The sequence below is a fragment of the Erwinia sp. E_sp_B01_1 genome (assembly GCF_036865545.1).
Lineage (GTDB): Bacteria > Pseudomonadota > Gammaproteobacteria > Enterobacterales > Enterobacteriaceae > Erwinia.
In genome coordinates this window covers 2,929,508-2,986,011 of the sequence record NZ_CP142208.1, presented here as the reverse complement: position 1 = coordinate 2,986,011, position 56,504 = coordinate 2,929,508, and the positions used below count along the sequence as shown (strand labels likewise).

At 54.3% G+C, this 56,504-nt stretch carries 55 protein-coding genes and 4 pseudogenes (2 of these 59 running past the window's edge); 38 read left to right on the top strand and 21 right to left on the bottom strand.

Translation table 11 applies throughout. The annotated features are described in order from the left end of the window. The 3 genes from VRC33_RS14155 to VRC33_RS14145 all read right to left on the bottom strand — a co-directional run. On the bottom strand, positions 1–778 hold the 5' portion of the coding sequence (locus VRC33_RS14155) for a pyridoxal-phosphate dependent enzyme (protein ID WP_338576738.1). The gene continues 83 nt to the left of window position 1, outside the view; the window shows 778 of its 861 coding nt (coding positions 1–778); the start codon lies at positions 776–778; the stop codon falls past the left edge of the window. 77 nt (positions 779–855) lie between these two features. Further along, positions 856–1,212, bottom strand: a complete 357-nt coding sequence (locus VRC33_RS14150; RefSeq protein WP_338556864.1) for a RidA family protein — start codon at positions 1,210–1,212, stop codon at positions 856–858. 25 nt (positions 1,213–1,237) lie between these two features. After that, a complete protein-coding gene (locus VRC33_RS14145; protein WP_338556863.1) occupies positions 1,238–1,942 on the bottom strand; it encodes a PAS domain-containing protein in 705 nt (234 codons plus the stop codon). Between the two features lie 145 nt (positions 1,943–2,087). Between VRC33_RS14145 and brnQ the strand changes: the two genes are divergently transcribed. Next, entirely contained in the window at positions 2,088–3,404 is a 1,317-nt protein-coding gene (gene brnQ / locus VRC33_RS14140) for a branched-chain amino acid transport system II carrier protein (protein WP_338556861.1), read from the top strand. A 174-nt stretch (positions 3,405–3,578) separates the two neighbouring features. Here the strand turns inward: brnQ and VRC33_RS14135 are convergent, their stop codons facing one another. The 3 genes from VRC33_RS14135 to VRC33_RS14125 all read right to left on the bottom strand — a co-directional run bounded on the left by VRC33_RS14135 (position 3,579) and on the right by VRC33_RS14125 (position 5,363). Continuing rightward, on the bottom strand, positions 3,579–4,094 hold the full coding sequence (locus tag VRC33_RS14135) for a hypothetical protein (protein WP_338556859.1): 516 nt from the start codon (positions 4,092–4,094) through the stop codon (positions 3,579–3,581). 25 nt (positions 4,095–4,119) lie between these two features. After that, a complete protein-coding gene (locus VRC33_RS14130; RefSeq protein ID WP_338556858.1) occupies positions 4,120–4,626 on the bottom strand; it encodes a DUF6790 family protein in 507 nt (168 codons plus the stop codon). Positions 4,627–5,174: 548 nt separating this feature from the next. Then, positions 5,175–5,363: a TonB family protein gene (locus tag VRC33_RS14125; protein WP_338556856.1), complete on the bottom strand. Its 189-nt coding sequence runs from the start codon at positions 5,361–5,363 to the stop codon at positions 5,175–5,177. A 366-nt stretch (positions 5,364–5,729) separates the two neighbouring features. Between VRC33_RS14125 and VRC33_RS14120 the strand changes: the two genes are divergently transcribed. From VRC33_RS14120 to VRC33_RS14105, 4 genes are all read left to right on the top strand, one after another. Next, on the top strand, positions 5,730–6,074 hold the full coding sequence (locus tag VRC33_RS14120) for a colicin transporter (protein ID WP_338556854.1): 345 nt from the start codon (positions 5,730–5,732) through the stop codon (positions 6,072–6,074). 382 nt (positions 6,075–6,456) lie between these two features. Continuing rightward, on the top strand, positions 6,457–7,026 hold the full coding sequence (locus VRC33_RS14115) for a TetR family transcriptional regulator (RefSeq protein WP_338556852.1): 570 nt from the start codon (positions 6,457–6,459) through the stop codon (positions 7,024–7,026). Between the two features lie 56 nt (positions 7,027–7,082). Continuing rightward, positions 7,083–7,559 (top strand): DUF1348 family protein, encoded by a 477-nt coding sequence (locus VRC33_RS14110; RefSeq protein ID WP_338556850.1) that lies wholly within the window; start codon positions 7,083–7,085, stop codon positions 7,557–7,559. Between the two features lie 171 nt (positions 7,560–7,730). Next, entirely contained in the window at positions 7,731–8,066 is a 336-nt protein-coding gene (locus VRC33_RS14105) for a hypothetical protein (protein WP_338556848.1), read from the top strand. Positions 8,067–8,289: 223 nt separating this feature from the next. On the opposite strand, the gene VRC33_RS14100 is transcribed toward VRC33_RS14105, so the two are convergent. Further along, positions 8,290–9,318, bottom strand: a complete 1,029-nt coding sequence (locus VRC33_RS14100; RefSeq protein WP_338556847.1) for an NAD(P)-dependent oxidoreductase — start codon at positions 9,316–9,318, stop codon at positions 8,290–8,292. 145 nt (positions 9,319–9,463) lie between these two features. Between VRC33_RS14100 and VRC33_RS14095 the strand changes: the two genes are divergently transcribed. Beyond that, positions 9,464–10,078 (top strand): TetR/AcrR family transcriptional regulator, encoded by a 615-nt coding sequence (locus VRC33_RS14095; protein WP_338556845.1) that lies wholly within the window; start codon positions 9,464–9,466, stop codon positions 10,076–10,078. A 202-nt stretch (positions 10,079–10,280) separates the two neighbouring features. On the opposite strand, the gene VRC33_RS14090 is transcribed toward VRC33_RS14095, so the two are convergent. Both VRC33_RS14090 and VRC33_RS14085 read right to left on the bottom strand, forming a co-directional pair. After that, positions 10,281–11,072, bottom strand: a complete 792-nt coding sequence (locus VRC33_RS14090; RefSeq protein ID WP_338556843.1) for a hypothetical protein — start codon at positions 11,070–11,072, stop codon at positions 10,281–10,283. Positions 11,073–11,146: 74 nt separating this feature from the next. Continuing rightward, positions 11,147–11,476 carry a hypothetical protein gene (locus tag VRC33_RS14085; RefSeq protein WP_338556841.1) on the bottom strand — a complete coding sequence of 110 codons (330 nt, stop codon included), beginning with the start codon at positions 11,474–11,476 and terminating at the stop codon, positions 11,147–11,149. Positions 11,477–12,057: 581 nt separating this feature from the next. Between VRC33_RS14085 and VRC33_RS14080 the strand changes: the two genes are divergently transcribed. Then, positions 12,058–13,443, top strand: coding sequence for an FAD-binding oxidoreductase (locus VRC33_RS14080; RefSeq protein WP_338556839.1), 1,386 nt, complete (start codon positions 12,058–12,060; stop codon positions 13,441–13,443). A gap of 180 nt (positions 13,444–13,623) precedes the next feature. Here the strand turns inward: VRC33_RS14080 and VRC33_RS14075 are convergent, their stop codons facing one another. From VRC33_RS14075 to VRC33_RS14065, 3 genes are all read right to left on the bottom strand, one after another. Continuing rightward, positions 13,624–14,655 (bottom strand): methionine synthase, encoded by a 1,032-nt coding sequence (locus VRC33_RS14075; protein ID WP_338556837.1) that lies wholly within the window; start codon positions 14,653–14,655, stop codon positions 13,624–13,626. 27 nt (positions 14,656–14,682) lie between these two features. Next, positions 14,683–15,660 carry a DUF1852 domain-containing protein gene (locus VRC33_RS14070; protein WP_338556835.1) on the bottom strand — a complete coding sequence of 326 codons (978 nt, stop codon included), beginning with the start codon at positions 15,658–15,660 and terminating at the stop codon, positions 14,683–14,685. A gap of 378 nt (positions 15,661–16,038) precedes the next feature. Further along, a complete protein-coding gene (locus VRC33_RS14065) occupies positions 16,039–16,464 on the bottom strand; it encodes an ASCH domain-containing protein (RefSeq protein WP_338556834.1) in 426 nt (141 codons plus the stop codon). 561 nt (positions 16,465–17,025) lie between these two features. Here VRC33_RS14065 and VRC33_RS14060 point away from each other — a divergent pair. The 20 genes and pseudogenes from VRC33_RS14060 (at position 17,026) to VRC33_RS13965 (ending at position 45,746) form a co-directional block, all read left to right on the top strand. After that, the gene (locus VRC33_RS14060) at positions 17,026–18,486 is read left to right on the top strand and encodes an NAD-dependent succinate-semialdehyde dehydrogenase (RefSeq protein WP_338556832.1); all 1,461 of its coding nucleotides are present in this window, start codon (positions 17,026–17,028) and stop codon (positions 18,484–18,486) included. A gap of 383 nt (positions 18,487–18,869) precedes the next feature. Further along, positions 18,870–20,339 carry an aldehyde dehydrogenase family protein gene (locus VRC33_RS14055; RefSeq protein ID WP_338556830.1) on the top strand — a complete coding sequence of 490 codons (1,470 nt, stop codon included), beginning with the start codon at positions 18,870–18,872 and terminating at the stop codon, positions 20,337–20,339. Positions 20,340–20,371: 32 nt separating this feature from the next. Beyond that, on the top strand, positions 20,372–21,040 hold the full coding sequence (locus VRC33_RS14050; RefSeq protein ID WP_338556828.1) for a haloacid dehalogenase type II: 669 nt from the start codon (positions 20,372–20,374) through the stop codon (positions 21,038–21,040). A 15-nt stretch (positions 21,041–21,055) separates the two neighbouring features. After that, positions 21,056–22,333 carry an FAD-binding oxidoreductase gene (locus tag VRC33_RS14045; RefSeq protein ID WP_338556826.1) on the top strand — a complete coding sequence of 426 codons (1,278 nt, stop codon included), beginning with the start codon at positions 21,056–21,058 and terminating at the stop codon, positions 22,331–22,333. A gap of 29 nt (positions 22,334–22,362) precedes the next feature. Continuing rightward, complete coding sequence (locus VRC33_RS14040; RefSeq protein ID WP_338556824.1) at positions 22,363–23,967, top strand: ABC transporter substrate-binding protein; 1,605 nt, start codon at positions 22,363–22,365, stop codon at positions 23,965–23,967. A 14-nt stretch (positions 23,968–23,981) separates the two neighbouring features. After that, a complete protein-coding gene (locus tag VRC33_RS14035; RefSeq protein WP_338556822.1) occupies positions 23,982–24,935 on the top strand; it encodes an ABC transporter permease in 954 nt (317 codons plus the stop codon). Beyond that, positions 24,935–25,786, top strand: coding sequence for an ABC transporter permease (locus tag VRC33_RS14030; RefSeq protein ID WP_338556820.1), 852 nt, complete (start codon positions 24,935–24,937; stop codon positions 25,784–25,786). The genes VRC33_RS14035 and VRC33_RS14030 overlap by 1 nt, the downstream gene beginning before the upstream one ends. Continuing rightward, entirely contained in the window at positions 25,783–27,447 is a 1,665-nt protein-coding gene (locus VRC33_RS14025; protein ID WP_338556818.1) for an ABC transporter ATP-binding protein, read from the top strand. Before VRC33_RS14030 ends, VRC33_RS14025 begins: the two co-directional genes overlap by 4 nt. 30 nt (positions 27,448–27,477) lie before the next feature. Next, positions 27,478–28,320, top strand: a complete 843-nt coding sequence (locus VRC33_RS14020; RefSeq protein ID WP_338556816.1) for a GNAT family N-acetyltransferase — start codon at positions 27,478–27,480, stop codon at positions 28,318–28,320. Then, positions 28,320–29,246: a glyoxylate/hydroxypyruvate reductase A gene (locus VRC33_RS14015; RefSeq protein ID WP_338556814.1), complete on the top strand. Its 927-nt coding sequence runs from the start codon at positions 28,320–28,322 to the stop codon at positions 29,244–29,246. The genes VRC33_RS14020 and VRC33_RS14015 overlap by 1 nt, the downstream gene beginning before the upstream one ends. A 1-nt stretch (position 29,247) precedes the next feature. After that, the gene (locus VRC33_RS14010) at positions 29,248–30,381 is read left to right on the top strand and encodes a M20 aminoacylase family protein (protein WP_338556812.1); all 1,134 of its coding nucleotides are present in this window, start codon (positions 29,248–29,250) and stop codon (positions 30,379–30,381) included. A gap of 117 nt (positions 30,382–30,498) precedes the next feature. Continuing rightward, the gene (gabT, locus tag VRC33_RS14005) at positions 30,499–31,815 is read left to right on the top strand and encodes a 4-aminobutyrate--2-oxoglutarate transaminase (RefSeq protein ID WP_338556810.1); all 1,317 of its coding nucleotides are present in this window, start codon (positions 30,499–30,501) and stop codon (positions 31,813–31,815) included. 132 nt (positions 31,816–31,947) lie between these two features. After that, the gene (locus VRC33_RS14000) at positions 31,948–32,454 is read left to right on the top strand and encodes an Lrp/AsnC family transcriptional regulator (protein ID WP_338556808.1); all 507 of its coding nucleotides are present in this window, start codon (positions 31,948–31,950) and stop codon (positions 32,452–32,454) included. Positions 32,455–32,794: 340 nt separating this feature from the next. After that, entirely contained in the window at positions 32,795–33,259 is a 465-nt protein-coding gene (locus VRC33_RS13995; RefSeq protein ID WP_338556806.1) for a GNAT family N-acetyltransferase, read from the top strand. Beyond that, positions 33,259–35,320 (top strand): annotated as a pseudogene (locus VRC33_RS13990) (hydantoinase/oxoprolinase family protein). Before VRC33_RS13995 ends, VRC33_RS13990 begins: the two are co-directional and overlap by 1 nt. After that, positions 35,310–37,289, top strand: a complete 1,980-nt coding sequence (locus VRC33_RS13985; RefSeq protein WP_338556802.1) for a hydantoinase B/oxoprolinase family protein — start codon at positions 35,310–35,312, stop codon at positions 37,287–37,289. The pseudogene VRC33_RS13990 and the gene VRC33_RS13985 overlap by 11 nt, the downstream one beginning before the upstream one ends. Positions 37,290–37,367: 78 nt before the next feature. Continuing rightward, on the top strand, positions 37,368–39,161 hold the full coding sequence (locus VRC33_RS13980) for a thiamine pyrophosphate-requiring protein (protein ID WP_338556801.1): 1,794 nt from the start codon (positions 37,368–37,370) through the stop codon (positions 39,159–39,161). A 106-nt stretch (positions 39,162–39,267) separates the two neighbouring features. Then, positions 39,268–40,113, top strand: a complete 846-nt coding sequence (locus VRC33_RS13975; protein ID WP_338556799.1) for an oxidoreductase — start codon at positions 39,268–39,270, stop codon at positions 40,111–40,113. A 548-nt stretch (positions 40,114–40,661) separates the two neighbouring features. Continuing rightward, positions 40,662–45,287, top strand: a pseudogene (locus tag VRC33_RS13970) (hemagglutinin repeat-containing protein); the annotation flags it as partial. Positions 45,288–45,290: 3 nt separating this feature from the next. Beyond that, positions 45,291–45,746, top strand: a complete 456-nt coding sequence (locus VRC33_RS13965; protein WP_338556797.1) for a hypothetical protein — start codon at positions 45,291–45,293, stop codon at positions 45,744–45,746. Between the two features lie 34 nt (positions 45,747–45,780). Here VRC33_RS13965 and VRC33_RS13960 read toward each other — a convergent pair whose 3' ends face one another. Continuing rightward, complete coding sequence (locus tag VRC33_RS13960; protein WP_338577005.1) at positions 45,781–45,999, bottom strand: SymE family type I addiction module toxin; 219 nt, start codon at positions 45,997–45,999, stop codon at positions 45,781–45,783. A gap of 176 nt (positions 46,000–46,175) precedes the next feature. On the opposite strand from VRC33_RS13960, the pseudogene VRC33_RS13955 reads away from it, so the two are divergent. From VRC33_RS13955 to VRC33_RS13940, 4 genes and pseudogenes are all read left to right on the top strand, one after another. After that, positions 46,176–46,232, top strand: a pseudogene (locus VRC33_RS13955) (hypothetical protein); the annotation flags it as partial. Between the two features lie 12 nt (positions 46,233–46,244). Further along, the gene (locus VRC33_RS13950) at positions 46,245–47,066 is read left to right on the top strand and encodes a hypothetical protein (RefSeq protein ID WP_338556794.1); all 822 of its coding nucleotides are present in this window, start codon (positions 46,245–46,247) and stop codon (positions 47,064–47,066) included. 35 nt (positions 47,067–47,101) lie between these two features. Further along, positions 47,102–47,857 carry a VENN motif pre-toxin domain-containing protein gene (locus VRC33_RS13945; RefSeq protein ID WP_338556792.1) on the top strand — a complete coding sequence of 252 codons (756 nt, stop codon included), beginning with the start codon at positions 47,102–47,104 and terminating at the stop codon, positions 47,855–47,857. Beyond that, positions 47,854–48,120: a hypothetical protein gene (locus VRC33_RS13940; RefSeq protein ID WP_338556790.1), complete on the top strand. Its 267-nt coding sequence runs from the start codon at positions 47,854–47,856 to the stop codon at positions 48,118–48,120. The genes VRC33_RS13945 and VRC33_RS13940 overlap by 4 nt, the downstream gene beginning before the upstream one ends. A 50-nt stretch (positions 48,121–48,170) precedes the next feature. Here the strand turns inward: VRC33_RS13940 and VRC33_RS13935 are convergent, their stop codons facing one another. Both VRC33_RS13935 and VRC33_RS13930 read right to left on the bottom strand, forming a co-directional pair. Beyond that, on the bottom strand, positions 48,171–48,410 hold the full coding sequence (locus VRC33_RS13935; RefSeq protein WP_338556788.1) for a SymE family type I addiction module toxin: 240 nt from the start codon (positions 48,408–48,410) through the stop codon (positions 48,171–48,173). Between the two features lie 82 nt (positions 48,411–48,492). Continuing rightward, positions 48,493–48,918 carry a helix-turn-helix domain-containing protein gene (locus VRC33_RS13930; protein WP_338556786.1) on the bottom strand — a complete coding sequence of 142 codons (426 nt, stop codon included), beginning with the start codon at positions 48,916–48,918 and terminating at the stop codon, positions 48,493–48,495. A 117-nt stretch (positions 48,919–49,035) separates the two neighbouring features. On the opposite strand from VRC33_RS13930, the gene VRC33_RS13925 reads away from it, so the two are divergent. The 4 genes and pseudogenes from VRC33_RS13925 to VRC33_RS13910 all read left to right on the top strand — a co-directional run bounded on the left by VRC33_RS13925 (position 49,036) and on the right by VRC33_RS13910 (position 50,364). Further along, the gene (locus VRC33_RS13925; RefSeq protein ID WP_338556784.1) at positions 49,036–49,443 is read left to right on the top strand and encodes a CHC2 zinc finger domain-containing protein; all 408 of its coding nucleotides are present in this window, start codon (positions 49,036–49,038) and stop codon (positions 49,441–49,443) included. Positions 49,444–49,614: 171 nt separating this feature from the next. Next, a pseudogene (locus VRC33_RS13920) lies at positions 49,615–49,746 on the top strand (recombinase XerC); the annotation flags it as partial. A gap of 49 nt (positions 49,747–49,795) precedes the next feature. Then, positions 49,796–50,074 (top strand): antitoxin of toxin-antitoxin stability system, encoded by a 279-nt coding sequence (locus VRC33_RS13915; protein ID WP_338556782.1) that lies wholly within the window; start codon positions 49,796–49,798, stop codon positions 50,072–50,074. Next, entirely contained in the window at positions 50,071–50,364 is a 294-nt protein-coding gene (locus tag VRC33_RS13910) for a type II toxin-antitoxin system RelE/ParE family toxin (RefSeq protein WP_338556780.1), read from the top strand. The genes VRC33_RS13915 and VRC33_RS13910 overlap by 4 nt, the downstream gene beginning before the upstream one ends. A 110-nt stretch (positions 50,365–50,474) precedes the next feature. Here VRC33_RS13910 and VRC33_RS13905 read toward each other — a convergent pair whose 3' ends face one another. Further along, entirely contained in the window at positions 50,475–51,395 is a 921-nt protein-coding gene (locus tag VRC33_RS13905) for a pyridoxal-phosphate dependent enzyme (RefSeq protein WP_338556778.1), read from the bottom strand. A gap of 67 nt (positions 51,396–51,462) precedes the next feature. Between VRC33_RS13905 and VRC33_RS13900 the strand changes: the two genes are divergently transcribed. The 3 genes from VRC33_RS13900 (at position 51,463) to VRC33_RS13890 (ending at position 54,002) form a co-directional block, all read left to right on the top strand. Beyond that, positions 51,463–52,353: a dihydrodipicolinate synthase family protein gene (locus VRC33_RS13900; protein ID WP_338556776.1), complete on the top strand. Its 891-nt coding sequence runs from the start codon at positions 51,463–51,465 to the stop codon at positions 52,351–52,353. A 156-nt stretch (positions 52,354–52,509) separates the two neighbouring features. Then, positions 52,510–53,376: an alpha/beta hydrolase gene (locus tag VRC33_RS13895; RefSeq protein WP_338556774.1), complete on the top strand. Its 867-nt coding sequence runs from the start codon at positions 52,510–52,512 to the stop codon at positions 53,374–53,376. 176 nt (positions 53,377–53,552) lie between these two features. Further along, positions 53,553–54,002, top strand: a complete 450-nt coding sequence (locus tag VRC33_RS13890; RefSeq protein WP_338556773.1) for an Exc2 family lipoprotein — start codon at positions 53,553–53,555, stop codon at positions 54,000–54,002. Between the two features lie 33 nt (positions 54,003–54,035). Here the strand turns inward: VRC33_RS13890 and VRC33_RS13885 are convergent, their stop codons facing one another. The 5 genes from VRC33_RS13885 to VRC33_RS13865 form a co-directional block, all read right to left on the bottom strand. Beyond that, entirely contained in the window at positions 54,036–54,731 is a 696-nt protein-coding gene (locus VRC33_RS13885; RefSeq protein WP_338556771.1) for a DUF421 domain-containing protein, read from the bottom strand. A 60-nt stretch (positions 54,732–54,791) separates the two neighbouring features. Further along, positions 54,792–55,376: a glucokinase gene (locus VRC33_RS13880; RefSeq protein WP_338556769.1), complete on the bottom strand. Its 585-nt coding sequence runs from the start codon at positions 55,374–55,376 to the stop codon at positions 54,792–54,794. Further along, positions 55,373–55,810 (bottom strand): PTS sugar transporter subunit IIA, encoded by a 438-nt coding sequence (locus VRC33_RS13875; RefSeq protein ID WP_338556767.1) that lies wholly within the window; start codon positions 55,808–55,810, stop codon positions 55,373–55,375. Before VRC33_RS13875 ends, VRC33_RS13880 begins: the two co-directional genes overlap by 4 nt. Before the next feature lie 9 nt (positions 55,811–55,819). Further along, positions 55,820–56,089, bottom strand: a complete 270-nt coding sequence (locus VRC33_RS13870) for a hypothetical protein (RefSeq protein WP_338556766.1) — start codon at positions 56,087–56,089, stop codon at positions 55,820–55,822. Between the two features lie 63 nt (positions 56,090–56,152). Beyond that, positions 56,153–56,504 carry the 3' portion of a class II fructose-bisphosphate aldolase gene (locus tag VRC33_RS13865; protein WP_338556764.1) on the bottom strand. 491 nt of this gene lie beyond the right edge of the window, so only the last 352 of its 843 coding nucleotides appear in the window; its start codon lies off the right edge, out of view — the gene reads right to left on this strand; it ends in the stop codon at positions 56,153–56,155.

The following is a 56,504-nucleotide window of genomic DNA, read 5'->3' as shown; positions in this document are numbered from 1 at the left end:
GGTCCAGCTTTTTGCCGTACAACGGTGCCAGGGACGCGCCGCACGCCGGTTCAACCAGCATACGGTGATCGTCAAGGAAAGTGAGGCAGGCATCTACCGCTTCACGATCGGAGACGGTAACCGGCACAATGGTGCGTTTCTTCGCAAGGTCGAAAGCGCGCTGGCACACCTGACGTGCGCCAAGAGAGGTCGCCACGCCTGTCAGAGAGGCGACTTCAACAGGTTTACCGGCTTCAAGAGCGGCGTTGAAAGATGACATGCCCTGCGTCTCTACGGCATAAACCGGAACATTATCCAGGCCGTTTCGGCGCAGTCCTTCATCAACCCCGGCCAGCAGTCCACCACCGCCCACAGACAGGATCACGGCGTCAGGTCTGATACCGTCCTCAACAACCTCATCAATCATCGAGGCGTGCCCCTGCCAGAGAAGCGGATCGTCAAACGGGTGAAGAAAAGCATCCTGATCGGTCAGCAGTGACATCGCAAGTTCGTTAGCTTCTGACCACATTTTGCCGTGCACAATGACCTCTGCCCCTTCAAGCTGCAGCAGGTGACGCGCACGTTCAGACGTGGTTTCAGGCACGACGACGATAACCGGCACGCCGAGCTTGCGACCGGCATAGGCGACCGCCAGTCCGGCGTTTCCACCTGAGGAAGAAATAAAACGACGCGCACCCTTCCCGTAGTGATACTGACAGGCAAAGCCAATACCCCGGATTTTGAACGATCCTGATGGCTGCGCGGCTTCCATCTTCATCCAGACGCGGGTTCTGTTCATCTCGCCCAGCGGCAGTGATTCAAGCAGGGGGTTTTAATACTCAGTGACATTTCTCAACTCCGGTTAAAAGGCCTGATTCAGGCTAAAGCCTGAACTTCCAGTTCCACGTCAAGACCGTACGCCAGCTGGCTGACAACGGTAGAGCGCGCGGGAAATCCGTCCGGGAAGTAACTGCGGTAAATTTCATTGAATGCGCTGAAATGCGCCATATCTGAAATCCAGACGGTGACTTTAACCAGTCGGTCCAGCGAGGAGCCGCATACTTCAAGCGTCTCGCTGATGTTTTTCATTATCAGGCGCGTCTGCTCCTCAACGGTGCCGGGAACGGGTTCACCCTTTGCATTCATAGCCAGCTGGCCGGACAGGAACAGGAAACCGTTAGCCTCAACTGCGCGCGCAAAAGGGTACGGCATCGAGCTGGTATATCTTTTCATAGTGTCTCCACGCGCCCGGCAGTCATCAGCTGGCTGCGCTTTTCAGTTCATCAAGGTAGTTGTAGATGGTGTATCGGGTCACGCCCAGAGCGTCTGCTGCCTTTTCAACGCCACCCTTCATCAGAAAAATTCCGCGCTCCTGCATCTGCTGTACGGCCATCATTTTGGCTTTCTTTGCGTCAGCGCGACGGCTCCCGGGATTGAGGCCGGTTGCATTGCTGATAATTTCCTTCATCAGATCTTCAATGCTGTCATGAGGCTGCTCGGTATTCCTGGCTTCAGCCGCCGGAGCAGCGGGCGTCAGCGTTACGCCTGACAGCGTCTGCAGCAGGTTAAGTGCCTGCGCGATGCCGTTGTTGTCCACATTGACGCACAGAGCCGCAAAGGGCCGCGCATCACGGCCCCGGTAAATAGCTGTACTGCTTCGCAGCGGGGTGCCATCACGGGAGAACGTTTCGTAATCCGGCAGAAGCGTGACGCGCTCCTGACTTTCCTCAAGCGCAGTGATAAACGCCTTGTCTTTTCTCAGCCCCGCAAGGACTGAATCCCCTTTCTTACGCCCGGTCACGTAGGCATTCGCGATTTCGGCAATCGAAAACTCAGGATTGCGCAGGTCGTGCAGAACAATCTCGGTATTACCGGGTGCCACACTGCCAATGGCACGAACGGCAGCCGAGAGCATTAGCAGCATTTCCTGCTCGTAAGACATTTCGTCGGCTCGTTCAGTCATCACTTTTCCGTATTGTTTAATTCAACATCATGTGGAATATGCTACCAGAGTTACGGAACTTATATCAACAATGTGTTGAATTAATTTTATCGAATGTAATCTGTAGGCAGTTAGCAGAACTTCTGATATCAGGCGGGGGACAGGTATGACTAATAAAGAACTGGTTATTTTAGGGTTTATGACGTTTGCGCTGTTTGTGGGTGCCGGAAATATCATCTTTCCGCCATTTATCGGGCTGCGGGCGGGCGGAAATTTATGGAGTGCGGCCAGTGGTTTTCTGGCTACGGGCGTGGGCCTGCCTGTCATCTCGCTGATCGCGATGGCAAGATGTGGAGGAGATATCGGGGAGCTGATGAAGCCTGCCGGTAAGACACTGGGACTGATGCTTTCTGTGGTTTGCTATCTGGCTCTTGGGCCATTGTTTGCAACTCCCCGTACAGCGACTGTTTCCTTTGAGGCCGGGATAAATCCTCTTTTCTCCGGGCATCTGCCGCTGAGCCTTTTCAGCGGCACCTTTTTCCTTCTGGTCATCCTGTGCTCACTGAACCCTGCCAGGCTTTTACATCTTATCGGAAAGTTTCTTTCCCCTATGAAGATTATCGCGCTGGGGCTGCTGGGTGCCTGGGCGCTTACTCACCCTGCCGGCAAAGCAATATCCACGTTTACGGATTATCAGCAGGGTGCATTCTCACTGGGGATGGTAAACGGATATCTCACCATGGATGCGCTGGCTGCAGTGATGTTCAGTATGATTATTGTCGGAGCAATCCGTCAGCACGGGGAGATACGTCCGGGAAAAATCGTGTCAGGCGTCATTATCGCCGGACTTATCGCGGGTGCTGGCCTGACATATGTCTACATCAGCCTGTTCTATCTGGGGGCATTCAGTCTGCCAATCGCTCCGGGAGCCACCAATGGCGCAGACATCCTGATCGCCTATGTAAATTATGCATTCGGGTACCGGGGCATGTTACTCCTCACGTTTATCATTACGCTTGCCTGCCTGGTGACAGCTATCGGTCTTACCAGCACCTGTGCTGCCTACTTCGCCCAACTGACGAAGTTCTCCTATAAAAAACTGGTTATTGGTTTTGCTCTGTTTTCGATGCTGGTATCGAATCTTGGTCTGACCGAAATTATAAAGATTTCCCTGCCAGCACTTACCTCAATCTACCCGCCATTCATTGTGCTGATTATGGCCGCTATCGTTTCCGGTAAAAATGCCCGACCGGTTATGGTTTACCTTCCCTGCGTATTAACCTCTCTGATAATCGGCTGCGTTCAGAGTTTTGTACCTGCTTCAGCGATGCCTGGTTTTATGAAGAATCTTCCGCTGTTTGATGAAAAGCTGGCCTGGGTACTCCCGACCCTTTGCGTGGGAACGGTTTGTTTTGCGATCATTGGTTTCAGGGCAGTAAAACAAAAAGTGTCTGAGCCCGAGGTTCTGCTGGTGAGAGAATAAAAAAGATGAACCGTAAACGCAGGTATTACGGGTTATTACTCTCAATGTCCGCTCCTCGCTCAAAGCGGACTGTAAACCAACTGCAGCGGGTAGCCTTGCCGTTTGCCATCCGAGCCCAGCCGGAAAGCCCGGAACGCGCTTGCCTGGGGTTAGTTGAGGAACTTCTCCGCTCGCTTAGCCAGCTTCATGTTCAGGCGCCGCGCGGTAAGCCTGAATGTACCGGCTGAATTTGCCGACAAATATGCCAGCAAACAGACCATAAGTGATAATTTCTGAAACCATTACCCAGGGCTGTGTAGCCACCCCAGGGTCGGTAGCCTGCAATACTCCAAAAGCATATTTGCTGACAAAAGCCGCCAGCATTACAGGCAGAACGGTGAAATCAGCGGGGCGGACGATAATCCCGCGCCGTCGATCGACAGTGAGGGCTTTCGGTTTTACGAACCGCGCACCGATGACCATACCTGCAATCAGTGACACAAGCCACAGAGAGACCGATTCCAGCCTGAAACCATACAGACGCTGCATCTCGACAAGTCCCATAATGGTAAAAATCAGCGGTACTATGGCCAGTTTTCCCAGCGTGACCTCACCAGGCTTTCTTGCCTTGATACCACGCAGCATGAGGTAAATAAACAGCAGGTAAACCCAGAACGGGGTGCCTGATAAAAAACCGGACAATAGGGTCATCTTGTTCTCCAGTCAAAATCGGTCGTCAGGTTACTTTCCGGGTAGGGCGCCTGGCCTTAAAAGCCAGAATAAGAAGCAGCGGCAGCAATACTATTTGGATTATTGTTAACCCCAGCAAGACCCCTGCATTCCCGGCCTGATAATCCCCGGCACGCGCAATTTGATGAAAATGCCCATAGGCGAGGCCGGCAAACTCAATCGCAACCAACATCACCACTGCTGATTTAAATTCAAGGGTGCGCCAGAAGGAGACCATAGCCACAATGCCCAGGGCAATATCCGACATACCCATTTCGAACTGAAACGGGCTGCTCTGCCAGCCTATGAATGCCGCTGCGGTTTGCGGCCATAGCGTGTGATAAAGCCCAGCCCACAGAGAAGTAAAACCTATAGAAAGCAGCAGTAACCAGGAAAGAAAATTCTCAGCGCGGCTGATAGTTTTTCGGGTGTAAATTACCGATAACAGCAACGCAAGAATAAACGCTACCAGAGGAATGTTAGTTAAAACCAGGCGAACAATACTGGCAATCATAAATCTCACTCCCCGGTAATTTATTTATATGAATTATGTCCCCTGTTGCTGATTATGTGGTTTTCAGCCTGGCGCTCAGCTTGTTTTTGGCCCGGTAAAACGTGCAATGCCCGGTTTTTCTCTCAGCCTGCAAGGTGAGAACGTTGCTTTCTTCGCCGTGCAGGCATGTTGTCCTCAGGTTATTTCTGATTAAATTTTCGAGGCTCTGAATACCGCGTTCGCATAGTGAGATTTATCTTAAAAATTTTCAGTGCCACGTTAATCGATGACAGTTGCACTGAATGTACGTTAGTCATTTAATCCGTAAATCTGACAGGGGACATTCGGACGCTACAATACTGTTTCAACTGAACAGCCCAAGAGTGTACGTACACGCCGGAAAGCTAATGTCCGCTTTTCGCTCACATCGGACCTTGACCCGCGGGTTTATCCGCTTTGCACCAGAAGCGGACGTATCTGATATTATAAGTTAACGATTTGAAGACCGACATACAGTCATAAGAACTTCCAGAATATCAGTCATCAATTTCAAATATGCAGCCTTCAAATTAAATCTGATTTTGCACTTTTAATTTTACAGTCATGGGCAGATTCCTGGCAGGTTTGCCCTTTTCAAAACGCCATTTTGATACGGCTGTTATTACAGCATCATCGAACAAGTGGTCTGGCGTGGACTCAATAATTCTCATCTGGCTTACCCTGCCTTCTGTATCAACGTCAAAGTTAAACTTAACCATACCCCCAATCCGGTTCTTGACCGCATAGTATGGGTAGACGGGCCGATCTTGCCGAAGGGGCTTTGGTTGTTCAACTTTACCAGGTGAATGAGTGGAACATGCACTTATTACAAGAACAGCCAGAACGATCAGATACCGATACATAACAATCTCCCTTTGTTAATAAAGATTATCATTATACTTACATTTCACTCCTTTGGCGACTTCAAATACAATGTTATAAAATCAAAGTGTTACTTTACCCATTGATTTTATTGATTAATTCATCATGACCTTTAGCATTGGCAGTAATGAACCAGGAACTGGTATTAGCAACATTACTGTTTTTCCATTAATAATGGGCCAATCAATCAGACCAATGTTCGGATGAAAAAGATGACTGAAGCGGGTTTCAATCGAAGTATCGCATATGGCAGTTCTGAAGAATTTTTCAAGCTGAATGGTAACTCAGCTATGAAGTTGACCCCATTGGCAGCGAAAGCAGTTTGCATTAAAGCTGCACAGTATGGTTACTACGTTGCTCGCGTGGAAGCAGGACACTGGATTGGTCAAGGTTTCCGCCCTGATATGTCAGCCACATGGGACGCAAAAGCTCAACTGATCAAAGATAAAAACTTTCATGAGAATGACAAATTAGCTGTCAGTAACGTTGTTCAGGATCAGCATGAAGGGTATGAAGCGTTTATGATAACGCTGCTTTTTAAAAACTAATATTTACTACTATGTCGATGGTACAGGGCAGAAACCCAACGTTATGTCTGCCTGTCACTCACAGACGCCCTGGTTTAATGATCCTGGCCGATTCGTGCCATAAACGGGCTTAACTCATTCATTTTGTGCCACTCCAGGCCTGCCACTTCCCAATCCTGGGTAATGGCTCAACTCAGGCTTTATCGTCAGCCCATTGCTAAAAACTCATTTTCACCACTCCCGACCTTCCCACATTCAACATGAAATAAGATCGCTTCCGATCGCATTATTTCTATAAAAATAAAGAGTTAGCTAACTACCGGAAAGTGAGTTTCTACAATCTCAAAAAAGATTTCAGAAAAAACCATTGACCAGGTAGAACGATCGTTCTACCTTTTAGGCTATGAATAAGAAGCCAGGCAATACCCGAGAAAAAATCCTGCAAACTGCTGAGCAGCTCATCTATCAGAACGGCATTCACGCCACCGGCATGGAGCTTCTGGTTAAGACCTCAGGAGTCGCAAGGAAAAGTATTTATCGCCATTTCGCGAACAAAGAGGACGTGGCAGCAGCCGCGTTAAATGGGCGTGACGAACGGTGGATGCACTGGTTCAGAACTGAATCTGATAAAGGCGAAACGCCTCAGGATCGCATTCTGAATATGTTCACTGTTCTGAAGAGCTGGTTTGAGTCCGCGGGATTCCGTGGTTGTGCGTTTATCAACACGGCCGGAGAAGTTGGTGATCCAGACGACCCCGTTCGCCAGATAGCGAAGATGCATAAACAGAAATTGCTGAATTACGCCCTTGAACTTGCCGAACAACTGAACGTTGAACACCCGGCAGTTTTGGCCAGACAGCTACTGATTCTGATGGAGGGGGCTATCACCACGGCATATGTGATGGGCGACTGGAGCGCCGCCGACAACGCAAGGGAAGTGGCGAAGCTTTTGCTGAAACAGGTCTCTTCCTGAGGCCAGAGTAGTGAAAATATTTTTTACTCATAACTAAAATTCAAAGGAGTTTTACCATGTCTGATGCACAAGTACGTCCGCCACTGCCTCCATTTACTCTTGAATCGGCGATTGAAAAAGTTCGACTGGCTGAAGATGGCTGGAACAGTCGCGATGCTGCAAAAGTATCGCTGGCTTACTCACTGGATACTAAATGGCGTAACCGTGCCGAGTTCGCAAATAACCGTGAAGAGGCGGAAGGCTTCCTTGCCCGTAAGTGGAAAAAAGAGCTTGAGTACCGCCTTATTAAAGAGCTGTGGGCATTCGGCGGTAACCGCATCGCCGTCCGTTACGCCTATGAATGGCGTGATGATTCAGGTAACTGGTTCCGCTCTTACGGCAATGAAAACTGGGAGTTTGAGGCCGATGGCCTGATGAAGCGTCGCTTCGCCTGTATCAATGACATGCCAATCAAAGAAAGCGAGCGCAAATTCTTCTGGCCGCTGGGGCGTCGTCCGGATGATCATCCAGGCCTGTCAGATTTGGGTCTGTAAGTCAGTCGGTTATCCCGCGTGAGGCCCACGACTACGCCCATAGCCAGAACCTCACGCACAGGAATCCCAGGCTGCTCCCGGAAGTGAGCTACGCTACACTGGAATGGTTAGTGAACAAATGATATCGAAACTTAAAATTAAAAGGTGAATCATTCTTTAAAAGAGGTTTTTATGTCAGAGAGTAAACAGAGCAGCCAACTTGATAATGAGATTTGTGTTCATGTGTTTACGGCTTCCGCCGTTATGGTGGGCGTATGCATCACAGTCATTGGCATTTTTCAGGTCATAACCACTCTCCGGCGGGAAAATACGCTTGGAGACGATCTTCTTGCTGTGAATGTAATCATGTATTTAGTGGCAACCTTACTCTCCTACTGGCAGCTCAGGACCAAAAATATTCGCCGTAATCACCTGCTTGAAAAAATTACAGATATTGTCTTTATCATCGCCCTGACTTTTACAACGATTGTGGCCTGCATCATTACCTGGGTAATGACCTTCACATAACGCGTTAATTGATAATGCAGAACCAGAGCCTGTCAGGACCCTGACAGGAAAGCACGGAAGGGGGTAATACATAAAATGGATTTGCCACATATTAAGTGCGCAGACAGCCCGTTGCATTGAAATACAGCTTCAAACCTGAAGCCATAATTGAACATGAGAAACTCAGAGTCATTCAGACCCTGAGAGTTACACTTTTAAGTGATTCAGGGTATGCACTTGTTGGTTATTGCTGTGCTCCTGAAACAGATGACAATGGCAGTTCCATGAGCTGGCCTCCCTCTTGCTTAAGTCGCGCTAAATAGTGCGCCGCATCCAGAATCTGATAAGGAAAATACAGGCCCGGCGCAACCGGTGGCTTTCCATCCAGCCCGACCATGCGTTCAATAAGCAGTGCAATCCCCATTCCTGTCAGCGGTGCTGCTCCGCCCGGATGCATTATCGCATGTCGGGTATGAAGAGCCTGCCCGGCAATGTCCAGACCCGAAATATCAATGATGATTTCAGTGGAGAATGTTTCGCCTTTACGTCGGCGCGAACTGATACCCATGCCCAGGTCAAACTGGACGTTGCCCGCACCCGTTGCCGATGCCAGGCCAACCACGTCAATCGATGAAAAGCCTGTAGCGGCGATTTCAGTTCCGTCGATCGCTGAGAACGTCGCTCTGGCATCATTGCCTTCGCGCCACATATAGGCACCGACCCGGCGCGTCAGAGCCGCTGGCATCAGGTGGTTGAGATGTGCAAAATCCGCTGCGACCGCAGGACCGCCGACATCTTCTTCATCGACCAGGGCTCCAATACGAATTTCGTGTACCTGGCTGAATGACTTGCTCAGATGAAGTGCAGGAACCGTCGTGGCTCCGACCAGCCACTCGTAGCCAAGTGTTATTGCCGCCGCCCCCGGAGCATTCATGAAGCTTGCGATTTCCGGAGCTATTTCGAATACGCCCGAGGAAATACTCAGGTGTGGTACGCCACGTGATTGAGCAAAGCGGAGTCCGGCGAGAGTATGATCTTTATACAGAACGACTACAGCACTGATTTTTCGCTCACCGAGGCCGAGATCTGCGCAGTTCGTATCGACTGCAACACCCTCTGCACCTCCGATTTCTGCCGCTGCTTTCTGGGCTTTGAAAAGGTCGCGACCGCCTATAAGTACAGGGATATCAGGATAAGTAGTGCGTAGCGCCCGAACAGCCTGGTGACCAATAGCACCTGAGCCGCCCATGAGTAAGACAGGATCGAATGACATAATCATGATTCCTCGTTGATGTGGTAAGCTACCATTAGTAGGAAGCATAGCACCACATTTGGCAATAAGCTACCTTTGGTAGGTTTGGTAGGTTTGGTAGGTTTGGTAGGTTTGGTAGGTTTGGTAGGTTTGATAGGGAAATATAATGAAAGAACACAATTCTCTGGTAATCGGTTCAGCTGCGCGGAGGTTATCCAGGGCAGAACGACGACAACAGCTTCTGGACACCGCGCTCAAGATCGTTCGGGAGGAAAATGCTGATCGGCTCACTCTGGGACATCTGGCTGTGTGTGCAGGCGTTTCGAAACCTGTAGTTTATGATCATTTCGCGACTCGTTCGGCGCTGTTGATTGAGCTTTACAGATGGATTGATACAGAGCGGGTCAGAACGTTTACTGAGGCTATGAGCATCGCTACGCGAAGCCTGCAGGAAACTGTACAGATGCTGGCGAGTGCCTATGTCCACTGCGCCGCAGATAAAACGGACGAGTTTCACGCGGTAGGTGCGGCCCTGGCAGGTAGCGAAGAGAAGGTGGCGGTTTTCCAGGAACTTCTGGACAACTGTGTCGCAATGTTCGTGTCAGTCCTGAGACCACATGTAAATATGTCTTCCCAGTCGTTAAAACAAAGTTGCATCGGTCTGGTCGGAGCGGGCGAAGCGCTGTCCGTAGCGCTTACTCGCGGACGAATGAACGAAACTGAAGCTGTTACTGCCTTTGCCTTATTGATCAAGGGAATGGTACAGGCCAGTGAATGTTAACGGGTATCTATGGGGCTGGTGGTACATTCTTATGCCGAAGCGACTTCCCGGGCTATTCCGTTAAGCAATATGATTTTATAACTCCAGGTCGCTGGCTAAAGGTGAATCTGCACTGCCACCAGAAATGTCTGCACTTAACTTTGCCGGGATCATCACCCGGCTCAAGAACAGAGAGACCGTACTGAACATTGCGACACTATATTCAATTTAAAAATTGCAGATTCAGTCCGAAGAAGATCTGCCAGCGGGGCTGACCCGCTCCGCGATCCGCGACGCTGCCCTGTGGCTCAACGAAAAAGTTGTAAACGGTTTTGCCGCTCTTGATAACCTGTCCCACACCCAGTCCGAGGGGAACGCCATAGCTGTCATTCTGGAAGTTATAATTCCAGATAGGCGCGGAACGAAGGTACGTGCCGCCCCCCAACTGATAAAAGGCAAACGGCTGGAAGGCACCAATATTAACGTCGCTGCGGTCGCCTTCTCCGGCAAAGCTGTGCTGCCAGGAGGCGAGATAACCATACTGAAACACGGGCGAACTGGCGTTAAAGAGCACGTTTACCAGGCCCGCCGACCATTTCTCGCTTCCTAACTCATGTTCTGACGCGGTGGGTGCGGTTAGCTGGGGGCCAAATCCAAAGCTCACGGCCGGATTGCCGGTATCAATCAACCACGCGGTAAACAGGTTAAGATCGCCTGTTCCGGTTTTATGGCCGCCCTCCGGCGGTGTGGGGTAGGTATTAACCGGCAATGAAGCACGCAACAACCAGTGGCTGTCATTCACTGAAAAAGGCTGGGCATAACGCAACCAGAATTGATTTGCATCCTTATCGGAACCCGTAACGTCGCCGATATAATAATTCTGCATGTTGAAGGCGGTCATATTAGCCAGCGGGTTGTTCGCCTGCGCCGAACCTGATGAAGCATCCTCAGCCCAGGCGGCTGCGGATGTCAGCGCCAGTGATAACAGCAGCATGCCGGTTTTTAATTTCTTCATGATCATCTCCGGAAAGCATAAGCAAGGGGGTACCATGCCACCGTTGAGGGCGGGGTATGGCGCCTGGGTAATAGTCATTCGACGGTTAAACTGGTTAACGATGGGATACCCCAGATAAAGGCCTGCTGCGCGATGGCCTTAACATAGGCCTCCGGCATGGTCACGTCGGGCGAAAGCTGATTCAGCAGATCGGGCTTTTGCGGATGCGTAATGGTCAAGGGTGCTGACTGGGCGTATGCCTGTGCGCAGGTCAGACTCAGAGCGACAGAAAGCGCCAGCCAGTTGCCGTTATTAATTTGCGCCATCAGCGGTGAGTGGGGAGGTGCATCAGCAGATAAAACCGGAAAAGCAGAGCCAGCGGATAATAATCCGCACAGGATAAGGCTAAGGGGTCGAAGTTTCATTTGTATCCTCTTGAGCATTGAGATTCGTTACCGAAAAAAGCAAAGAGGCCTGCTGATTCTTCCCATATACCAGCAGGATATACATGGTGAAAGGGTGGTGGGCTTACATTTCGATAAAATTGTAGAAAAAAATTTTACATTTACCAGTTTGACTTAGGGGATTTGGGAGATCTGTATCACATGCCTGAATCTGTACAGGGGAAATTCAATTAAAACGCGTTAATTACCTTGTCTGACTTAATGCACTTTGGTTCGAAGCTCTTTCAGATACCAAACCTTAATTATGCCCAAAGAGCTAAACGGCCTTTTGGTGGACCTCACCGGACAATCTCTGTTAGGGGCGGGTAATTCACTGCAACAGAGCAGGGACAGGAGCGCCTGTTTTTCTTAACGAACAGGCCTGGTTCAAGCTGATTTATCCGTCACCAGAATCCACAGGCAATGATGACTCAACTGAGGCGCCCTGGACCGATCATGATTGCGACCAATGTCGACAAAATTCGTAAAATAACCCCGCAAAACCCTCGTATTTTGGCAAAACCGTCATAATTATCTGGGATTCACAAAAGCAGGAGACAATCATGAAGGGGTTAATAAATGTAGATATCGACGAGTTCAAATCGCACTTCCAGGGAGAGGTGATCCTTCCTGACGAGACAGGCTATGACGAGGTGCGAGAGATCTGGAACGCCATGATCGACCGCAAACCCGCGTTGATCGCCCGCTGCACGTCGCCAGAGGATGTCGTCCGGGCCATCGAATTTGGGCGCACGCAAAATCTCCTTATTTCGATCCGGGGAGGCGGTCACAACATCGCAGGTAATGCCGTGTGCAACGACGGCCTGATGATCGACCTCTCGCTGATGAAGCGAGTGGAAGTAGACCCTGGCACCCGCAGAGCCAGCGTCGAGCCAGGCTGCACCCTGGCCGACTTTGATGCCGCAGTGCAGGCGCATGGTCTTGCCACGCCTCTGGGCATCAATTCAACCACCGGTGTGGCCGGACTGACACTTGGCGGCGGGTTCGGCTGGCTGAGTCGTAAGTACGGCATGACCATAGACAATCTGCTCTCAGCGGATGTTGTCACGGCAGATGGCAGTCAGCTACACGCCAGCGAATCAGAGAATGCAGATCTCTTTTGGGGGCTGCGGGGTGGGGGAGGCAACTTCGGGGTGATTACGCGCTTCGAATTTCAACTCCATCCCGTCGGGCCAGATGTATTGAGTGGGCTGATCGTCTTTCCGTTTGACCAGGCAAAACAGGTGATCTCGCAGTTCGCCCGATTTACCCTCACCATGCCGGAAGAGCTCAACGTCTGGATGGTCACCCGTAAGGCACCTCCGCTGCCTTTCCTTGCTGAGGACGTTCACGGGAAAGAGATGGTTGCGCTTGCGCTGTGCTATGCGGGCGACCCTGAAGAGGGCAAGAAGCATATTGAGCCGCTGCGCGGGTTTGGCACGGCGCTTGGTGAACATATCGGCGTGCAGCCCTATACCGCCTGGCAGCAGGCATTCGATCCGCTACTGACAAAAGGCGCGCGCAACTACTGGAAGTCGCACAACTTCTCGCAAATCAGTGATGGCGTTATTGATGCCATCATCGAATACGCCGGCAGATTGCCGTCACCTCATTGTGAGATATTCATCGGAACAATTGGAGGGCAGACAACGCGCGTAGCGCCTGAAGCAATGGCCTATTCGAACCGGGATGCCAACTACGTGATGAATGTGCATGGTCGCTGGGAGACAGCCGCTGAGGATGAGCACTGCATCGCCTGGGCAAGGGAATTCTTTGCTAAATCACAACCCTTTGCCAGCAGCGGCGCCTACATCAACTTCCTGACCGAGGAGGAGACCGACCGCATCGCTTTTGCTTACGGTGCAACCTGGAATCGGCTGGTGGAACTTAAGAATAAGTATGACCCGATGAACCTCTTCCGGATGAATCAGAACATCAAACCGGCATGAGACACGGTATAGCGCCTGACAACAGTAGCCGGCAGACAGGCTTTGGGGGCTAAACGTCAGGCGCAAACCCGGCAGAATAAAGGTCATCACTCAGTCCGGCTAAGGGCTGGAGGAGGTCAGCGATTGCACCCCTCGCTCACCCGGACTGAGTTTTCCTGATTGCTCTGCTTTCAGGCGAAATTAGTTAGCCGAAAGTTCTCTGCGGACGATTTCTGCACCTGCACTCAAAGCATTGAGCTTACCTCTAGCTACATGACGGGATAAAGGCGTCATGCCGCAGTTGGTGGAAGGATAGAGCTTATCGGCATCTACAAACTGCAGTGCTTTGCGTAATGTACTGGCGACTTCTTCTGGTGTCTCAATGGTATTGGTTGCCACGTCAATAGCGCCAACCATCACTTTTTTACCGCGGATAAGCTCAATAAGTTCCATTGGAACACGAGAGTTTTGGCACTCCAGTGAGATTATATCGATGCTGGATTTTTGCAGTTTAGGGAAGATTTCCTCATATTGCCGCCATTCTGATCCCAGCGTCTTTTTCCAGTCGGTATTGGCTTTAATGCCATAACCGTAGCAAATATGCACAGCCGTCTCACATTTAAGGCCTTCAACGGCTCTTTCTAATGCGGCAATACCCCAGTCATTGACTTCATCGAAGAAGACATTAAACGCAGGCTCATCAAACTGAATAATATCGACACCAGCAGCTTCTAATTCCCGCGCTTCCTGATTCAGGATTGTGGCGAATTCCCAGGCCAATTTTTCGCGACTTTTATAATGGCTGTCATAAAGCGTATCTATCATAGTCATTGGGCCTGGCAGTGCCCATTTAATAGGTTTTGTGGTTTGCTGACGTAAAAATTTAGCATCCTCAACGAAAACCGGCTTCTGGCGTGACACTGCACCCACCACTGTCGGTACACTTGCGTCATAGCGATTACGGATTTTAACGATTTCGCGTTTCTCAAAATCCACACCGCTAAGGTGCTCAATAAAGGTGGTGACAAAATGTTGACGCGTTTGCTCGCCATCACTGACTATATCAATACCTGCCTGTTGTTGATCCTGCAGGCACAAACGCAGAGCATCTTGTTTGCCCTCAATCAGCTCCTGATCCTGCAGTTTCCAGGGTGACCAGAGTGTCTCAGGTTGTGCAAGCCAGGAGGGCTTAGGTAAGCTGCCCGCAGTTGAAGTAGGTAATAATATTTTCATAACAGGTGACCTTGTTTTTATGGTGAATCAAAGAACGTAATTAGCAGACCATTGCTCAAGAATGGCCCGGTATGGCTTGATAAATTGCTCTTCGGTGAACTTTCCCTGCTCAACAGCCAACTGGCTACGTTCTTCACGATCATAAACAATTTGCGTTAATGAATAATCCTGCTGATTCAGGCTGGGTTGATATTTTTTTCCTGCTACTGAATGAGCATTGTAAATCTCAGGGCGATAAATCCTCTGGAAAGTCTCCATCGTGCTGATGGTACTGACCAGCTCAAGATCGGTGTAATCATTAATTAAATCGCCAGAAAAATAGAAAGCTAAAGGCGCAACGCTGCCTGAAGGCATAAAGTAGCGAGCCTGTAACCCCATTTTCCGGAAGTAACGATCGGTCATGGAATATTCATCCTGCAGATATTCGACGCCCAATACAGGATGCTCATATTCAGTACGATGATAGGTATTTTTACTTGAAACGCTCAGGCATATCACCGGCTGCTTGCTAAAGTTCTCTTTATACGCGTCTGAATTAACGAAGCATTTAAAAATATTTCCATGCAAATCGCCAAAGTCATCCGGGGTGTTGAAGCCGGATTTATTCCTGTTATGCTCTGACAGCACAACGCTAAAGTCATAATCCCGCACGTAAGAGGAGAAATTATTCCCTACGATACCTTCAATGCGTTCGTTAGTTTTATGATCAACAATATTTGTTTTCAATATTTCAATCACCGGGAAGGTAGTCCCCTTGCCTTCAACATCCATTTCAACGGAGATGATGTTGAGTTCAACAGAATAACGCTCACCGGTAGGATTGTCCCAATGCGCCAGTGAATTGAAACGATCGTCGATCATCTTTAAGGCATTGCGCAGATTCTCCTGGCGTTTCGTCCCTCTGGCCAGATTAGCGAAATTGGTAGTGATGCGCGTATTTCCGGATGGATTATAATTCTCATCGAAAGAAATGCTCTTAAGGGTAAATCTGAATTCGTTATTCATCGCGATAGGGCATCCTGATTTCTGATATAAGACCTGAATAAATTTCTTGCTTTTAAGCGTTACCAAAATGATGGTTTTGTTATTCAGTCTTTTTAATAGTGTTAATAACTAGCAGCGTGCATATTTTATGCCACAGTCAGCAGTTGAGTAAAAGTGATTAAATTTCATCAAAACATGAGTCATCTTCATGTTCTGATGTTGGGGCGGGGGTGGCGTGGTGGCTAGAGCGCCGAAACGGATGTAACACTGTGCTGAAAAACGTAAGGATCGGAGAGTAGCTCAAACTGCTCGTCTGAAACTGATGCTGTGTTGCCTCAATCAATTGGTACTGATGTTATGTTGTCTCAGTCATTTGGCGCTGATGCTGTGATGTCTCAGTCAATGTCCTGCGGATGATAAAATCTCCGTCAGCTCAAACTCTTCTGCAACAAGCTCCATGTCATCAGAGTAAACGCCTTCCCTGGTGAAAAAGGCCTTGTGTTCATTCCGCCAGTATTCAAGGCTTAAATCGCCTTCACCTTCTTTTCTGGCAAAGTCTTCAGTGATGTCACAAAAGCGTACCAAACGCATCGAAACGATTCTGATAACACACACAGGCGCCCCAGATCCGTTAAGAATAATATTACAGCTACCCACTTTGGGGGCTGATTCTTCACGCTGAAAAGAGGCAAGAGAACCGCATGAGGCAGTTTTTATCCCTCTTATCACCAAACCAGCCAGCTCGTTTGCCATCTCTGCATTGTCCCCGATTGACCATGCCAGCGCCCCGGGGTACTTCATCTTTGTGCTATCGAATAATGCCATTATCAAATCCCTTTAACTTATTGAGTTATCTGTCAAACCTGACATGAGAAGAGTGTGTAAGCAACAAGAAAATGAAAAAGTAATTACAACATACTAGCCAGTTTCTATACCAGGGCGCCGTGTCTGTAACAATCAGGATTGGCTCTGCAGAAGATAAATAACAACCGGTTGATGCTCGCCAGTTCTCAACCATTGAATATTTTGACCTGTGTATTCTCCTTATCCGCCACCAACACAGAAGATAAGAGGGGGCGCCGGGGTGCGGGTTAGCCGGGTCTCAGCCACATGGACGTGGCTGCGAAGTCTCCAGGATGGATTCACGACGTCCCGGCTAACCCGCACCCCGGTGACACCTTTCCACCGATGCGGGTTTTGACCTCAGGTTTTGACCTCAGGTTTTGACTTCAGGTTTTGACCTCAGGTTTTGCCCCTCCCCCACAACAGCATAAAATTTCGTTTGCCCCCGCAAAACCCCCGCCAGCCCCCGGCGGCATCCCCGCATAACGCAGCATCCATTGCCTTGCTTCCGTTACAGTGAAAACAACGACTAAAGGGGATGTTATGCTCACACAACGCTTAAAAGATGCAGATTTACTCCGACAACTGGCCTGTTTCGATGGCCGCTGGCAGTCGGCGGATAACGGGGAAACCCTCACGGTAACCAACCCCTCTACAGGAGAGGCGATTGCCACTATTCCCGCCTTACAGCAGGCCGAAACCCAACGCGCTATCGCCCGTGCCGAAGCCGTGCGCCACGGCTGGGCTAAAACGCCTAACGCCCAGCGCGCTCTGCTGCTGGAAAAATGGCACCAGCTAATCCTCGAAAATGCCGACGATCTGGCGATCATCATGACCGCCGAACAGGGCAAACCGCTGGCGGAAGCCAAAGGCGAAGTGCTTTACGGGGCCAGCTTTGTAAAATGGTTTGCGGAAGAAGCGCGCCGAATCTATGGCGAAACGATTCCCGCCCCCACCGGCGATCGCCGCATCCTGATCATCAAACAGCCCGTTGGCGTGGCCGCCGCAATCACGCCCTGGAACTTCCCGATTGCGATGATCACCCGCAAAGTTGCCCCCGCGCTGGCGGCTGGCTGCCCAATCATCGTTAAACCCTCGGAACTCACGCCGCTCTCAGCCCTGGCGCTGATGGTGCTGGCTGAACGCGCTGGTTTCCCTTCCGGGGTAATCCAGGTGCTCACAGGCTTACCCCAGGGCATTGGAGCGGCGCTCACCGGCAGCCGCACGGTGCGTAAAATTTCCTTTACCGGATCAACCCGTGTCGGACAACTGCTGATGCAGCAAAGCGCAGACAGCATCAAACGCCTGAGCCTGGAACTTGGCGGCAATGCGCCGTTAATCGTCTTCGATGATGCCGACCTGGAAATTGCCGTCAGCGGCGTAATGATCAGCAAATTCCGCAACGCCGGCCAGACCTGTGTCTGCGCCAACCGCATCCTGGTTCAGCGCGGCATCTATCCCCGCTTTGCAGAACGACTGCTGGAAGAGGTGGCAAAACTTCGCGTCGCCGATGGCTTTGCAGAAGGCAGCACCCTCGGGCCGCTGATCAATGCCGCCGCCGTCAACAAGGTCAATGCGCATATAGATGATGCGGTCAGCCAGGGCGCCACTATCCTCACCGGCGGCATCAGCCAGGGGGAGGGCACGTTTGTTGCGCCTACGGTACTGGGCAACGTCACGGCGGCCATGCGCATCGCCCATGAGGAAACCTTCGGGCCGGTTGCGCCGCTGTTTATTTTTGACACGGAAGAGCAGGCAATCAGCATGGCCAATGACACCCCTTATGGGCTGGGTGCTTACTTCTTTACCGAAGACAGCCGCCGGGCCTGGCGAGTGGGAGAGGCGCTGGAATTCGGCATGGTCGGCCATAATACCGGCGCTATTTCGCTGGAAGTGGCGCCCTTTGGCGGAATTAAAATGTCCGGCGTGGGACGCGAAGGATCGCATCATGGCCTGGATGAATATCTGGAAATTAAAGCCATGCATTTCGGTAGCTTGAGCTGAAAAAATAAGCGTTTCTCCCGCATAAAAACGCCCTGACTCATTTTCTGAGAGGGCGTTTTTTTATTTCCGCCCTCCAACATATTCTGCGGTCATTCTCCACCCTGGTGCAGCATGATAACTTATCGCCCTGAGATGGTGCGTTTATAATGTGATGTAAATCATGAATTTACACCGGCAACGGATCGGCGAATTTTGCCACATGATTACGGCATAAAATTTCTTTACGCCGGTTTTTACGCATTTTTATTTTTTCACTGGCTGGCATACTTTCTGCATTAAGTGAATAAGGCGATAAACAACACCACGCAGAATAATCGTTAGCAGACTACTTAAAACGCTGGCGGGGCTTATTTTCCGGACCCGGTAAATATAAGGATTTTCCCATGTTGAGTTTTGATCCCAAAAAAGTTTCTCTGCCAGCAGGCCACTATATTAACGGTCAACACCGCACAGGTTCCGGCAGCCAGTTTTTAGTCAAACGTCCTTCAGATGGTTTGCCAGCGGGCGAACTGGTTGAGGCCAGCGCCGCCCTGGTGGATGAAACCGTCACCCTGGCCGACAGGGCCGTTAAGGAGAGCGGCTGGGCCAGTTGCCCACCACGCCAGCGCGGAGCCGTTTTGAAACGCTGGGCCGACCTGATCGAATCTGACCAACAACTCGCCCGGCTTGAGGCGTTAGCCTCCACCCGCCCGATCCACGATGTGGTCAATCACGAAATCCCGTTTACCGCTGAAGCCATCCGCTTCTATGCCGAGTGTGCCGACAAATACAGCGGCGATGTGTTACCCACGCGTGATGCCAGCCTCGGCATGCTGGTGCCGGAACCTTATGGCGTAATCGGCGCTATCACCCCCTGGAACTTCCCGCTGTCGATGGCTTCCTGGAAATGCGGCCCGGCGCTGGCAGCAGGCAATGCAGTGGTGCTGAAACCATCCGAACTGACCCCTTACTCCACGGTGCGCATGGCGGAGCTGGCCGTGCAGGCTGGCTTGCCCGCTGGCGTGCTCAATATCGTTCAGGGGAGTGGGGCAGTAACCGGCAGTGCGCTGGTGGCGCACCCGCTGATCCGCAAAGTGTCGTTCACCGGCTCCACGCTGACCGGGGCAAGGATCATGAGCGACGCCGCCTTCAACGGCATGAAACCGGTGACGCTGGAACTGGGCGGTAAAAGTCCTCAACTGGTGTTTGATGATGCCGGTGACGTGGCCGAAGTTGCAGGGCGTATCCTGCGCGGCTTCACCGCCAATGGTGGCCAGGCCTGCGTGGCAGGCACGCGGCTGATCGTGCAGCGCGGCATTGCCGATGCGCTGATTACCGCGCTGACAGAACTCTGCAAAGGCTTCCGTCCTGGGGTCACCTGGGATGAAAACAGCCGCTATGCGCCGATGATCGATCGCCGCCAGGCCGGCAAGGTTCAGCAGGTTGTCGAGGCGGCCTGGCAGCAGGGCGGAGAAATTCTGGTGGGTGGCAAACGTTTTGAAGGCACCGGTGAAGGCTACTTCTGGCAGCCAACCCTGCTGGCCAATGTCTCAGCAGAAAGCCCGGCCGTGCAGGAGGAGATTTTTGGCCCGGTACTGACCGTACAAATCTTTGATGAAGAGCAGGAGGGGCTGGCGCTCGCTTCCCATCCGACCTACGGCCTCTGCGCCGGGGTACACACCAAAAATATTGACCGGGCAATGCGGGCGATGCGGGGCATTGCGGCGGGCACCGTCTGGATCAACCGCTATGGCCGCTCCGGCGACTTTATTATCCCCACCGGCGGCTTCCACGGATCCGGCATTGGCAAAGATTTAGGCCGTCAGGCGTTTGAGGCCTGCCAGCGTTACAAAAGCGTACTGATCGATTTTTAAACCCCACTCAACAAGTCACAAGAGGATGCGTCATGGCTGTGTTTAAACCGAAGTACATTACCTTTGACTGTTACGGCACCCTGATCAACTTCGATATGGCCGGCGCGGCAGCTAAGCAGTTTGCCAACCGGGTCAGCCCGGAAAAAATGCAGGCCTTCACCGACGACTTCTCCAGCTACCGCATGGATGAAGTGCTGGGCGCGTTCAAGCTCTATCCGCAGGTGGTGGGCAACGCGCTCTACCGCACCTGCAACAAATGGGGCGTTGAGTGCACCGATGAAGATTGCGCCGCCATCATGACCGCCTGCGCCACCTGGGGACCCCATCCTGATGTCCCGGCAGGGCTGGCTGCAGTGGCTAAAGAGTTCCCGCTGGTGCTGCTGACCAACTCCACAGATGAGCTGATTAAAAATCACCTTCCCCGGCTTGGCGCGCCTGTCCATATGACCATCACGGCGGAAGAAGTCGGTGCTTACAAGCCGCAGATGAAAGGGTTTGAATACATGCTCAGCAAGCTGAACTGCGGACCGGAAGAGATCCTTCACGTCTCCAGCAGCCTTCGCTACGACCTGATGACCGCTTACGACCTTGGGATCACCCATAAAGTGTTCGTCAACCGGGGGCATGGTCCGGGCAATCCTGCCTACGGTTACACCGAAATCACCGGTGTTGATAGCCTTCCGGGCGTTGTGGGGCTTTAACCCCAGGAGCAGGCGATGAAACTGGAATCTTTCTGGCAGGCAACAGCCCCGGTGTTTACCGGGGCAGCACAGGGCGATCTGCCTGCCACCACGGATGTGGTGGTGATAGGCGGCGGGTTTACCGGTATTTCGGCGGCGTTAAACCTGGCGCGCAGCGGGCTGAAGGTAGTGGTGCTGGAAGCGGCTGAAGTGATGAGTCAGGCTTCGGCCCGTAACGGCGGGCACTGTAACACCGGCGTATCGCAGAACTTCGCCTCGCTGATTGCCAGCCAGGGCGTTGAGCAGGCCAGCCGTTATTATCAGGCCTTCGCCGATGCGGTGGACTACGTGCAGAGCCTGGTAGAGCAGGAACAGATTGCCTGTGATTTTCTGCGCTGCGGCAAAATTAAGCTGGCAAGCAAAGCCTCCCATTTTGCCTCACTGAGGGCGACTTACGAGGCGCTTCGCAGCACGGTGGATCAGGATGTTGAGCTGGTGGGTGCTGATGAGATCCGCCGTGAAATTGATTCCGATGCTTTCCACGGCGGCCTGATCCAGAAGCGCGGCGGCCAGATGCATATGGGCAAATTTGGTATCGGTCTGGCGGAGGCCGCAGCCAGGAGCGGTGCGGTGATTTTCGAACACACGCCCGTCACCAGCCTGACCCGTCTCAACGGCTACCGTCACCGCGTTGGCACCGCCAGAGGCGAGATCCTGGCAGATAAAGTGCTGATGGCGACCGGCTGCTCCAACGTCGGCCCGTTTGAGTGGTATCAGCGCCGCATCATTCCGGTGGGCAGCTTTATTGTGGTCACCGAACCGCTGGATGCAGAAAAGTTGCGCGGGCTGATGCCGCAAAACCGCACCTGCGTCACCTCTCTGAATATCGGCAACTATTTCCGCACCACCGCAGATAACCGCCTGGTGTTTGGTGGCCGTGCCCGGTTCGCGGTCAGCAGCCCGACTTCCGACGCCCGCAGCGGCAAAATCCTGCAGGCCGGTCTGAGCAAAATTTTCCCTTCGCTGTCGCAGGCCAGTATTGACTACTGCTGGGGCGGCCTGGTGGATATGACCGCCGATCGTCTGCCGCACGCAGGCGAGCATGAAGGGGTGTTCTACTCGCTGGGCTACAGCGGCCACGGCACACAGATGTCGGTGTGGATGGGGCGGGTAATGGCGGACCTGGTGGCAGAAAAAAGCAGTGAAAATCCCTGGCAGCGTGAAAGCTGGCCAGCCGTCCCCGGCTATTTTGGAAAACCCTGGTTTCTGCCCGTTGCGGGCTTGTATTACAAGGCTAAGGATCGGCTCTCCTGAGTTTAACGTTCGATTTTGAGGGTGTGCAGATGAGTAAATTTCGCAAAGAATTTAGCCGTGTTACCCCATCTTTAACGCAGGCCATTAATGATGTGTCGATCACCCGACGCGGGATGATGAAACTGCTCTCGGCAGGCGCGGTGATGAGCACCGGCCTGATCGGTTTTCCGGAGATGAGCTTTGCCGCTGAAAACCCGGTAAAGGGCGGCAAAATGCGCGCTGCCGTGGCGAACGCTTCCGCCACCGATACGCTGGACCCGGCCAAAGGCAGCAACAGCGGCGACTACTGTCGTCAGTTTATGTTCTACAGCGGCCTGACCGAGCTGGATAAATCCCTGGCCGCCAAACCGGCGCTGGCAGAATCCATTGAAAGCAGCGATGGCATCACCTGGCAGATCAAACTGCGTCCGGGCGTCACTTTCCACGATGGCAAGGCCCTGACCACCCAGGACGTGATTTACTCCCTTACCCGCCACAAAGATCCGGCAGTGGCCTCTGTGGCCATCAGTCAGGCTAAGCAGTTCAGCAGCCTGACCGCAGCCAGCCCCACCGAACTGACCCTGGTACTGACTCAGCCTAATTTTGATATTCCGACCGTACTGGCGACCAGCCCGTTCCTGATCGTTCAGGACGGCACCAAAGATTTCAGCAAAGGCGTGGGCACCGGGCCATACAAAATGAAAGCCTTTAACCCTGGCGTCAGCACCGTAGGGGTGAAAAACCCGAATTACTGGAAGCCAGGCCTGCCGCATCTGGATGAAGTGGAGCTGATGGGGGTGACCGATCAGGCCGCGCGCGTTAACGCCCTGATGTCCGGCGACCTGCATATTGTGGCAACCCTGACCTCAAACGATGTGAAGCGCCTGCGTCAGTCCGGTCAGTTTGGCGTGCTGGAAAGCAAATCCGGCATGTACACCAACCTGATTATCCGCACCGACATGAAGCCGGGCAGCAACGAAGATTTTGTGCTGGCGATGAAATACCTCCAGCCGCGCGAAATGATGGTGAAGACCGTGATGCAGGGCTTTGGTCAGGTAGCCAACGATACGCCGGTGCCGCCGTGGCATCCGATGTACAACAAGGATCTGCCGCAGCGCCCGCTGGATATTGAAAAGGCCAAATACCACATCAAGAAAGCCGGCATGGCCGGAGCTTCGGCTGAAATCATCACTACCCAGAACATTGAAGGGTCGGTAGAGGGAGGGCAGCTGATTCAGCAACTGGGCCGCTCCGCCGGAATGAATTTCAACGTCCGTCGCGTTCCTTATGACGGCTACTGGTCAACCCACTGGACCAAAGATCCGGTGGGCTACGGCTCAATCAACCCCCGTCCCACTATCGATCTGCTGCTCTCACAGTTCTATCTGTCCGACGCGCCTAACAACGAGTCCGGCTGGAAAAACCCCCAGTTTGACCAGCTGGTGCTGGCGGCGCGTGGCGAAAGTGACCAGGGCAAACGCAAGCAGATGTATGGCGACATGCAGAAGCTGATTTACGATCACTGCGGCACGATCATCCCCACCTTCATCAGCTCGCTGGACGGACACAGCAGCAAGGTGAAAGGGGTGGAAGCCTGGCCATCGGGCATGATGATGGGCTATCGCTTCCACGAGTTTGCCTGGCTCGCTTCCTGATAAGGAGAATGCCGATGAACCGTTACATGCTCTTCCTGATTGCCCGGCGCTGCGGTGCCGGCATGCTGACGCTGCTGATTGTCTCGGCGCTGGTGTTTTTTGTCACCAGTATGCTGCCCGGCGATGCCGCGCAGATGATGCTGGGGCAGAACGCCACGCCGGAAACGGTGGCGGCGTTACGCCAGCAGCTGGGGCTGGATAAGCCGCTGCTGATGCGCTATCTGAGCTGGCTGGGCGGCATGCTGCACGGCGACTTCGGCACCTCGTTCGCCAGCCATCTGCCGGTTTCTCAACTGGTGGCCCAGCGTATTCCCGCCACCTTTGAACTGGCGGGGATCACCACCCTGGTCTCCGTGCCGCTGGCGCTGATGATTGGCCTTACGGCGGCGATGAAGCGGGGATCGCTGTTCGATCGCGGCCTGATGGTCGGCACCATGGCTGTGGTTGCCGTCCCGGAATTTCTGGTAGCGACCATTGCGGTGATTGTGTTTGCCGTGAAGCTGCACTGGGTTCCTGCGATGTCGCTGGGCACACCCGCCCCGGATATCCTCAGCTACCTCAAAGCCTACGCGCTGCCGGTGTTAACCCTGTGCTGCGTGCTGGTGGCCCAGATGGCGCGCATGACCCGCTCGGCGCTGATAAATCAGATGGAAAGCCCTTATCTGGAGATGACGCTGCTGAAAGGCGTCTCACCGCTGCGCGCCATACTGCGTCATGCGCTGCCTAATGCCGTAGGGCCTATCGCCAACGCCATTTCGCTGAGCCTCTCTTACCTGTTCGGCGGGGTGATCATTATCGAAAGCATCTTCAGCTATCCGGGGCTGGCAAGCCAGCTGGTGGATGCCGTCAGCAACCGCGACCTGCCGGTAGTGCAGCTCTGCGTGATGGTGTTTGCGGTGTGCTACCTGGTGCTGCTGCTGATGGCAGATATCCTCACCATCGCATTCAATCCTAAATGGAGGGGCTGATGAACGCACTCACGTTACCCTGGCGCTTCTTTTTATCCCTCACGGTCAGCGGCCGCGCCGGTCTGCTGATCACTCTGGTCTGGATCTTTCTGGCGGTGTTTGGCGTCGCGCTGGCACCTTACAAGCTTGAAGATATCGGCGTGGGGCCGATGCTGGGCGGCATCAGCAAGGAGTTCTGGTTCGGCACCGATTATCTGGGCCGGGATATGCTCAGCCGCATTCTGTTTGGTGCGCGCTACTCAATCGGTCTGGCGCTGGGCGCGGCGGTATTGGCCAGCCTGACCGGCACGCTGCTGGCCCTGATGGCCGCCGTGGCCGGGCGCTGGCTGGAAGAGATCCTGGGCCGCGTCAACGATGCGCTGCTGGTGCTGCCGGGCAAAATCCTGGCGCTGATGATTGTGGCGGTATTTGGTTCCTCGCTGCCGATGCTGGTGGTCACCGCCGTCTTTACCTACTGGCCTGGCGCTTACCGTATCGCCTATGCCATGGCCTCCAGCCTGCGTTCAATGGATTACGTGCGCGCTTCCCGCCTGCGTGGCGAGAGCCGCTTTTACATCGCCATTCACGATATTCTGCCCAATATGCTGCACCCGATGCTGACCGATTTTGGTCTGCGCTTTGTCTACATTGTGCTGCTGCTCAGCGGTTTGAGCTTCCTCGGCCTGGGCGTGCAGCCACCTTATGCCGACTGGGGCACCTTAGTGCGTGAAAATCTGCAGGGGCTGTTTGATGGCTCTCCGGCGGTGCTGATGCCTGCGCTGGCCATTGCCAGCCTGACTATCGGTGCCAACCTGTTTATCGACAGCCTTCAGGCGATGCGTCCCATCAGCCCGGCGAAGGGGGTAGCATGAACGTGACACCACACAGTGCCAGCCCGGTTGTGGCGGTAGAAAATTTACGGGTGATCGCCCACGCTGAAGATGGCCATGAGATCCCGCTGGTTTCCGATATTCGTTTTACCGTGCAAAAAGGCGAAGTGCTGGCGCTGATTGGCGAGTCCGGCTCTGGCAAAACCACCATCGCGCTGGCGTTGATGGGGTATGCCCGCCACGGCTGTCACATTGCCGAAGGCAGCATCCATATTGCCGGAACGGATGTCACCGCGCTGACGCCCCAACAGCAGTGTGCGTTTCGCGGCAACAAAGTGGCCTATATCGCCCAGAGTGCCGCCGCCTCCTTTAATCCGGCGATGAAAATCATGGACCAGGTGGTGGAGCCGGTGGTGATCCACGGCATCATGAGCCGGGCGGAAGCGGAAAAGAAAGCGGTGATTTTATTCCGCGAGCTGGCGCTGCCCAATCCCGACACCATCGGCAAACGCTATCCCCATCAGGTCTCTGGCGGGCAGTTGCAGCGCCTGATGACGGCGATGGCGCTGATCAGCGATCCCGAAGTGGTGATCCTGGATGAGCCTACCACCGCGCTGGATGTCACTACTCAGGTGGAAGTGCTGAAAGTGTTTCGTCGCGTGGTACGCCAGCGCGGCATGACCGCCATCTACGTCAGCCACGATCTGGCCGTAGTAGCGCAGATGGCCGACCGCATTCTGGTGCTGCTGAAGGGCAGGATTGCCGAATATGGCACCACTGAAGCGCTGCTTCGTGCGCCGCAGGCGGAATACAGCCATCTGCTGCTGGAGGCGGCAAAACTTAAGCAGCGTCCCAGTCCGTGGATAACGCCCGATGAGAGCGTACAGCCGATGCTGGAAGTGCGCGATCTCTCGGCTGGCTATGGCCCGCTGGACAGCCAGGGGCAGCCGAAAATCCCCATTCTCTCAGACATTAACTTCAAACTCTGGCGCGGTCAGGCAATCGGCATCATCGGCGAATCCGGGTCGGGCAAAACCACGCTGGCCCATGTGATTGCCGGAATGAATGCCCCCTCCAGCGGCCACATCCTGTTTAACGGCCACTATATTGCGGCGGATATGCTCAAGCGGCCGGAGAACGAACTGCGCCGCATCCAGTATGTATTCCAGATGGCCGATACGGCGCTGAATCCGGCGCACAACGTCGCCACTATCCTCAGCCGTCCGCTGAAGTTGTTCCACGGGCTGCGCGGCGCGGCGCTGGAAAAACGGCTGTTTCAGCTGCTGGATCTGGTCAGGCTACCGCGCAACGTGCTGTGGCGTCGCCCCTGGGCGCTTTCCGGCGGGCAGAAGCAACGCGTGAATCTTGCCCGTGCGCTGGCAGCCGAACCGGACCTGATCCTGTGTGACGAAGTGACCTCCGCGCTGGATACGGTGGTGGCTGCGGCGGTGCTGGATTTAATTACCGAGCTGCGCCGCGAGCTGGGGCTTTCTGTTATGTTTATCAGCCACGATTTGCACGCGGTGCGCTCGGTCTGTGACGACATTATCGTGGTGCAGAATGGCCGGATGGTGACCCAGGTCAGCCGCGCCGATTATGACAAACCTTCGACAGAACTCTATTACGAACGCCTGAAGCGCGCCGTACCGGAACTGCGCCAGGGCTGGCTGGACGAACATGAATCCAGCGACATTGCGCTTTAGCTGACCGGACAGGATGGAAAGGAGAAAAGCATGACGATTCAGATTACGGCAATGCAGGAAAGGCACCTTGAACAGGCTTTTGCTTTAACACAGCAGCTGAAATGGCCGCACCGGCTGGCGGACTGGCAGCAGGCTCTGCAACTGGGTGAAGGCGTGGTTGCCGAGCACGAAGGGGAGCTGCTGGGTACGGCCATCTTCTGGCGCTGGGGCCATGATTATGCCTCACTGGGCCTGGTCATTGTTGCGGACCAGGCGCAGGGCAAAGGGATTGGCAAACAGCTGATGCAGACGATGCTACAGAAGCTGGAAGGATCCAACGTGCGGCTGCACGCCACAGCAATGGGCAAGCCGCTGTACGAAAAGCTGGGCTTTGTCGCTACCGGGTTTATTGAGCAGCACCAGTGCCGTGAGCTGGGCGAGGTGATCCCGCTGGCACCGGAGCAGGGGCAGCTTCTGCGTCCGGCCAGCCAGAAAGATGTCGGGCTGATGACGGAGCTGGATCAGCAGGCGCACGGGCAGTACCGTCCGGCGCTGATTGCCAGCCTGGTGGAGGGCGCCGAACGCACGCTGCTGCTGGAAGAGCAGGGCGTGGTCGTCGGGTTTGCCTGCCTGCGTCGTTTCGGGCATGGCTATGCCGTGGGGCCGGTTATCTGCCGCGATCTGGATCGTGCCAAAGTGCTGGTCACCGCGCTGCTAGCCGGTTTACAGGGAGAGTTTGTGCGTATTGATACTGACAACGAATGCGGCCTGGGCGACTGGCTCAACACGCTGGGCCTGCCACAGGTTGATGCCCCCGTCACCATGTATAAAGGCACGCCGTGGCAGCCTGCGGGCATGAAAACTTTCGGTCTGATGTCGCAGGCGATGGCCTGATGAATATTGTCTATAAATCCTCAGCCGAACGGGGCCGGGTCTGGGCTGAACTGCTGGCTAAGCTGGCCCCGGAAGCGACCTTCCGCCAGTGGCCCGACACCGGTAATCCCGAAGAGGTGGACTACCTGGTGGCCTGGCAGCCGCCGGAGAACATCCTCGGGAAGTTTCCCAATCTCAAAGTGCTGTTCTCTGTCGGTGCCGGAGCGGATCAGTTTGATTACGCCAGCCTGCCGCCGGAACTGCCGGTAGTGCGGATGATTGAACCTGGCCTCACCAGCGGGATGGTGGAATATGTCACCTTTGCCGTGCTGGGGTTGCACCGTGATATGCCACGTTATCTGCATCAGCAACGGCTACAGGTGTGGCACGAACATCCGGGCCAGATCGCTTCCCGCCGTCGGGTAGGGGTGATGGGCGTCGGCGCATTAGGCGAAGCCGCCCTCAAACCGCTGGTAGCGCTGGGCTTTGACTGTGCAGGCTGGAGCCGCTCGGCCAAAACGCTGCCCGGCGTGCACAGCTACGCTGGCGAAGCGCAACTGGGCGCGTTTCTGGCCCGTACCGATATCCTGATCTGCCTGCTACCGCTGACGGCGGCCACGGAAGAGATCCTCAACCACGCCCTGTTCAGCCAGCTACCAGAGGGCGCTTCACTGGTGCAGGTGGGCCGGGGTAAACACCTGAACCAGCAGCATCTGCTGGAGGCGCTGGAGAGCGGCCAGCTCAGCGCTGCGGTGATCGACGTCACCACGCCCGAGCCGCTGCCGGAAGGGCACCCGTTCTGGAGCCACCCGGCAATCTGGCTGACGCCGCACATTGCCAGCCAGACGCAGCCGGAGAGCGCGGTGCAGGCGTTGCTGGAGAACATCCGCCGGTTTGAGCAGGGCGAACAGATGAACGGTCTGGTAGACAGAGAACGGGGATACTGAGATGAACACGGACCATTTAGTCGCGCTGCGGCGTGACCTGCATGCGAACCCGGAACTGGGGTTTGCTGAGCACCGTACCGCCGGAATTGTGGCGGATTTTCTTACCGCGCTGGATATCGAAGTCCACCGGGGGATCGGTAAAACCGGTGTGGTCGGCGTGCTGCGCTGCGGCACCAGCAGCCGGATGATTGGCCTGCGCGCGGATATGGATGCGCTGCCGATGGACGATGCCGGTAGCCAGGCATGGAAAAGCCAGCAGCCCGGACGCTGCCACGCCTGCGGGCATGACGGCCATACCACTATGCTGCTGGGGGCCGCAGAAGCGCTGGCACACTCACGCGATTTTGATGGCACCGTGGTCTTTATCTTTCAGCCAGCGGAAGAGGGGCTGGCAGGGGCGAAGGCGATGATCGACGACGGCCTGTTTACCCGCTTTCCCTGTGAGGCGGTATATGCGGTGCATAACTGGCCGGAGCTGCCGCTGGGGACAGCCCAGACCCGTCCGGGCCCGATAATGGCAGCGGCAGATCGCTTCGATATCACCGTAAAGGGCGGCGGCGGCCATGCCGCGCAGCCGCACCTCAGCCCGGACACGCTGCTGGCCACCAGCGAACTGGTGGTGCAACTCAACACCATCGTGGCGCGTGCCGTGGACCCGTGTGAGCCCGCCCTGCTGACGGTAACCCGTATCAACGGCGGCTTCTCGCACAATATGATCCCGGCCCAGGCTACCCTCACCGGCACGGTGCGCACTTTCAGTCCGGCGGTACAGGATGTGATTGAAAAACGCCTGCGCGAAATGGCCGAACACGTCACGGCAGCCCAGGGGCTTCAGGCGGAAGTGGTCTACAACCGCTACTATCCCGCTACCGTCAACAGCGCACAGCAGGCAAGCCTTGCCTTGCTTGCAGCAGAACGTGCCGGGCTGAAAACCGCTGAGGCACCCAAACCCGCACTGACCTCCGAAGACTTCTCCTTTATGTTGCAGGCGGTGCCCGGTGCCTATCTGTGGCTGGGCTCGGCACAGAGCCGCCCGCTGCACCATTCCGCCTACGACTTCAATGACGACGTCATCCCTTATGGCATCAGCTGGTTCTGCGAAGTGGTGCGCGGCACGCTCAGCGCGAAAATATAAGCGTCGGATTGTCCCGCTTTTCAACAGTTAATGCTGCTGCCGGCGCTATTACGGCAGCAGGATCAACAGGCTTATTGCGATACTTGACCCATAAATGTCATACCGATGAGGAGAGAGATGCACAATTTACTGGCTGAGCAGCAGACATTTTCGGATAACGCGTTATTTCTTGATGCTCGTGACGAGCATATTCCCCGCGGCATAGTCACCGCGCACCCTGTCGTCATCGCCAAAGGTAAAGGTTCGGAAGTCTGGGATGTGGAGGGCAACCGCTATTTAGATTTTGTCGCAGGTATCGGCGTGCTGAACGTCGGGCACAGCCATCCGGCGGTGATTAACGCGGTGACGGAGCAGTTACAGCAGGTTTCTCACGCCTGTTTTCAGGTGGCGGCCTATCCGGCCTATATCGAACTGGCAAAGCGGCTGAATAAGCTGGTGGGAGCAGGAGAGAAATATAAAAGCGTCTTCTTCACCAGCGGGGCCGAAGCGGTAGAAAACGCGGTGAAAATTGCCCGCTCTTACACTAACCGATCCGGCATTATTGCCTTTGACGGCGCGTTTCATGGCCGGACATTATTAGGCTGTACGCTGACCGGTATGAGCCAGCCTTATAAACAGAATTTTGGTCCTTTTCCCGGCGATATTTATCGCGTGCCTTTCCCCAATGCGTTCCAGGGGATTTCGGAAGCGGACTGCTTAAAAGCGCTGGATACGCTGTTTGCCGTGCAGATCCTGCCCGAACGCGTTGCGGCGATCATTATCGAACCGGTGCAGGGCGATGGTGGCTTCCTGCCTGCATCCCCGGCGTTTATGCAGGCGCTGCGTGAGATCACCACGCGGCATGGCATAGTGCTGATTTGTGATGAAGTTCAGACCGGTTTTGGCCGCACCGGCAAAATGTTCGGCTTCCAGCACACCGGCATCCAGCCCGATCTGATCACCGTAGCCAAAAGCCTGGGCGGCGGTCTGCCAATCTCAGGCGTGGTGGGTAAAGCGGAGATGATGGAGGCGCCAACGCCCGGTGGCCTGGGCGGCACTTACGGCGGCAACGCGCTGGCCTGTGCGGCTTCGCTGGCGGTACTGGATCTGCTGGAACACACGAATTTGCTGGAACGCGCTAACCAATTGGGCGATCAGCTAAAAGCCAGGCTGGAGCAACTGGCCGACAAATACGCCTGTATCGGTGACGTGCGCGGCATTGGCTTTATGCGGGCGATGGAGATCATCGACTTTGAAACCGGCAAGCCGGATGCCGCGCTGACGCAGAAAATTCTCGACTGTGCCTGTCAGGAAGGGCTGTTGCTGATCAAATGTGGTGTCCAGCGCAGCACCATCCGTTTCCTGGCGCCGCTGGTGACCAGCGATTCCCAGCTGGAAGAGGCGCTGCATATTATTGATATTGCTCTGGCGCGCGCCACCGGAAGGCTCGGCTGATCTTTGCTTCCTCATTGATATTATTACGGTTATTGATTATGCCGCAGGAAGGTATGGCCCGGTAAATCGCTGGCGTCGCTGGCGGAAAGCGTGCTATACCATCCTATCGGTTTTTAGATCATGAGGGGTGCTATGAACGGCTTAATGAAACTGGATCGTATCGATATCAACATTCTGGTGCAGCTGCAAAAAGATGGCCGCATCAGCAATGTGAACCTGGCCGATGCCGTTGGTCTCTCTCCCAGCCCCTGCCTTCAGCGCGTAAAGCGTCTGGAAACCGCCGGTTTTATCACCGGCTATGAAGCCCATATCAATCTGACTAAAATCACTGACTCGGTCACCGTATTTACGGAAGTGACCCTGGCCGGCCACCGTCGTGAAGATTTTATGCGTTTTGAAGGCGCAATCCGCGAAGTGGATGAGCTGATGGAATGCCATCTGATCACCGGCGGCTACGATTACCTGCTGCGCTTTATCACCCGCAGCATTGAGCATTATCAGGAAGTGATTGAGAACCTGCTGGATGCCAAAGTCGGCATTGATAAATACTTCAGCTATATCGTGATCAAATCCCCGATCATGAAAAGCAGCGTGCCCCTGCGCTCGCTGATTTCCCGCCATACTCAGGTTGAGTACTGAATATCGCGCGACAGAGGTAAAGCGATTTGCAAAGAGCAGGCTCAGGGAGCCTGTGCCTCGCACAAAGACGCAAAAAGCGCCCTCCCTGGCAGCTCAGCACGGGCCGTCCGTGGCCCGTGATGCTTTGCTCAAGGCACAGGCTCCCATCGCTTCAGGGTTCGTCAGCTGTCTGAAAGGTCAAACCCTCTACGTCTGCGTCCCTTAAGCTGCCCGGCAGAAAATTTCTTTCAGCCTTTTAATTCGCGGTAAATACGCTGTTGCGTGGCGCAGATTGTTCCCCCCGCGAACTGACTCGCCCTAAACTCGTGTTATTCCGCGATAAATTAAGTCAGGAGCGCCCATGATCCCGCCGTTTGTTCCCCGTCTGGCCAGCTGGCAGCGTGGTGATTTTCTGTTAAGTACCGACCCGGATTTAATCGACGTTGACTGGGTTCACCAGCAGCTTTCCGCACACACTTACTGGGCTAAAGGCCAGAGCCGTGAGACCACGCTCCGTTCGCTGGCGGGTTCGTTGCTGTTCGGGCTTTACCACCACCAGCAGCAGATTGGTTTTGGCCGGTTGATTACCGACTATTGCCGGTTTGCCTACCTCAGCGACGTGATTGTGGCACAAGCGCACCGGGGGAAAGGGCTGGGTCGCTGGTTTGCCGAATGCGTGACGGAACATCCTGAACTGACTGGCGTAAAGCGCTGGATGCTGGCAACCGAAGATGCCCATGAACTTTACCGCCGGGCTGGCTGGCAGCCGGTGGCCGAACCGCAAAGGCTGATGGAATTTGTGCGGCCTGCAAGGGAGGATCGCTGATGAGCTGGCGCGTGGGGGTAGATATTGGGGGGTCCTTTACCGATTTCGCGGTGCTGGATGAGCGGGACAATACGCTGCGCACCCTGAAAGTCCTCTCCAGACCTGACAGTCCGGGTAGCGAAATCACTGACCGGCCTGAGCGCGTTCCAGCAGCGTGACGGCATCAATCCGCAGGAGATAACTTACTTCACGCATGGCACCACGGTGGGCGTGAACGCGGTGATCCAGCGCAAAGGGGTGAAGCTGGCGCTGTTCACCACCGAAGGCTTTGGCGATGTGCTGGAGCTGGCAAGGCTGAAAATCCCCCATATTCACGATCTTTTCTCACGGCGACCGGTGCCGCTGATCTCCCGCGATCGTGTGTTTGCCATTGCAGAACGTACCGATCGGGATGGCAAAGTGCTGAAAGCTCCGGAGCGGGAAAGCGTGCTTGCGGCGGTAGAGAACGCCCGTGCCGCAGGCTGCGTCGGGATAGTGGTGTCGCTGCTGCACAGCTACCGCAACGGCAGTAATGAACAGGCGGTGCGCGAGATTATTAATGAGGTTGCGCCGGAGTTGCTGATCTCCTGCTCGGCGGAAATCTGGCCGATTATTCGTGAGTATGAACGCACCATCACGGCGGTGATCAACGCCTATGTCCAGCCGCAGGTGATCCACTATCTGCACTCGTTTGAACGGGCGCTGCTGGGGATGGGCGTCACCGTGCCGCCACGCATCACCAAATCCAACGGCGGGGTGATGAGCGTGGAGCAGGCCAAAGCAGAATGCGTACAGATGGTGCTTTCCGGCACCGCCTCCGGGGTGATCGGGGCCAGCTATCTGGCGCAGACCTGCGGCTTTGAAAAACTGCTGAGCCTGGACATTGGCGGCACCAGCGCCGATGTGGCGGTGATCGTCAACGGCAGGCCGGAGTATGGCACCGGGGAAATTATCGGTGAGTTTCCGATCTATATTCCCTCGGTATCGGTGACCTCGGTCGGGCAGGGCGGGGGATCGCTGGCGTGGATTGATGCGCTGGGCGTGTTACAGGTCGGTCCCGACAGCGCCGGTTCTTTGCCAGGCCCGGTCTGCTTCCGCCGGGGCGGCACTCAGGCCACGGCCACGGATGCGTTTGCCGCCTGCGGACTGATTGGGCATGGCGACCTGGGCTACAACGCGGTGCAGGTGGATGTGGCTGCCGCGCGGGCGGCGGTGAAGGTGCTGGCCGATCCGCTCGGCATCGCGATGGAGGAAGCAGCGGAAAATATTATCGCGCTGGCCGTCTCCAGTATGTACAGCGACACCAGCGGGCTGCTCTCCCGCTTTGGCCTGGACCCGCGCGAATTCTGGTTCCTAGCCTTTGGCGGCGCAGGGCCGATGATGGGCTGCTTCCTCGCCCGCGAACTGAATATGAAAGGCGTGGTGGTGCCGCCGACGCCGGGCGTGCTCTCGGCGCTGGGCGGGCTGGTGGCGGATCTGAAAAATGATTTTATCAGCACCCTGTACTGCGATCTGACGCCTGACGTGGCGGATGAACTCACGGAAAAAGCCACTCTGCTTCAACAGGAAGCCGAAAGCTGGCTGGAGCGGGAATATGGCACGGGGCTCCCCCGCACGCTGAGCTTCTCTGCGGAAATGCGCTATCGCGGGCAGTCCTTTGAAATTGATGTCGCGCTTGAGCCAGAACCCCTGATGCAGGGTGATACCGACGCGGTGAAAGCCGCTTTTCAAGCGCACCATCACCGGCTGTTCGGCCATCACGATCCCATTGCGGCGGTGCAGCTTATCGCCCTGCGGCTGGTGATAGCGTCCCCCACGCCAAAACCGCAGATGGTACTGCTGCCTGAGGCCAGCGCGCCGGTTGAGATGCTGAGGCAGGTGGAAGCCTGGCTGGATGGACGATGGTGGCAGGTGGATGTGGTGTCACGGGCGTCGCTGGCGGCCGGACATCACTTTGCCGGCCCGGCTATCGTGCTGCAGGATGACTGCACCACCTGCGTCCCGCCCGGCATGGTGGTGGACGTTGACCGCTTCGGCAATCTTCTTATCACTTCGCTGGAGGCTACTCAGCATGGCAATTGATGGTCGTAACCTGCAAATTCTGGCTAACTACTGCGCGGCAGCGGCGGATGCGATGGCCTTTACCCTGATGCGCACCGCCCACTCCACCTTTGTGAAAGAGACCGAAGATTTCTCCTGCCAGATTGTCAGCCGCAGCGGCCTGGCTTTTGCCTCCCCGCGCAGCTTTGGTGCGCCCTGGTACAGCGGCATCGATTACGGCCCGGTGCTGGCGTTGATCGACAGTTATCAGCAAGGGGACATCTGCATCACCAACGACTCATACGCTGGCAACGTGGCGACCCATTCGCCCGATATCCATATCTGGAAGCCGGTGTTTCACGAGGGCGAGATTGTCTGCTTTGTGGTGGGGCATATCCATAACACCGATGTTGGCGGCGCGGTGCCCGCCTCGCTGTCCCGCTCCCTGACCGATATCGTGCAGGAGGGGCTGCGCATCCCGCCGCTGAAAATTATTACCGGCGGCAGACTCAACGAAGAAGTGGCCCGCATCATGCGGCTGAACGTGCGCGCACCGGAGCAGAACTGGGGAGACTTCAATGCACAAATCGCCTCGGTGAATATTGGCGAACGCAAGGTGCAGGAGATTATCGCCCGCTTTGGCGTGGAGGATTTTCTCAGCGGCATTGAAGGGATCCTGGACTACGCCGAAAAGCAGGCCAGAGCCATTATTGCCACGCTTCCCGACGGCGACTATTTCTATGCGGATTATGCCGACGAGGACAGCGAAGGCGGCTATCCCTGCCGCATCGCCGTCACGCTCAGGGTCAAAGGCGAGCTGCTGGAGCTGGATTACACCGGCAGCGATCCGCAACTGATGTCCTCGCTGAATATGCCCACTGGCGGACGTGAACGCCATCCGCTGGCGCTGGTCGGCGTGACGTATGTGCTCTCGACGCTGGATAAAAAATTACTGCTTAATGCAGGCACGCTGCGACCAACCCGCGCCATTTTGCCGCCGGGTACCATCATGAACTGTGAGGCGCCTGCCGCCGTGGGGATGCGCTCCCTGACCTGTGCGATGTCGCAGATTGCCACGCTGGGGGCGTTTTCACTGGCGATCCCCGACCGGCTTCCTGCCAATTCGCCCGGCGGCAATTCAATTATGAATATCCGCACCGTAGATCGGCAAAACCGCACGGTGGTGGCCTCCCTGGGGCCAGTGGGGGGCGGATCGGGAGGCACGCCGGAGCACGACGGACCGGAAGGATCGGGTGGGCTTTCTGCATTTCTGAAAAATACCCCGATTGAGATCAACGAGGCGGAAGTTCCGGTTCGCTTCCTGCGCTATGGCCTGGCCTGTGACAGCGCCGGAGCGGGTGAGTATCGCGGCGGGCTGGCGACGGAGATGGTTTTTGAAGTTTTCTCCCCCAATACCACCATTACTGCGCGCAACCGCAACCGATCGGTCTTTGCCTCGGCGGGGACGTTGGGCGGCAAGGCGGGCTCACTCTCCTGGTTCCAGACCCGGACACCGGAGGGCGTCATTACCGCGCATGGCAACACGGATGTGATTCATTGTGGGCCGGGCGATGTGGTCACGGTGAAAGGGCCGGGTGCCGGAGGTTATGGCGCGGCCAAAAAGCGCCAGCCAGCCGCGGTGCTTCGCGATGTGAACTGCGGATTTGTCTCTGAGGCCGCAGCCCGACGTGACTATGGCGTGGCGATAGTCCAGGGCGAAATTGACCCGCTGGAAACCGCTGCATTACGCGCAGCGATGCCAGAACCGGGCGCTGAACATTTCGATATTGGTGATGCCAGGCGGGAGTTTGAATCACTCTGGACGCAGGAGCGTTACCGGTTACTGACCGCCTTTCTTGCCGATCGTCCGGTAGTCTGGCGGCACTTTTTGAAGCACCAGATTTTTGCTGCGGTGAAAGCGGGGGAGCACGGTGAGCTGGCGGTGTCAGACCAGATGGCGCAGCTTTTTTCGGCCCTGATCCAGCGTTTCCCGGCGTTGACTGCCAGCTGACCCAAAGCACTGATGGCGTCACGGTGCCGTTTTGTCATCTATCCTTATTAGCCTGCACATGAAATAAGGAGGCCAGAGATGAGCACCAAAACCAGTGATTTTTTTGTTGAACGTCTGAAAGCCTGGGGCGTAACCCGCATTTATGGTTACCCTGGCGACGGCATCAACGGCGTACTGGGGGCGCTTCAGCGCGCGGAAAAACGCGGCGAGGGCATCGAGTTCATTCAGGTCCGCCATGAGGAAATGGCCGCCTTTATGGCTGTGGGGCACGCTAAATTCACCGGCGAGCTGGGGGTCTGTCTCTCCACCGGCGGCCCTGGCGCCACCCATCTGCTGACCGGCTTATACGATGCAAAAATGGATCACGCGCCGGTGCTGGCGATAGCAGGCCAGGCTGAAACCACCGCGCGCGGTGCCAGCTATCAGCAGGAGATGAACCTGGATCGCGTCTTCTCTGACGTGGCAAACTTTGTTCAGGAGACGGCCACCCCGGCTCAACTCCGCCATCTTGTGGATCGTGGCGTGCGGATTGCCAAAGCGCAAAACGGCGTGGCGGTGCTGATCCTGCCGAAAGATGTTCAGGACGAACCCTGGGAATCCCCGGCACATGCCCACGGTTACACCCACTCTGCGGTTGGCTATCAGCGCCCTAAAGTCGTGCCTTATCCTGCCGATCTCGCGCGGGCTGCCGAAGTCTTAAACGCCGGTAAACGCGTGGCAATCCTGATTGGCTCAGGGGCCAGAGGCGCGGCTGTTGAAGTGGTACAGGCGGCAAACCTGCTGGGCGCGGGCGTGGCAAAAGCGCTGCTGGGCAAAGACGTGCTGCCGGATGATGCGCCTTTCGTCACCGGCTCCATTGGCCTGCTGGGCACCCAACCTTCTGCTGAAATGATGAAATCCTGCGACACCCTGCTGATGATTGGTTCGGGCTTCCCCTGGACGGAATTCTTGCCGGAAGAGGGCCAGGCCAGAGCCGTACAGATCGATATCGATCCCGCCATGCTGGGGCTGCGCTATCCTGCCGAAGTGAATCTCCACGGGGATGCGGCTGAAACCCTGCGTGAACTTCTGCCGCTGCTGACCCATAAAGAAGACCGCGAGTGGCAGGAAGAGATTGCCCGTCAGGTGCAGGCCTGGTGGCAGGTGATGGAAGACCGGGCGATGGCCAAAGCCAGCCCGGTGAATCCTCAGCGGGTAGTGTGGGAGATGTCTCCGCTGCTGCCGGACAATGCAATTGTCACCTCAGATTCCGGCTCCTGTGCCAACTGGTTTGCCCGCGACTACCGGGTTAAACAGGGGCAAAGGGCTACCTTATCCGGCGGGCTGGCCTGTATGGGCGCGGCGGTTCCCTACGCGATTGCCGCCAAGTTTGCCGAGCCGGAAAAACCGGTGGTGGCGCTGGTGGGCGATGGCGCGATGCAAATGAACAACATGGCGGAACTGATCACTATCCAGAAATACTGGAAACAGTGGGCGACGCCTCATCTGATCGTGTGCGTGTTCAATAATCAGGATTTAAATCAGGTCACCTGGGAGCAACGGGTGATGGAGGGGAATCCCCGTTATGAAGCCTCGCAGGATGTTCCCGACGTGCATTACGCCCAGTTTGCGGAATCGCTGGGGCTGAAGGGCATTTACATTGACGATCCCGAAAAGCTGAGCAGCGCATGGGCTGAAGCGCTGGCTGCCGACAGGCCGGTGGTGCTGGAGGTGAAAACCGATCCGGAAGTGGCCCCGCTGCCTCCGCATATTACCTTTAAGCAGGCCAAAGCCTTTATGGCCTCTATGGCGAAAGGCGACCGGGGCGCAGGCAAGGTCATTGCCGATACCGCCAGCCAGCTGCTGAACGAAGTGCTGCCGGGCAAGCATTAATCCCGGCAGACAGGAAGCCGCAAGCGGGCTTCTGTACCCGATCTCCGGTCCCGGTCATGTCACACCGGGATCAGCACTCTCTTATCGCCTTTATGAGGACGCCCGTATGAGCATTGAGAAAAAACCCGTCTGGTTTATTACCGGTTGCTCCACCGGCTTTGGCCGTGAACTGGCTAAAGAGTTGCTGCAAAAAGAGTACAACGTGGTGGTTACCGCCCGCGATAAAAGCAAAGTTGAGGATCTGCTTGACGGGTCCGACGATCGTGCCATCGCCGTGGCGCTGGATGTCACTGATAACACTTCAATTAAACAGGCTGTGGATGCTGCGCTGGCTAAATTTGGCACCATTGATGTGCTGGTCAACAACGCCGGTTACGGCTATCAGTCTTCGGTGGAAGAGGGGGAAGATCGGGAGATTCGCGCTCAGTTCGACGCGAATGTATTTGGTCTGTTTGCCATGACCCGCGCGGTATTACCAACCCTGCGCAAAGCGGGAAGCGGCCATATCATCAACATTACTTCCGTGGCTGGCATCATCGGCTTCCCCGGCTCGGGTTATTACTCGGCCAGCAAACACGCGGTAGAAGGATGGTCAGACTCTTTGCAGGCTGAAGTGGAGCCGCTGGGTATTCAGGTCACCTGCGTGGAGCCGGGCCCGTTCCGCACCGACTGGGCTGGTCGCTCGCTGCATCAGACCCCAAGCAGGATCGAGGACTACAGTGAAACGGTGGCGGCCAGAATGAAAAGCACCTCGGAAAACAGCGGCAAACAGTCGGGCGATCCGGTGCGTGCGGCTCAGGCGATCATCGCGCTTACCGAAGCCAGCTCCGCACCCCGTCATCTGGTGATGGGCAGCTGGGGCTATGACGCAGTCACCGCCAAAATCAAAGCCCGTCTCAGCCAGATTGAAGCCTGGAAAGCGCTCTCGGTTGGCACTGATTTCCCTAAGTAAAGATTGTGATCAGGACTCAAATACAAAGGGATTAAGCAATTGTCGTTTCCAGAAAAATTTACAATCGATTTCTGACAGTTCTGTCTCATTGCAAACCGCATCCCAGTGCTGTTCGATCAGGGCAATCTGCCTGTCAAAAATGCACCATGGATAGACCATTAAGCATCTTATTGGTCTATCCATGGTGCATTTTTACCTGGATTTTACCAGGGGGATGGTACAGGGACAGGTACTCAAAGGGTTCATCCCTGGCCTCAGCATCAGGGAGTTCATCCCTGGCCTCAGAAAATGAAAGAATTTCGCTTAAAGAAAACGCCATTAATAGTAAGCCCCTGGTAAGAATATAAAGTCAGCATTTGATTTCAGGTTGAGATGTAGCCTGGGGCAAGAAAAATGAGACGCGCTGATAACTTTCCGTAACGTCAGCAGGCATGTCGCTTGCCAGCCATGATATCAAGGCCATCGGCGACGCTAAACTCGGCAACGCAGGCGGCCTGACAGAGATAGCCAGCGGCGGTAAAACGCTACAGTCTTATCAGGCTGCCAACGTCGATGTCAGCGCTTATCCGCTGCCTTCCGGTAATAACGGCTATTTTGTGACCTCGGTGGACAGCAAAAGTCCTTATCTGATCACCCTCAATCCTAAACTCGACGGGCTGGGGCAGCTCGATCAAAACCTCTTCGGCGATCTCAACGCGTTATTGGGTAAAAAACCTGGCAGCGCACCGCAGGAAACCCGGACACAATATACCGACGAGAACGCTTTCCTCGGCTCATCCTATCTGCTGGACCGGCTTAACCTGAAGCCCGATCAGGACTATCGCTTCCTTGGCGATGCCGCCTTTGACACCCGTTATGCCAGCAATGTCGTGTTGAATCAGACCGGCAACCGCTATCTGAACGGCCTCGGTTCTGAACTCGATCAGATGCGCTATCTGATGGACAACGCTGCGGCGGCACAGCAGTCGCTGGGCTTACAGTTTGGCGTATCACTGTCTGCCGATCAGATTGCCTCGCTGGATAAAAGCGTTATCTGGTGGGAAGCCAGCACGGTAAACGGCGAAACGGTGATGGTGCCGGAAATCTATCTCTCGCCAAAAGACGTGAATCTGCAAAACGGCAGCGTGATTGCCGGTAATAACGTCTCGCTAAAAGCGGGCAATATCACCAACAGTGGCAGTACCATAGCCGCGCAAAACGACCTTAAGCTGGACAGCGAAAACCAGCTCAGCAACCTCAGTGCGGGTCTGATACAGGCTGGTGGCAACTTACAATTAAGTGCCCTTGGCGATATCAACAACGTGGGTTCCACTATCAGCGGTAAAACCGTGGCGCTGGAGAGCGTCAACGGCGATATCAATAACCTCACTACCACGCAACAGTGGGCGCTCAACGCCAGCAATAATAAGGGTCAGAACAAATCCTTCACCGAAACTTTAATGGGGCCAACGGCCACTATCGCCGCGCTGGATTCCCTCAGCCTTAAGGCCGGTAACGACATCAACGTCACCGGCGCGAACCTCAGCGCGGGCGGCAACCTGCTGATGGATGCCTGGAATGATATTGCAGTAACCAGCAATCAGGTGGTGACAGGCAACTCCCAGTCGGGCTTCAAAAATGGCTGGCAAAAAATTGATGCCACCAGCAATACCACCACCTCCAACCAGGGCAGTGAAATCAAAGCAGGCGGCAGTGTCGCTGTTCAGGCTGGCCACAACCTGGACGTCACCGCCAGCACCATAAACGCAGGTGGAGATGCCTCGCTTGCAGCAGGTAACGATCTCAATCTGAACAGTGCCGCCACCCAGCAAAATAGCTCGCAGGGCAACCGTGAAACGCATGCGAGGGGAGTGGATCGCACCACGTTAACCAGCGGTGGCGATCTGACCCTGAAAGCCGGCCGCGATCTCAACAGCGATGCGGCAGGTATTGCGGCAGAAGGTGACACAGGTTTGCAGGCAGGCCGCGACGTCAATCTGCTGGCCGCTGAAACCCGCTCAGGCAACAGCGAGCACGGCAAGAAGAAGACCATCATCAACGAAACGGTGCGCCAGCAGGGCACTGAGATTGTCAGCGGTGGCAGTACGACTGTGAATTCCGGACGGGATGTAAACAGTGAAGCAGCGCAGGTTACGGCCAGCGAGGATATCGCGGTTAATGCGGGACGTGATATCACTCTGACGACAGTAACCGACAGCGATTACGCCTATAAAGAAGAGACCAAAACTAAAAAGGGTTTCCTCAGCAAAAAAACGACACACACCATCAAAGAAGACAGTGCCACCCGTGAAAACGGCACGCTGCTGAGCGGCGACAATGTTTCCCTGAACGCGGGCAATAATCTGCTGGTCAAGGGATCGCAGGTAGTGGGCGATGATAAGGTCACGCTGAAGGCCGGCAACAATGTGGATATTGTCGCCGCCACTGATACCGACTCAAGCTGGCGCTTCTCAGAAACGAAGAAAAGCGGGCTGATGGGAACCGGCGGCCTGGGTATCAGTATAGGAAGCAGTAAATCACTGCATGACCTTAAGGAAAAAGGGATCACTCAGAGTCAGAGTGTCAGTACGGTTGGTAGCACCGGTGGCGATGTATCAATTACAGCAGGGAATCAACTTCAGGTTAAGGGCGCTGACCTCATTTCTGGCGGCAGCACGGCGCTGAAGGGTGATAGCGTGATTATCACCCCGGGCCATGATATTCGCACCCGGGATGAAAGATTTGAGCAACTTACCAATGGCCTGATTCTGGCCCTGTCCGGCGCAGTAGCCGAAGCCGTTAACAGCGCAATTTCAGCGGCTCAATCAGCTAAGCAGGAAAGCGATGGCCGTCTTGCGGCTCTGCAGGCAACTAAAGCAGTACTTTCCGGCGTACAGGCCAACCAGGCAAGTCAGGTCGCACAGGCTAACGGGGATCCTAATAATGGTGTCGGGATCAGCATTTCCCTGACCACACAGCAGTCCAAATCCCGGCAACATCAACGTTCAGATACCCTAAACGGCTCGACGATCAACGCCGGGAAAGATCTGAGCATAACAGCCACGGGAACAAACCAGGGGACCAACAGCGGCGATATCCTGATTGCCGGCAGTCAGTTGAAAGCTGGCGGGGATACTTCCCTGCAGGCAGCAAACGACATCATATTAAGTGGCGCAGCCAACACACAAGAAACGACCGGCAAGAACAGCAGCAGTGGCGGCGGTATAGGATTGAGTTTTGGTGTCGGACAGGGCAGTGCAGGCCTGAGTATCTTTGCCAGCGTTAATGGTGCCAAAGGGAAAGAGAACGGTAACGGCACCGTCTGGAGTGAAAACACACTGGACAGCGGCGGCGATGTCTCACTGGTCAGTGGCCGTGATACCACCCTCAGTGGGGCCACGATCAATGGTGATAAGGTCACCGCAGATATCGGGCGGGACCTTACCGTTTCCAGCCTGCAGGACAGCGATAACTACGATTCGAAGCAGACCAGCTTTGGCGCGGGAGGGAGCTTTACCTTTGGCACGATGACCGGTTCTGGCTACGTCAACGTAAGCCAGGACAAAATGCACAGTAATTACGACAGCGTGACTGATCAGAGCGGCATTTATGCCGGTAAAGGTGGTTTCGATATCACGGTAGGTAACCATACTCAGCTCGATGGCGCGGTGATTGCCAGCCAGGCTGATGCCGCTGACAACCGTCTGGATACCGGCACGCTGGGCTTCAGCGATATTCACAACGAGGCCGATTACAAAACTGAGCATACGGGAATTGGCGTCAGCTCGGGTGCCAGTATGGGTGGACAGTTTGCGGGTAATATGGCAAACACGTTGCTGGCAGGAGCAGGCGGGTCAGGTCATGCAGAGGGAACGACCCAGTCAGCGGTGGCAGATGGAACGATAGTCATTCGTGACAGGGCAAATCAGCAACAGGATGTGGGTGACTTAAGCCGTGATACAGAGCATGCTAACGACAGCATCAGCCCGATCTTTAACAAAGAGAAAGAACAAAAACGTCTTCAGACCGCTCAGCTGATTGTAGCGATTGGCAGCCAGGCTGCGGATATCGCGCGGACACAGGGTGAAATAGAGGCGATGAAAGCGGGTAAGGCAGAGCTGGCCGCTAAGGGCGTCAAAGAACCGGGCGCGAATGCTACGAAGGAAGACCGGGCGAAATATAACGACCAGCTGGCAGCTACGGACGGCTACAAAACGGCTCAGCAGAAATGGGGAACGGGCAGCGCGATACAACAGGGTATCCAGGCGGCCACGGCGGCGGTTCAGGGTCTGGCAGGCGGTGATATTGGTGCCGCGCTAGCTGGGGCTTCTGCACCTTACATCGCAGAGGTTATCAAGCAATACGCACCGGATGAAGCCAGCCGGGTGATGGCTCATGCGGCGGTAGCGGGCGTTATTGCCGCCGCTCAGGATAACTCTGCGGCGGCAGGTACGGCGGGCGCGGCCACCACGGCGGACGCCGTAGCCGGTGCGCAGGCAGGCCAGAACGAAATCAGCAATAATATGACCAGTATGGGCATGTTGCAGCAGATGCTGGCGCAGGAAACGCTGAACTCGGCGGCAATGGCCGAAGCGGGTAAAGGTGGCGCCAATGAGCAAGCGGCACTGGCGCTGACGAAGGCCGTGAAGGAAGGACTCGACGCAACCTGCCGGGCAAACCCCAGCTGTGTGATAATGGCGGTGGTTGCGGCTCAGAGCCAGCAACATACGGATGGAGCAGGCAGCAAAACCGAAACCGTACCGGTGAATGACGATTTGACCGGCGGAAAGCTGATTAACCCGGCTCAGGATGAGAGTAAAGAGACTTCACTGACCACACCGGATCAGTCGGGCGATCAGGGCGCAGGTAATACCGGTAATACTGATGGAACACCGGATACAGGCGGTAGCTCAACAGCTACGCCGATCCCAGAACAGAATAAAGATGATCTGGCTTATCTGGCTCTTAAAGGAAAAGAAGCCCAGGAAGCAGCGGGGGAATTAGGTTTTGATCGAAGAATCCCACCACAGAAAGCACCATTTAATTCGCATGGCCAGCCTGTATATTTTGATGGTAAAAATTATATTACTCCCGATGTCGATAGCCATAATGTCACAAATGGTTGGAAGATGTTTGATCGTAAAGGGGAAAGAATGGGTACTTATGATAGCAATTTGAACAGGATTAAGGACTAATATATGTTTGGTATTTTCCCTGAAGACAAGCCGATTGATGTTGATGGTGAAATTGTCTTGCCCGCTTCAATAGTCATTGATGAGTTCAAAGAAGTAATGCACATTCCTTTAACTTACTGGAAGATAAGTGATTATAAGGAAAGTTGGTTACGGTCAATTAAAGAAGGGCTTGAGAATAAAAATCATGCGGCCTTAGCTGTCTCAATGTATGAGCCTGATATGACAAATTTTATATTTGTATGGGTTATATATTTTTATGATCATGACGTTCGCTTACAAAATAAAGTGTTATTCCTTGATGAATACCCGGATTTTGCTATTGATAAAATCAACAATTTTATAGAGCCACACATTACTCATAATGAAGATGGTATGAAAATATCTGAATGGAATACTGATATAAATAGTATTTTAGATTTTCATAATAGCCTGGAAGCTGATATGAATCCCGGCCACTGAGCCGGGATCTTTTACCTGCCGATCCGATCACTTCTCAACCGGCTGCAATCTGCTCCAGCCCTTCGCGGATCAACAGCGCATCGATCAGCGTACAAAGTTCCTGCTGTGCCTTATCGGGCAGGGCTTCGGTGCGGTTCAGCATCTCGCGGCTCAGGGGGATCTGCGGTAGCTTTGGCTTCGCGGTGATCACCAGACAACCGTCCATCACCCTGACTTCAACCGGCGTGTCGGTCTCAAATCCCGCCTCTTCCAGTCAGTTGCCCTTCAGGCTGATGCCGGGGCAGAGGCTGTAATACATGGTTCTGCCGGTGGTGCGTTTTTCGTGACGGATGCTGGTATATCCCATCTTCAGCTGCCGTAACGCTTTGGAAACGCTAACAGTGAAGCAGTGGCAAAAACGTCACGCTTGCAGCAGAGCAAGATCTTAACCTGCAGGCCGCTACCAATAATCAGCAGCAGAGTAGCAACAAGTCGTCTGGCTGGTGCGGTGGGATACATGTGTCAGTTGGCAAAGAGACTGGCATTGGAATTCAGGCCAGCGGCGGTTTCAGCTTTACCTTTGGCACTATGAATGGCTCGTTCGGGTTGAGTCTGAGCAAGAGCAAGGTCAACAGTGAGTACGCCAGTGTTGGCGACCAGGGCGGTCTGTTTGCCGGTGACGGTGGCTATGACATCTTCGTAGGTAATCACACGCAGCTCAATGGCGCGGTGATCGCCTCAACGGCAAATGCAGCCAGTAACGCGCTTTCCACCGGTACGCTTGGCTGGGACAACATTGATAATCATGCTTCCTACAGCGCCAGCAGCACTTCTGTCGGCATCAGCGGCGGCTATGACAGCAGCCTGGGTGCGGGGCATCAGTTCGGCGGCGGCGCGCTTCCGACGATGGTGAACATGCATGACAGCGCGTCCGGCACCACGCAGTCTGCTGTGGCGGACGGTACAATTACGGTGCGCGACGCAACACATCAGACCCAGGAGGTGGCAACGCTCAGTCATGATACGGAAAACGCCAACGGGCACATTGACAAGATTTTCGACAGGGAGAAGGTCGAAAATCAGATGGCGTTTGCCCAGGGCGTGCAGGAACTGGCAGGGAACGTTGTTAATGACGTAAAAGCTTACAGGCTCAGTGCGGTGGAGAAGGAAACCTCAGACCGCCTGCTGAAAGAACACCCTGAATACGCCAGCCTGTCGAAGGATGAGTTCAGCGCGCACGTGCAAAGCGACCCCGGTTATAAAGCGGTGGCTGATTTATGGGGCACGGGCGGTACTTACTCGATGGTCGCCAGTGCCGTGGCTGGGGCACTGGGGGCCTGAGCGCGAATAACCTGGGCGCAGCGGCAGGCGGTGCGATGGCGCCGTATGTCGCCAACGCTATCAAGAAAGCGACGACAACGTACAACGCCGACGGTTCTGAACATATCAACCTGATGGCGAATACCATGGCGCACGCAGTGGCGGGCGCGGTGCTGGCGCAGATATCCGGTAGCAGCGCCGCAGCGGGTGCCGCCGGAGCGGCAGGCGGAGAGCTGGCGGCGCGGGCCATTGTGGCTTCCCTGTACCCCGGCACCAGTGCAAACGACCTGACGGAAGACCAGAAACAGATTGTCAGCGCCCTCAGCCAGATTGCGGCTGGAATGGTGGGGGGAATTACTTCAGATTCTTCAGGGGGAGTTGGGGCCGGATCGACAGCCGGGAAGAATGCGGTTGAGAATAATGCGCTGGGTAAGAAGGATAAACTCCCGATTTACGATATGCGTCCGGGCTTCCTGAAACCGGGAGTTATCGATGCAGATGGTGAGCTGAGCAAGGCTGGCGGCGGTGGTATATACAATCCGACAGGAAGAAGTGGTAATCCAATGAATACCAAAGGTTCTAATTCGCCCGCAGTCATTGGTGATCGAACTTATTCAGCTCACGCTGTTGATCGTATGCAGGGCCGCGTAGTCCCTCCTTCTACAGTAGAAAATACAATTAAATCAGGAACAATCTACCCGACGAATTCTGGTACTACGGGGTATTATGATGCCACTAACAATATTCGGGTGATCATTAACTCTAATACAGGTGATGTTGTGACCGTAATTCCAGGGAAACCGACAAAATGAGTGATCTTGTTTTATACGAGCAGATTAGGGCTGTTTTATTGCATGATTGGGATCCTATTGGTGTAAAAGATATCGCTGAAGCAGATGATGAGTATGATGCATATGTGCAGCCAATCTACGAAATGCTTCGTTCAGGTAAGAAAGCAGAAGATATTTATTATTATCTACACTGGCTGGTAACAGAGCATATGCTCTTAGATGGTGATAGCGATTTGGATCATAAGATCGCTAAAAAACTGGTCTATTTATCAACGCTAAAATAGTAAAAGATCCCAACCCTTGCGGTTGGGATTTTGCTTTATACGTCAGTGGATTAATCCTCAGCCAGCCGGATTATCAGTTGCCCGCGCTCCACCGTCACCTTAACCGGTTGCCCGGTGCAAAACCCCGCCTCTTCCTGCCAGTTGCCCTTGAGGCTGATGCTGGGGCAGCGGCTGTAATACGTGGCCATGCCGGTGGCGCGTTTTTCGTGACGGATGCTGGTATATCCCACCTTCAGCTGCCGTAACGCTTTGGAAATACACACTTCTGGCTTACTATCCTGCCCAGCCATGATCAACTCCTTCTTAGTTGCCTGTGGTCAGCGGGTTGTCGGTGTTGGTAGCACCTTCATCCCGCGCTAAAAACCCTTTCGTTTAACTGCCCATCTCCTGCTGCCGTGCCTGTGCAATCACCGCATCCAGCATCTCCGAAACCATCTTCTGCCGGGCCTTCGGGAGCTGGCTGATAATTTCAATCTGCTGTTCCAGCCGGGATGCCGGGCCGCGCTTGCGCGGGGTGCGATGTGTCTCTTCCCCCAGCAAACCTTCCAGAGAAACCGACAGTAGCTTCGCCACAGCGGGCAGTACGGATATCTGTATCCGTCGTCTGCCTGCTTCCCAGGACTGAATGGCCTGTTGTGAAACATTAAGCGCCAGTGCCATCTGTGCCTGAGTCAGGCCGGATGCCTTGCGGAGTTCATTCATGCGCTTACCCAGCGCAGCCATAAATATCTGTTCTTCACTGGTAACAGGAGCGGCCATCGTCATTTTTACCGTAGTTGTCCGTGACTTAATGACCATAATCTACCTCCTGTTTTACATCTCTCTGTTGTAAATACTACTTACTGTAGTATATATTTGTCGAGTTGTTTTACTGAAACTCAGTGGGCTGGTTTTACCGGTGACAGGAGTTGTGACATGGCCCGCATTCCACAGAGAGAACTGGACGACCTGAAACGCAGCGTCCACCCTGGCACACTGGCTGAATCGCAGGGGTATCAGCTGCGACAGCAGGGCCGTGACGTTGTGCTGCTGTGTCCGTTCCATCAGGAGAAAACGCCGTCCGGTGTGATCTCACCGGAAAAGAACCTGTCCCACTTCTTCGGCTGCATGGCGAAAGGATCGGTGGTTGACTGGATGATGAAAACGGAAGGCTTCTCCCTGCCCAAAGCGGTGCTGCGGCTGCGTGAGCTCACCGGTTATGCCTCTTCTTCAGCCGTAGCTGTTCCCTCTTTGCCGTCTGCCCGACAGACGCTGACCGATCTGGATGATGTCCGTGACGTGATGACCATTATCTACCTCCTGCTTTACATCTCTCTGTTCTAAACTCCACTTACTGTAGTGCATTTTGCTTAGTTATTTTTACTGAAACCCTATTGACAGGTTTTATCGGTGACAGGAGTTGTGACATGGCCCGCATTCCACAGAGAGAACTGGACGACCTGAAATGCAGCGTCCACTTTGCAGGTGAACCCGGAAAGTAAGGCGCTGTTCCTGGCAATGCTGGGTCATCGGAGCGTGGAGAGCACGCAAATCTATACGCAGGTAAGCATCCAGGCGTTGCAGGCGGTTCATACCAGGACGCACCCGACGGAGCAGAAAGAAGAAAAGCAGGAGGCAGAAAAGTAATGAAAACGTATATACTCTGTCATTACCTGAACGACACGAGGAAAAGAGTATGCCGAAAGAAGCGGTGTTTACGATGAAGCTGGAAAGTGCCCTGCGAGAGGGGTTCATCGCCGCAGCAAAAGCCGCGCACCGTCCGGCATCACAGGTGCTGCGTGAGCTGATGCGCGAGTACATCCGGCGTGAGGAAGAAAAGCAGGCTTACGATACGTACCTGGCGCAGAAGGTGGAAAAAGGGCGTCAGGACATACGGGCAGGAAAGAGCCTGAGCAACGATGAGGTTGAAGCGCAGTTCGCCGCACGCCGTGCAAAACTGGCAGGTAAGACGTGAACGTGCGCTGGGCGCAGGAAGCGCTCGCTGACCGTAATGCAATATGGGATTACCTGGCAGAAAGAAACCCGATGGCAGCGATGGCGATGGACGAACGGTTCAGCGAAGCCGCAGCCCTGCTGGGAGAGCATCCGCAGATGGGCGTGGAGGGAAAAATAGCCGGAACGCGTGAGCTGATACCGCACGAGCACTACCGGCTGGTCTATGAAACCGATGAAGAACACGACACGGTATGGATAGTGACGCTGAACCATACGGCCCGGCTGTGGCCCCCGCTGACTGAGACGTAAGCTGGATGCAGCAGCGTAGCCGCCGGACAGCCCGCAGATATGTCTGAGTGATCATGCCCGGGTATTCTCAGGCTGAAGTCACTAATATGCCCAATATTACCGGCACGCGTTTATATGCTGGTGACGCTGAAATCCATCAGGGTTTCCAGGGTAACTGAAGCCCCGCCACACACTATTACCAGGACATTATCCTCAGGTTTGAACCGGACTTTGCGGTCATATAACAGTGACAACGACACACCACATGCGGGCTCGGTAAGTATACGGTGATCGTCCAGGAACGCCCGACAGGCATTTATGGCCTCCAAATCAGAAACCACCATACTGTTAACATTCAGACGGCTGGCAACCTCAAAGGCGTTTTTGCAAACCTGACTGGCAGCCAGAGTGGTGGCGATACCACTGACTTTATCCAGGCGCACCAGTTTACCGGCAGTAATGGAGGCATTGAATGATGCAGTGCCATGAGTTTCTACGGCATAGACCGGAATATGGCTGAGCTGATGTTTCTCCAGCCCCTGAATTATGCCAGACACCAGACTGCCACCACCCACTGACAGGATCACTGCATCAGGAATCAGCTCTTCACTGATCACTTCATCTATTATCGTACTAATCCCTTCCCACAGCAGCGGATTGTCAAAGGGATGAATGTAGACGATTTTATCAGTCGCCAGGGACAGCGCATACTCGTTGGCGTCGCTCCATACCTTTCCATGAACTATCAGTTCTGCACCTTCCTGTTCGATAAGTTGCCTGGCCCTGACAGAAGTAGTTTCCGGCACAACAACCGTTACCGGCAGGCCAAGCTTTCTACCGCTATGAGCAACAGCAATGCCCGCATTTCCTCCCGAAGAGCTGATAAAACCACCTGCCCCTTTACTGGCGTAGAAACTACAGATGTGGCCTGCGCTACGGAGCTTGAAAGATCCGGTTGGCTGGGCTGATTCCATTTTTAGCCAGACATTAGTACTGGAACATTTGCTTAACGGAATTGAATAGATAAGGGGAGTTTTAATGCTAATTTGCATTCAAGGACTTCCTTTTCTGAAGAGTAGTATTGGCAAAAGCATCATCCCATGAAATTAAGGAAATACTATGTTTAAAGGTTTGTGTGCTTTCCCGCTGACCCCGATGGATGAATCCGGGACGGATGATCGAGCTTATCTGCAACTGATCACTCGTCTGGTAAGCGCAAATGTAGACTCGATATGTGTTCTGGGCTCTACAGGCAATTATGCTTATTTGCCCCGAGAAGAGCGTGCAAGGTTGATTAGGCTTGCTACTGAAGTTACAGGATCCGTACCTGTGATGACCAGTATTGGCGCACTGCGCACCCGTGACGTGCTGTACGCTGCAGAAGATGCTCAAAACGCTGGTGCTAAGGCTCTGCTTCTTGCGCCAGTCTCTTACCAAAAACTCACGGACGAGGAAGTTTTCTCGCTTTATCAAACCGTAGCACAGTCCGTATCCGTGCCTTTGTGCGTTTATGAAAATCCGGGGACCACGCATTTCAATTTTAGCGATGAGCTACTCATCAGGCTTGCTCAGTTGCCTGCCACAGGCTCCATCAAACTTTCGGGCGGCTATCCGGACAAAGAAAGCTATCTGAAGCGCATCAGAAAGTTAAGGGCAGCACTTCCGGAGCGTGTATCTCTGGGTATCAGTGGCGATGCTTTTGCAGCTCCAGCAATCAATGCCGGGTGCGATACCTGGTTTTCAGTTACAGGGGGCCTTTTCCCGCAGGCAGCCATGAACATTACACATAAAGCTTTGAATGGGATGAGCGATGAAGGTGCCAGTTATTCGCTGGCACTTGAGCCTCTCTGGGATTTATTCCGGCAATATGGCAGCCTGCGGGTTATGGCTGCTGCCGCTGCCACCCTTGGCCTGGCAGCAGAGACCTGCCTTCCTCTTCCTCTCACCATGCCGGATGGCGAAGCCCGTAATAAAATCCGCCAGGTTCTGCATCGTCTGAAGCTGGTTTGATTTCATTGCAGCAGTCATTTGTATAAGCCTGATAAAAAGGGATTATAAATTCACAGGCAAAAGCAGCAATGAAGGGAGGGCAGGGTCTTACCGCTCTGAGGACGAATTCATCAAACCAGGCTATATTTCAGGCTTGCGACAGGGCGGGGGGAAAACATGTTTGAAGGATTTTTACAGCGAAAAATCACACTTTCAGATGCCGTTTTGAATGTCCGTTATGGCGGTAATGGCCCGCCGGTACTGCTGCTGCATGGACATCCCCGGACACATGCAACCTGGTCAAAAGTTGCCCCCATTCTTGCTAAAGAATTCACCGTCGTTTGCCCCGATCTTCGGGGTTTTGGTCAGTCCTCTAAGCCAGAAGACCTGCCAGATCACGCCAATTCCTCCAAGCGGGCCAAGGCTAAAGATTGCACAGAACTCATGAGTTTTTTGGGATTTGAACGCTTTGCCATTGTTGGTCATGACCGGGGAAGTTATACGGCTTACCGCGCAGCTCTGGATTATCCTGAAAGGATCACGCGGCTGGCCGTGCTTGATTGTGTTCCAATTCTTGAAGCGCTTGAACGCTGCAATGAGCGATTCGCACGGCAGTGGTATCACTGGTTTTTCTTCGCACAGCCAGAAAAACCGGAACGGGCTATTCTGGCCGATCCTGATGCCTGGTATGGAGGGCAGCCCGCTACAATGGGAAACGAGGAGTATGAGGATTTTCGGCGTGCTATCCACGATCCTGAAACGGTTCATACCATGCTGGAAGACTATCGTGCGGGGCTATGTACAGACCGTCTTCATGAAGAAGAAGATCGCAGGAATAACCGAAAAATAGCCTGCCCTGTACTCTGTTTATGGTCTGAACAGGATGATTTAGGGGAGTTGTATGCTGATATTCCCGCTATCTGGAAAAACTGGGCAGATGATGTACGCAGTGGCACCATAAATAGCGGCCATCACATGGCAGAAGAAGCGCCAGATGAGCTTGCTGCTAAATTGAGGCAGTTCCTTACAGATTCTGTCTTCTGACCGGTGAGTATTATATAAAGCATTATAAAGAAGTGGATGCACTGATGCTGAATGCACTTTAAAATAACGCTCATATTCATAGCAAAAATCCACTGAAGTCTTATTTTAAGGGTATTTACTAAGGTCCGGACACGGGAGTATAGTCTGGCGAAATTATTTTATAGGGACATAAACACATGTATTTAAAAATTAATCCTGCCACGATTTTGGCAGCAGCTTTACTTCTGACGGCGTGTGCCGGTCCGCAAACCAGCGTAGCCGTTAATGCGCGGCATGTATCTTCTCAAATCGACAAGCTCCATTTTGATCCCAATACCCGCCCTCTGACCGCAGACAATATCAGGCTGACAGCGAAGTTTCTAAGCCAGTTCTACGAACTGGGGAAAAAGGATCGCGAAGCCGGGCTGACCCTGGAACAGGCGCAACAGCGGGTCCGGGAATTCGGCGGAGAGCCGCAAGCTAATGACCAGCCGGGCAGTTCGCATCAGGGGCCTTTCAATTCCGATGCGCAAAAAAGTACGTTTATTACCCAACAATACAGTGCTGAGCAACCGGAAAAAAGGACCCTGATTCTGCGGAATGGCGCTACTGCAGTTTACTGGGATGGATATAACGGACGTCCCTGAACCTCTGCGCAGCTGAAAAGCTATAACAACGCTTCAACCAGCAGCCCGGTGCGTCCGCAATGCAACAGACCACAACTCTTTTTTGCATCGCGGGCAGCAGGGGTCCTGCTCATGATCGAAATGCAGCGTTAATCCGCAGTGCGTACAGGCGTATAAGCCCGCTCCGGGAATATGGCGAAAAACTTCGCGGTGCGCCGGTGGCAAAATAGAGAGGCCGGGCTTAACGTCTTCGCGGTCATAGAAATAGAGGCTTATCTGACCATCAATTTCAAGAATGGCTAACCGGACCTGCCCGATATGCTCAACGCCATTTTGTCGAAGCTCCATAAAGAACTCATTCTCGGAAATGTTATGTCTGTCGAGGCTTTCGATTTCATAGACGCCATTTTTAATCAGCGTCACCACATCGCCTTCAATTAACCTTGAAAAGCGGGGACTGCGTGACGTTAGCCAGGTGGTCAGGCGGTAAAGCGCTAACAGGACAATAAAGACCATCGCCACCGGCAGAACCGGCACATCCTCATAGAAGGTTACGTCGCCAGAGGCTGAACCCAAAGTCAGTATGATCACCAGTTCAAACAGGGAGAGCTGACGTATGCCGCGCCGTCCGGATATCTTTAAAAAACTGAACACAATCACATAGGCGATAAGCACCCTGACGGCGACTTCGCCCAGGAAGGAGACCGGAAGGTCATTAAGAAAAAATCGTTGCCAGTCAAATGTAGACATAGGAAATAAGGTCGCCTCAGTAGTTGAGGCGGTACTTTACACCGACCGGCCCCAGGCGAGCTACAGAAGACTTTGCTCTCCTTGTTCAGCCAATACCGGCAAACGCAATTGCCGCTGAAGCCAGGCGTTTGCGGCAGTAACATTCGGGTCACAGGCATCCAGTTGCAGCACCGGACCGATCGCCATCGGCTGTGCGGTTTCAGCCAGCTTGCGTAATTCCGGCAGATATTCCGCGCCGGGATGGCCCGGCAGACGTTGCGACAACCGCGACTGATAGCGCGCTACCGCTTCATCCGGAGTAATGGAGAGCCACAACTCCAGCACCTGCGTCACTCCCGCCTGCTGTAATCCCTGTTGCAAAACCTCCTTCGGCTGGAAACCAAACCAGGCATCAATGATATAGACACAGCGCGTTGGTGCCTGAGCCACCACCTTCCAGATGGCCTGATAGGCTGCGCACCCCAACTGGCGATTGCGCAGACGATCCACCGGCGCGAAGCTGGCCATAAACGGCTCCTTCAGGCTATCCAGCGTTAACACCGGGAAGCCAGACTGCTCAGCCACTGCGCGCGTGAGCGTGCTTTTACCGGAAGCGGGGATGCCGTTGACCAGCACCACGCATTTTTCTTCAGGATTAAGGGTCATAGGATTGCTAATACCTCCGCAGCACTGCTGGCCTTGCGCAGGCGGACCAGCGTCTCCTCATCCTCCAGAAGTGTCACAATTGCGCGGATGCCTTCTTCTATATGCGCATTGCTGTCGCGAGCGCCAAACATAATCACAATGTCGGCTTTGTCACTGCCGTCAAAGGATATTGGCTCATCCAGCAGCACCATGCTAAAGCAATCTTTCAACACGCCCGCTTCCGGGCGGGCGTGCGGAATGGCAATCCCTTCTTCAAACACATAGTAGGCACCGTGCGTCAGCGTGTTAGCGATAACGGCTTCCGGATAGGAAGGGTTGATGTAACCCCCGCTCACCAACGGAAGGGCAGCCAGAGCGATCACTTCACGCCAGTCCCCGGCTGTAATTCCCACCTGAATCGCATTCGCCTCCTGCAGGAGTTTTTTAATACTCATACTGCCTCCTTAAATCGATTTGCGGATGGTATTACGCAGTTCATCAATTTTGACAAACAGCGGGTCAATTTCCTGACGGAAGCGACGGCTTTTAGCAAAGATATTTAATGCGCGGTTATATTCCAGCATTAATTGTTTTTGCGTATTAACCGCCTGCGGATTGGAAGCGAGCTGCTGCTCCAGCTCGCTTATTTTTCCGCTGATCGTTTCTGCCTGAAGATCTGTTTCCTGCGAATCCTGGCTCTTATTCTCCGAGCCCTTTTTAAAGAATCCAAACATAGCGTCTCCTGCCCCGAATGGCGCGAGGGCTCTTCAGGTTATTACGTCATAAGTGATAAAGAGTTAGCGGAACAGTTGAATCTTTTCGACCAGCACACTGGTGACGGCATCATTGGCCGGTACAAGGAAGTTGCGCACGCTGTCATTCACTTTGCCTTTCTCAAAGGTCTGCTTACAGTTTGCCACCCATTGCACGTTCATTTCAGTGCCGACGTTCACCTTTTCGATCCCGCTGCGCACGGCCAGGCGCATATCTTCATCGCTGACACCGGTTCCGCCATGCAACACCAGCGGCGTTTTGGTGGCGTCGGTAATATCCGCCAGACGCTGATGCTGAATGATGGCTTTACCCGTATACAAGCCGTGTACCGTGCCGATAGAGATTGCCAGCATATCCACGCCTGTCTCCTGGACG

Excerpts from the sequence above, each read along its gene's own strand:
- VRC33_RS14110 (WP_338556850.1), top strand. The coding sequence starts at position 7,083 with ATGTCTGATGCACAAGTACGTCCGCCACTGCCTCCATTTACTCTTGAA.
- VRC33_RS14135 (WP_338556859.1), bottom strand. The coding sequence starts at position 4,094 with ATGACCCTATTGTCCGGTTTTTTATCAGGCACCCCGTTCTGGGTTTAC.
- VRC33_RS13930 (WP_338556786.1), bottom strand. The coding sequence starts at position 48,918 with ATGGTCATTAAGTCACGGACAACTACGGTAAAAATGACGATGGCCGCT.
- VRC33_RS14015 (WP_338556814.1), top strand. The coding sequence starts at position 28,320 with ATGAATATTGTCTATAAATCCTCAGCCGAACGGGGCCGGGTCTGGGCT.
- VRC33_RS14075 (WP_338556837.1), bottom strand. The coding sequence starts at position 14,655 with ATGAAAATATTATTACCTACTTCAACTGCGGGCAGCTTACCTAAGCCC.
- VRC33_RS14070 (WP_338556835.1), bottom strand. The coding sequence starts at position 15,660 with ATGAATAACGAATTCAGATTTACCCTTAAGAGCATTTCTTTCGATGAG.
- VRC33_RS14130 (WP_338556858.1), bottom strand. The coding sequence starts at position 4,626 with ATGATTGCCAGTATTGTTCGCCTGGTTTTAACTAACATTCCTCTGGTA.
- VRC33_RS13940 (WP_338556790.1), top strand. The coding sequence starts at position 47,854 with ATGAGTGATCTTGTTTTATACGAGCAGATTAGGGCTGTTTTATTGCAT.
- VRC33_RS14030 (WP_338556820.1), top strand. The coding sequence starts at position 24,935 with ATGAACGCACTCACGTTACCCTGGCGCTTCTTTTTATCCCTCACGGTC.
- VRC33_RS14035 (WP_338556822.1), top strand. The coding sequence starts at position 23,982 with ATGAACCGTTACATGCTCTTCCTGATTGCCCGGCGCTGCGGTGCCGGC.
- VRC33_RS13870 (WP_338556766.1), bottom strand. The coding sequence starts at position 56,089 with ATGTTTGGATTCTTTAAAAAGGGCTCGGAGAATAAGAGCCAGGATTCG.
- VRC33_RS14025 (WP_338556818.1), top strand. The coding sequence starts at position 25,783 with ATGAACGTGACACCACACAGTGCCAGCCCGGTTGTGGCGGTAGAAAAT.
- VRC33_RS13915 (WP_338556782.1), top strand. The coding sequence starts at position 49,796 with ATGCCGAAAGAAGCGGTGTTTACGATGAAGCTGGAAAGTGCCCTGCGA.
- VRC33_RS14010 (WP_338556812.1), top strand. The coding sequence starts at position 29,248 with ATGAACACGGACCATTTAGTCGCGCTGCGGCGTGACCTGCATGCGAAC.
- VRC33_RS13880 (WP_338556769.1), bottom strand. The coding sequence starts at position 55,376 with ATGACCCTTAATCCTGAAGAAAAATGCGTGGTGCTGGTCAACGGCATC.
- VRC33_RS13925 (WP_338556784.1), top strand. The coding sequence starts at position 49,036 with ATGGCCCGCATTCCACAGAGAGAACTGGACGACCTGAAACGCAGCGTC.
- VRC33_RS14125 (WP_338556856.1), bottom strand. The coding sequence starts at position 5,363 with ATGGTTAAGTTTAACTTTGACGTTGATACAGAAGGCAGGGTAAGCCAG.
- VRC33_RS14105 (WP_338556848.1), top strand. The coding sequence starts at position 7,731 with ATGTCAGAGAGTAAACAGAGCAGCCAACTTGATAATGAGATTTGTGTT.
- VRC33_RS14000 (WP_338556808.1), top strand. The coding sequence starts at position 31,948 with ATGAACGGCTTAATGAAACTGGATCGTATCGATATCAACATTCTGGTG.
- VRC33_RS14080 (WP_338556839.1), top strand. The coding sequence starts at position 12,058 with ATGAAGGGGTTAATAAATGTAGATATCGACGAGTTCAAATCGCACTTC.
- VRC33_RS13895 (WP_338556774.1), top strand. The coding sequence starts at position 52,510 with ATGTTTGAAGGATTTTTACAGCGAAAAATCACACTTTCAGATGCCGTT.
- VRC33_RS14120 (WP_338556854.1), top strand. The coding sequence starts at position 5,730 with ATGAAAAAGATGACTGAAGCGGGTTTCAATCGAAGTATCGCATATGGC.
- gabT (WP_338556810.1), top strand. The coding sequence starts at position 30,499 with ATGCACAATTTACTGGCTGAGCAGCAGACATTTTCGGATAACGCGTTA.
- VRC33_RS13995 (WP_338556806.1), top strand. The coding sequence starts at position 32,795 with ATGATCCCGCCGTTTGTTCCCCGTCTGGCCAGCTGGCAGCGTGGTGAT.
- VRC33_RS13885 (WP_338556771.1), bottom strand. The coding sequence starts at position 54,731 with ATGTCTACATTTGACTGGCAACGATTTTTTCTTAATGACCTTCCGGTC.
- VRC33_RS14090 (WP_338556843.1), bottom strand. The coding sequence starts at position 11,072 with ATGAAGAAATTAAAAACCGGCATGCTGCTGTTATCACTGGCGCTGACA.
- VRC33_RS14085 (WP_338556841.1), bottom strand. The coding sequence starts at position 11,476 with ATGAAACTTCGACCCCTTAGCCTTATCCTGTGCGGATTATTATCCGCT.
- VRC33_RS13985 (WP_338556802.1), top strand. The coding sequence starts at position 35,310 with ATGGCAATTGATGGTCGTAACCTGCAAATTCTGGCTAACTACTGCGCG.
- VRC33_RS13935 (WP_338556788.1), bottom strand. The coding sequence starts at position 48,410 with ATGGCTGGGCAGGATAGTAAGCCAGAAGTGTGTATTTCCAAAGCGTTA.
- VRC33_RS13875 (WP_338556767.1), bottom strand. The coding sequence starts at position 55,810 with ATGAGTATTAAAAAACTCCTGCAGGAGGCGAATGCGATTCAGGTGGGA.
- VRC33_RS14065 (WP_338556834.1), bottom strand. The coding sequence starts at position 16,464 with ATGGCATTATTCGATAGCACAAAGATGAAGTACCCCGGGGCGCTGGCA.
- VRC33_RS14115 (WP_338556852.1), top strand. The coding sequence starts at position 6,457 with ATGAATAAGAAGCCAGGCAATACCCGAGAAAAAATCCTGCAAACTGCT.
- VRC33_RS14020 (WP_338556816.1), top strand. The coding sequence starts at position 27,478 with ATGACGATTCAGATTACGGCAATGCAGGAAAGGCACCTTGAACAGGCT.
- VRC33_RS14045 (WP_338556826.1), top strand. The coding sequence starts at position 21,056 with ATGAAACTGGAATCTTTCTGGCAGGCAACAGCCCCGGTGTTTACCGGG.
- VRC33_RS13890 (WP_338556773.1), top strand. The coding sequence starts at position 53,553 with ATGTATTTAAAAATTAATCCTGCCACGATTTTGGCAGCAGCTTTACTT.
- brnQ (WP_338556861.1), top strand. The coding sequence starts at position 2,088 with ATGACTAATAAAGAACTGGTTATTTTAGGGTTTATGACGTTTGCGCTG.
- VRC33_RS14055 (WP_338556830.1), top strand. The coding sequence starts at position 18,870 with ATGTTGAGTTTTGATCCCAAAAAAGTTTCTCTGCCAGCAGGCCACTAT.
- VRC33_RS14040 (WP_338556824.1), top strand. The coding sequence starts at position 22,363 with ATGAGTAAATTTCGCAAAGAATTTAGCCGTGTTACCCCATCTTTAACG.
- VRC33_RS13975 (WP_338556799.1), top strand. The coding sequence starts at position 39,268 with ATGAGCATTGAGAAAAAACCCGTCTGGTTTATTACCGGTTGCTCCACC.
- VRC33_RS14145 (WP_338556863.1), bottom strand. The coding sequence starts at position 1,942 with ATGACTGAACGAGCCGACGAAATGTCTTACGAGCAGGAAATGCTGCTA.
- VRC33_RS14095 (WP_338556845.1), top strand. The coding sequence starts at position 9,464 with ATGAAAGAACACAATTCTCTGGTAATCGGTTCAGCTGCGCGGAGGTTA.
- VRC33_RS14050 (WP_338556828.1), top strand. The coding sequence starts at position 20,372 with ATGGCTGTGTTTAAACCGAAGTACATTACCTTTGACTGTTACGGCACC.
- VRC33_RS13905 (WP_338556778.1), bottom strand. The coding sequence starts at position 51,395 with ATGCAAATTAGCATTAAAACTCCCCTTATCTATTCAATTCCGTTAAGC.
- VRC33_RS14100 (WP_338556847.1), bottom strand. The coding sequence starts at position 9,318 with ATGTCATTCGATCCTGTCTTACTCATGGGCGGCTCAGGTGCTATTGGT.
- VRC33_RS14060 (WP_338556832.1), top strand. The coding sequence starts at position 17,026 with ATGCTCACACAACGCTTAAAAGATGCAGATTTACTCCGACAACTGGCC.
- VRC33_RS13945 (WP_338556792.1), top strand. The coding sequence starts at position 47,102 with ATGGCGCCGTATGTCGCCAACGCTATCAAGAAAGCGACGACAACGTAC.
- VRC33_RS14150 (WP_338556864.1), bottom strand. The coding sequence starts at position 1,212 with ATGAAAAGATATACCAGCTCGATGCCGTACCCTTTTGCGCGCGCAGTT.
- VRC33_RS13900 (WP_338556776.1), top strand. The coding sequence starts at position 51,463 with ATGTTTAAAGGTTTGTGTGCTTTCCCGCTGACCCCGATGGATGAATCC.
- VRC33_RS13980 (WP_338556801.1), top strand. The coding sequence starts at position 37,368 with ATGAGCACCAAAACCAGTGATTTTTTTGTTGAACGTCTGAAAGCCTGG.
- VRC33_RS13965 (WP_338556797.1), top strand. The coding sequence starts at position 45,291 with ATGTTTGGTATTTTCCCTGAAGACAAGCCGATTGATGTTGATGGTGAA.